General features: G+C 57.2%; 53 protein-coding genes (1 of these 53 running past the window's edge). 14 read left to right on the top strand and 39 right to left on the bottom strand.

The window, feature by feature from the left end; genetic code table 11:
* Positions 1-120: the beginning of a YihY/virulence factor BrkB family protein gene (locus H7849_RS01160; RefSeq protein ID WP_186743612.1), read on the bottom strand. Its footprint begins 819 nt before the window's first position; 120 of the gene's 939 nt are visible here — the first part of the coding sequence; the start codon lies at positions 118-120; the stop codon falls past the left edge of the window.
* 291 nt (positions 121-411) lie between these two features.
* Between H7849_RS01160 and H7849_RS01155 the strand changes: the two genes are divergently transcribed.
* Positions 412-759, top strand: coding sequence for a helix-turn-helix domain-containing protein (locus H7849_RS01155; RefSeq protein WP_186743611.1), 348 nt, complete (start codon positions 412-414; stop codon positions 757-759).
* A gap of 91 nt (positions 760-850) precedes the next feature.
* Here the strand turns inward: H7849_RS01155 and H7849_RS01150 are convergent, their stop codons facing one another.
* Complete coding sequence (locus H7849_RS01150; protein ID WP_251106526.1) at positions 851-1,759, bottom strand: rhomboid family intramembrane serine protease; 909 nt, start codon at positions 1,757-1,759, stop codon at positions 851-853.
* Positions 1,760-1,875: 116 nt separating this feature from the next.
* Here H7849_RS01150 and H7849_RS01145 point away from each other — a divergent pair, with 116 nt between their 5' ends.
* Positions 1,876-2,442: a methyltransferase family protein gene (locus tag H7849_RS01145; protein WP_186743610.1), complete on the top strand. Its 567-nt coding sequence runs from the start codon at positions 1,876-1,878 to the stop codon at positions 2,440-2,442.
* 15 nt (positions 2,443-2,457) lie between these two features.
* On the opposite strand, the gene H7849_RS01140 is transcribed toward H7849_RS01145, so the two are convergent.
* Complete coding sequence (locus tag H7849_RS01140; protein WP_186743609.1) at positions 2,458-3,048, bottom strand: YceI family protein; 591 nt, start codon at positions 3,046-3,048, stop codon at positions 2,458-2,460.
* Between the two features lie 334 nt (positions 3,049-3,382).
* Between H7849_RS01140 and H7849_RS01135 the strand changes: the two genes are divergently transcribed.
* Complete coding sequence (locus H7849_RS01135) at positions 3,383-5,080, top strand: S53 family peptidase (protein ID WP_186743608.1); 1,698 nt, start codon at positions 3,383-3,385, stop codon at positions 5,078-5,080.
* Positions 5,081-5,170: 90 nt separating this feature from the next.
* Positions 5,171-6,049, top strand: a complete 879-nt coding sequence (locus H7849_RS01130; protein WP_186743607.1) for a hypothetical protein — start codon at positions 5,171-5,173, stop codon at positions 6,047-6,049.
* A gap of 19 nt (positions 6,050-6,068) precedes the next feature.
* On the opposite strand, the gene H7849_RS01125 is transcribed toward H7849_RS01130, so the two are convergent.
* Complete coding sequence (locus tag H7849_RS01125; RefSeq protein ID WP_186743606.1) at positions 6,069-6,485, bottom strand: ester cyclase; 417 nt, start codon at positions 6,483-6,485, stop codon at positions 6,069-6,071.
* A 144-nt stretch (positions 6,486-6,629) separates the two neighbouring features.
* On the opposite strand from H7849_RS01125, the gene purH reads away from it, so the two are divergent.
* The 4 genes from purH (at position 6,630) to H7849_RS01105 (ending at position 12,477) form a co-directional block, all read left to right on the top strand.
* Positions 6,630-8,213 carry a bifunctional phosphoribosylaminoimidazolecarboxamide formyltransferase/IMP cyclohydrolase gene (gene purH / locus H7849_RS01120; RefSeq protein WP_186743605.1) on the top strand — a complete coding sequence of 528 codons (1,584 nt, stop codon included), beginning with the start codon at positions 6,630-6,632 and terminating at the stop codon, positions 8,211-8,213.
* Positions 8,214-8,455: 242 nt separating this feature from the next.
* Positions 8,456-8,713, top strand: coding sequence for a hypothetical protein (locus H7849_RS01115; RefSeq protein WP_186743604.1), 258 nt, complete (start codon positions 8,456-8,458; stop codon positions 8,711-8,713).
* A gap of 423 nt (positions 8,714-9,136) precedes the next feature.
* The gene (locus H7849_RS01110; protein WP_251106525.1) at positions 9,137-11,272 is read left to right on the top strand and encodes a tetratricopeptide repeat protein; all 2,136 of its coding nucleotides are present in this window, start codon (positions 9,137-9,139) and stop codon (positions 11,270-11,272) included.
* Positions 11,273-11,277: 5 nt separating this feature from the next.
* Complete coding sequence (locus H7849_RS01105; RefSeq protein ID WP_186743603.1) at positions 11,278-12,477, top strand: deoxyguanosinetriphosphate triphosphohydrolase family protein; 1,200 nt, start codon at positions 11,278-11,280, stop codon at positions 12,475-12,477.
* A gap of 86 nt (positions 12,478-12,563) precedes the next feature.
* On the opposite strand, the gene H7849_RS01100 is transcribed toward H7849_RS01105, so the two are convergent.
* Together H7849_RS01100 and H7849_RS01095 are read right to left on the bottom strand one after the other, a co-directional pair.
* Positions 12,564-13,049: a DUF2569 family protein gene (locus tag H7849_RS01100; RefSeq protein ID WP_186743602.1), complete on the bottom strand. Its 486-nt coding sequence runs from the start codon at positions 13,047-13,049 to the stop codon at positions 12,564-12,566.
* Positions 13,050-13,137: 88 nt separating this feature from the next.
* Complete coding sequence (locus H7849_RS01095; protein ID WP_186743601.1) at positions 13,138-13,749, bottom strand: hypothetical protein; 612 nt, start codon at positions 13,747-13,749, stop codon at positions 13,138-13,140.
* A gap of 319 nt (positions 13,750-14,068) precedes the next feature.
* Here H7849_RS01095 and H7849_RS01090 point away from each other — a divergent pair, with 319 nt between their 5' ends.
* Positions 14,069-14,428, top strand: a complete 360-nt coding sequence (locus H7849_RS01090) for a hypothetical protein (RefSeq protein WP_186743600.1) — start codon at positions 14,069-14,071, stop codon at positions 14,426-14,428.
* Between the two features lie 1,204 nt (positions 14,429-15,632).
* Here the strand turns inward: H7849_RS01090 and H7849_RS01085 are convergent.
* The 12 genes from H7849_RS01085 to H7849_RS01030 form a co-directional block, all read right to left on the bottom strand.
* A complete protein-coding gene (locus H7849_RS01085) occupies positions 15,633-16,691 on the bottom strand; it encodes an Asd/ArgC dimerization domain-containing protein (protein WP_186743599.1) in 1,059 nt (352 codons plus the stop codon).
* On the bottom strand, positions 16,691-17,491 hold the full coding sequence (gene pssA, locus H7849_RS01080; protein WP_186747071.1) for a CDP-diacylglycerol--serine O-phosphatidyltransferase: 801 nt from the start codon (positions 17,489-17,491) through the stop codon (positions 16,691-16,693). Before pssA ends, H7849_RS01085 begins: the two co-directional genes overlap by 1 nt.
* Before the next feature lie 29 nt (positions 17,492-17,520).
* A complete protein-coding gene (locus H7849_RS01075; protein ID WP_186747069.1) occupies positions 17,521-18,189 on the bottom strand; it encodes a phosphatidylserine decarboxylase family protein in 669 nt (222 codons plus the stop codon).
* 134 nt (positions 18,190-18,323) lie between these two features.
* The gene (locus H7849_RS01070; protein ID WP_186743598.1) at positions 18,324-18,539 is read right to left on the bottom strand and encodes an HP1242/YdcH family protein; all 216 of its coding nucleotides are present in this window, start codon (positions 18,537-18,539) and stop codon (positions 18,324-18,326) included.
* A gap of 79 nt (positions 18,540-18,618) precedes the next feature.
* Complete coding sequence (gene rimI / locus H7849_RS01065) at positions 18,619-19,098, bottom strand: ribosomal protein S18-alanine N-acetyltransferase (RefSeq protein ID WP_186743597.1); 480 nt, start codon at positions 19,096-19,098, stop codon at positions 18,619-18,621.
* Positions 19,095-19,757 carry a tRNA (adenosine(37)-N6)-threonylcarbamoyltransferase complex dimerization subunit type 1 TsaB gene (gene tsaB / locus H7849_RS01060; RefSeq protein WP_186743596.1) on the bottom strand — a complete coding sequence of 221 codons (663 nt, stop codon included), beginning with the start codon at positions 19,755-19,757 and terminating at the stop codon, positions 19,095-19,097. Before tsaB ends, rimI begins: the two co-directional genes overlap by 4 nt.
* Entirely contained in the window at positions 19,758-20,165 is a 408-nt protein-coding gene (gene mce / locus H7849_RS01055) for a methylmalonyl-CoA epimerase (RefSeq protein WP_186743595.1), read from the bottom strand. It lies immediately after the preceding gene.
* A gap of 110 nt (positions 20,166-20,275) precedes the next feature.
* Positions 20,276-21,253: a methylmalonyl Co-A mutase-associated GTPase MeaB gene (gene meaB / locus H7849_RS01050; protein WP_186743594.1), complete on the bottom strand. Its 978-nt coding sequence runs from the start codon at positions 21,251-21,253 to the stop codon at positions 20,276-20,278.
* A gap of 33 nt (positions 21,254-21,286) precedes the next feature.
* On the bottom strand, positions 21,287-22,492 hold the full coding sequence (locus H7849_RS01045; RefSeq protein WP_186743593.1) for an acyl-CoA dehydrogenase: 1,206 nt from the start codon (positions 22,490-22,492) through the stop codon (positions 21,287-21,289).
* A gap of 93 nt (positions 22,493-22,585) precedes the next feature.
* The gene (locus H7849_RS01040; protein ID WP_186747932.1) at positions 22,586-23,002 is read right to left on the bottom strand and encodes a hypothetical protein; all 417 of its coding nucleotides are present in this window, start codon (positions 23,000-23,002) and stop codon (positions 22,586-22,588) included.
* Positions 23,003-23,042: 40 nt separating this feature from the next.
* Positions 23,043-23,648, bottom strand: coding sequence for an HAD family hydrolase (locus H7849_RS01035; RefSeq protein WP_186743592.1), 606 nt, complete (start codon positions 23,646-23,648; stop codon positions 23,043-23,045).
* Positions 23,649-23,670: 22 nt separating this feature from the next.
* Complete coding sequence (locus H7849_RS01030; protein ID WP_186743591.1) at positions 23,671-25,851, bottom strand: discoidin domain-containing protein; 2,181 nt, start codon at positions 25,849-25,851, stop codon at positions 23,671-23,673.
* Positions 25,852-26,010: 159 nt separating this feature from the next.
* On the opposite strand from H7849_RS01030, the gene H7849_RS01025 reads away from it, so the two are divergent.
* Positions 26,011-27,222: an SGNH/GDSL hydrolase family protein gene (locus H7849_RS01025; protein ID WP_186743590.1), complete on the top strand. Its 1,212-nt coding sequence runs from the start codon at positions 26,011-26,013 to the stop codon at positions 27,220-27,222.
* Positions 27,223-27,393: 171 nt separating this feature from the next.
* Here the strand turns inward: H7849_RS01025 and H7849_RS01020 are convergent, their stop codons facing one another.
* Genes H7849_RS01020 through H7849_RS01010 form a run of 3 tightly spaced genes read right to left on the bottom strand, consistent with a single transcriptional unit; the run spans position 27,394 to position 29,608 of the window.
* The gene (locus H7849_RS01020) at positions 27,394-28,014 is read right to left on the bottom strand and encodes an alpha/beta hydrolase (protein WP_186743589.1); all 621 of its coding nucleotides are present in this window, start codon (positions 28,012-28,014) and stop codon (positions 27,394-27,396) included.
* On the bottom strand, positions 28,011-28,976 hold the full coding sequence (locus H7849_RS01015) for a ring-cleaving dioxygenase (protein WP_186743588.1): 966 nt from the start codon (positions 28,974-28,976) through the stop codon (positions 28,011-28,013). The genes H7849_RS01020 and H7849_RS01015 overlap by 4 nt, the downstream gene beginning before the upstream one ends.
* 50 nt (positions 28,977-29,026) lie before the next feature.
* A complete protein-coding gene (locus H7849_RS01010) occupies positions 29,027-29,608 on the bottom strand; it encodes a DNA/RNA non-specific endonuclease (RefSeq protein WP_186743587.1) in 582 nt (193 codons plus the stop codon).
* Between the two features lie 406 nt (positions 29,609-30,014).
* On the opposite strand from H7849_RS01010, the gene H7849_RS01005 reads away from it, so the two are divergent.
* On the top strand, positions 30,015-30,746 hold the full coding sequence (locus H7849_RS01005) for a hypothetical protein (RefSeq protein WP_251106524.1): 732 nt from the start codon (positions 30,015-30,017) through the stop codon (positions 30,744-30,746).
* A gap of 101 nt (positions 30,747-30,847) precedes the next feature.
* Here H7849_RS01005 and H7849_RS01000 read toward each other — a convergent pair whose 3' ends face one another.
* The 15 genes from H7849_RS01000 to H7849_RS00930 form a co-directional block, all read right to left on the bottom strand.
* Entirely contained in the window at positions 30,848-33,529 is a 2,682-nt protein-coding gene (locus H7849_RS01000) for an ABC transporter permease (RefSeq protein ID WP_251106523.1), read from the bottom strand.
* A gap of 194 nt (positions 33,530-33,723) precedes the next feature.
* On the bottom strand, positions 33,724-34,056 hold the full coding sequence (locus H7849_RS00995) for a PadR family transcriptional regulator (protein WP_186743586.1): 333 nt from the start codon (positions 34,054-34,056) through the stop codon (positions 33,724-33,726).
* 541 nt (positions 34,057-34,597) lie between these two features.
* Positions 34,598-35,710: an undecaprenyldiphospho-muramoylpentapeptide beta-N-acetylglucosaminyltransferase gene (gene murG, locus H7849_RS00990; RefSeq protein WP_186743585.1), complete on the bottom strand. Its 1,113-nt coding sequence runs from the start codon at positions 35,708-35,710 to the stop codon at positions 34,598-34,600.
* Positions 35,711-35,714: 4 nt separating this feature from the next.
* On the bottom strand, positions 35,715-36,806 hold the full coding sequence (gene ftsW / locus H7849_RS00985) for a putative lipid II flippase FtsW (RefSeq protein WP_186743584.1): 1,092 nt from the start codon (positions 36,804-36,806) through the stop codon (positions 35,715-35,717).
* Complete coding sequence (murD, locus tag H7849_RS00980) at positions 36,791-38,164, bottom strand: UDP-N-acetylmuramoyl-L-alanine--D-glutamate ligase (protein ID WP_186743583.1); 1,374 nt, start codon at positions 38,162-38,164, stop codon at positions 36,791-36,793. The genes ftsW and murD overlap by 16 nt, the downstream gene beginning before the upstream one ends.
* Positions 38,165-38,215: 51 nt before the next feature.
* A complete protein-coding gene (gene mraY / locus H7849_RS00975; protein ID WP_186743582.1) occupies positions 38,216-39,349 on the bottom strand; it encodes a phospho-N-acetylmuramoyl-pentapeptide-transferase in 1,134 nt (377 codons plus the stop codon).
* Between the two features lie 89 nt (positions 39,350-39,438).
* The gene (locus H7849_RS00970; protein WP_186743581.1) at positions 39,439-40,827 is read right to left on the bottom strand and encodes a UDP-N-acetylmuramoyl-tripeptide--D-alanyl-D-alanine ligase; all 1,389 of its coding nucleotides are present in this window, start codon (positions 40,825-40,827) and stop codon (positions 39,439-39,441) included.
* A complete protein-coding gene (locus tag H7849_RS00965) occupies positions 40,824-42,335 on the bottom strand; it encodes a UDP-N-acetylmuramoyl-L-alanyl-D-glutamate--2,6-diaminopimelate ligase (protein ID WP_186743580.1) in 1,512 nt (503 codons plus the stop codon). Before H7849_RS00965 ends, H7849_RS00970 begins: the two co-directional genes overlap by 4 nt.
* Positions 42,336-42,355: 20 nt before the next feature.
* The gene (locus H7849_RS00960) at positions 42,356-44,713 is read right to left on the bottom strand and encodes a penicillin-binding protein (RefSeq protein WP_349627449.1); all 2,358 of its coding nucleotides are present in this window, start codon (positions 44,711-44,713) and stop codon (positions 42,356-42,358) included.
* Between the two features lie 39 nt (positions 44,714-44,752).
* On the bottom strand, positions 44,753-45,265 hold the full coding sequence (gene ftsL / locus H7849_RS00955) for a cell division protein FtsL (RefSeq protein ID WP_186743579.1): 513 nt from the start codon (positions 45,263-45,265) through the stop codon (positions 44,753-44,755).
* Between the two features lie 158 nt (positions 45,266-45,423).
* Positions 45,424-46,335, bottom strand: a complete 912-nt coding sequence (gene rsmH / locus H7849_RS00950; protein WP_186743578.1) for a 16S rRNA (cytosine(1402)-N(4))-methyltransferase RsmH — start codon at positions 46,333-46,335, stop codon at positions 45,424-45,426.
* A gap of 23 nt (positions 46,336-46,358) precedes the next feature.
* Complete coding sequence (locus H7849_RS00945) at positions 46,359-46,799, bottom strand: division/cell wall cluster transcriptional repressor MraZ (RefSeq protein WP_186743577.1); 441 nt, start codon at positions 46,797-46,799, stop codon at positions 46,359-46,361.
* Between the two features lie 358 nt (positions 46,800-47,157).
* Complete coding sequence (locus H7849_RS00940; protein WP_186743576.1) at positions 47,158-47,682, bottom strand: DUF2127 domain-containing protein; 525 nt, start codon at positions 47,680-47,682, stop codon at positions 47,158-47,160.
* A 182-nt stretch (positions 47,683-47,864) separates the two neighbouring features.
* Positions 47,865-49,754 carry a 1-deoxy-D-xylulose-5-phosphate synthase gene (gene dxs, locus H7849_RS00935; protein ID WP_186743575.1) on the bottom strand — a complete coding sequence of 630 codons (1,890 nt, stop codon included), beginning with the start codon at positions 49,752-49,754 and terminating at the stop codon, positions 47,865-47,867.
* Between the two features lie 150 nt (positions 49,755-49,904).
* Entirely contained in the window at positions 49,905-51,347 is a 1,443-nt protein-coding gene (locus tag H7849_RS00930; protein WP_186743574.1) for a dicarboxylate/amino acid:cation symporter, read from the bottom strand.
* A gap of 80 nt (positions 51,348-51,427) precedes the next feature.
* Between H7849_RS00930 and H7849_RS00925 the strand changes: the two genes are divergently transcribed.
* On the top strand, positions 51,428-51,979 hold the full coding sequence (locus H7849_RS00925; RefSeq protein ID WP_186743573.1) for a YybH family protein: 552 nt from the start codon (positions 51,428-51,430) through the stop codon (positions 51,977-51,979).
* Positions 51,980-51,991: 12 nt separating this feature from the next.
* Here H7849_RS00925 and acs read toward each other — a convergent pair whose 3' ends face one another.
* Positions 51,992-53,959 (bottom strand): acetate--CoA ligase, encoded by a 1,968-nt coding sequence (gene acs / locus H7849_RS00920; protein ID WP_186743572.1) that lies wholly within the window; start codon positions 53,957-53,959, stop codon positions 51,992-51,994.
* A 270-nt stretch (positions 53,960-54,229) separates the two neighbouring features.
* Between acs and H7849_RS00915 the strand changes: the two genes are divergently transcribed.
* Together H7849_RS00915 and H7849_RS27230 are read left to right on the top strand one after the other, a co-directional pair.
* Positions 54,230-55,609 (top strand): L-lactate MFS transporter, encoded by a 1,380-nt coding sequence (locus H7849_RS00915; RefSeq protein WP_186743571.1) that lies wholly within the window; start codon positions 54,230-54,232, stop codon positions 55,607-55,609.
* Between the two features lies 1 nt (position 55,610).
* Complete coding sequence (locus tag H7849_RS27230) at positions 55,611-55,724, top strand: MFS transporter small subunit (protein WP_432756516.1); 114 nt, start codon at positions 55,611-55,613, stop codon at positions 55,722-55,724.
* A gap of 4 nt (positions 55,725-55,728) precedes the next feature.
* Here the strand turns inward: H7849_RS27230 and H7849_RS00910 are convergent, their stop codons facing one another.
* A complete protein-coding gene (locus H7849_RS00910) occupies positions 55,729-56,298 on the bottom strand; it encodes an outer membrane protein (RefSeq protein ID WP_186743570.1) in 570 nt (189 codons plus the stop codon).
* Between the two features lie 138 nt (positions 56,299-56,436).
* The gene (gene galE, locus H7849_RS00905) at positions 56,437-57,423 is read right to left on the bottom strand and encodes a UDP-glucose 4-epimerase GalE (RefSeq protein WP_186743569.1); all 987 of its coding nucleotides are present in this window, start codon (positions 57,421-57,423) and stop codon (positions 56,437-56,439) included.
* Positions 57,424-57,671 lie beyond the last annotated feature (248 nt).

The following is a 57,671-nucleotide window of genomic DNA, read 5'->3' as shown; positions in this document are numbered from 1 at the left end:
GCCTGTCGACCGACAGGTGCGTTCGACTTCACCTCGCAGTTTTTCCGTGGCGATCATGTGCGGAGCCCCGTGGATGTCATGGTGACTTGCCAGAGATGGATATTTCAGAGACCTTGCCATCTTCGCGTTCTATGTGCACACCGGCAGCCTGCAGGGCATGATACGCCCCTGAAACCTGCATCTGAAGAGATGTAGATTCAGGGGTGGTGGTTCCAGGCTAAAACCTCGGAATCGAGGCAAATCCTTTTTCTTGCGTGAACCTGTTGTGGTTCGCCGCAGGGGTGACTATTACGAAATAGTTAAAAAAGTTCTTGCTTCGGGCTCTTTTGGCATGTTAACTATGCAGCCAATAACAAAACAAACCACCTTTTGCAGTTAAAAAAGGGGAACTGTGGACATAGGACCACAATTATGAAAATTGGAATAACTATTAGGGGTTACCGGTTGCAAAAAGGGTTGTCGCAGGGTGATATTGAAAAGCGCACTGGCCTGCTGCGCTGCTACCTGTCAAGAGTGGAAAACGGACACACCGTTCCCTCGCTTGACACTCTCTCTAAGATCGCTGGCGCGTTGGATTTACCGCTCTCACAGTTTTTTGCCGACGACACGCTTGGCCGGGAATTGAATACACAAAAGCTCTCCGATGACGAGCTTCGCTTCCTGACGCAAATACGCCGTTATTCTTCCAACCTGAACGACAGCGACCGCAAGCTGCTGCTCGCGATGGTGAAGAAGTTCGCGGCGACGGCCGTGCGCTAAGTCTCACCAAAGGGCGATCTCCCTCCCGCCCGATTGATATCGTGGTCAATGCCCTGCCTGCGGAGCATGGGGTGGGGTTTTGTCCTTTTCCCTACCGCCCGCCCACGTAAAACGAACGGATTCCGAAGGCCAGCAGCAGCAGCAGAAAGCTCATGCCGAGCACCGCGAACCAGCGGCGGCGCAGGAAGATTTCGCGCCTGGCGCCGATGCGCGGAACAAGAGGCACGGCGAAGGCCAGTCCGCTCAGGAATCCGCCAAGGTGCGCCATGTTGTCGATCTGCAAAGACGTGCGGGCAATCCAGGTTCCCGCGCCGATGACGAAGTTCAGCACGGCAAACCAGATCACGCTCTTACGCAAGCGCTGCACTTCCGCCTGCGGCAGGGGCAGCAACGGCGATTTGAGCAGCACAATCAGAACGCCTGCAAGACCGAAGACCGCGCCCGAAGCTCCGGCGCCCACGATGCCGCCCGATCCGCCGGGTACCCCGGGATGAATTGCTGTGCTCAGGAGGTTGCCGCCGATTCCGGTCAGGACATAAGCCGCGAGCATCCCGAACGGCCCCATCAGCGGCTCGCCCAGCAGGCCCAGGTTCCAAAGACACCACATGTTCGTAGCGAGATGAATGAGACCGACATGAACGAAGGTTGCAGTGAGTAGACGCCACCACTCGCCAAGAACCAGCACATAAGGACCGTAGTCTGCGCCGTAGGTCAGAAGTTGCTCGGGGGTTGGAGCAACGGGAGAAACGCCACCCAACACCATGACCAAAAAAACAAGGCAGTTGATGCCGACCAGGACGTACGTCGCTGGCGCATAGGCCCAGCGCGGCCTGCGTCGTTCCGGCTGCGGCATAGGCTGCGGTTGCGGAGGTTCGTAGTAATACGTCTGCTGCGGTTCTTCGGCTCCAGGGCTTCCCGCGGGAGGCAGAATCTCCGGTTCAGCGTGCGCCGCACGGAACGGCCCACCGTTTCCTCGGTTGTTCTGCCACGATTCGCTCATAGATTGCCTAAGATAACCTTACCCCAATTTGCCTCAATCCGCTTTGCCCTGCATCCACCGAAAGTGGTATGCCTGCGTATGCGCGGCTTGACAGGAAAAAGTCTTGAGGACGCTCGATGATATCGACGCTATGGACGTGGTTGTACTGGATGTGGGTCGCTTCGGAAGTCGTTATCGCCGCGGTCACGCGCACGCGGCGAAGCAGCGGCAACGTCCGCGACCGCGGATCGATGTTGCTCCTATGGATCGTGATCGTTGCCTCGATTACAGCATGCGAATGGATCCGGTATACCATCCCGGCGACCATGTTCGGCAGAGCGCATTGGCTGCAAGCGGCAGCTCTGATCGCGCTAATGGCAGGGCTGGCAATTCGCTGGACGGCCATCTTTACTCTCGGGAAATCCTTCAGCGCGAACGTGGCAATTCGCGAATCGCAGAAGGTTCATCGGACGGGCCTGTACCGCTTTGTGCGTCATCCCTCGTACCTTGGCTTGCTGCTGGTGTTTCTGGCCGTCGGGCTGCACGCGCGCAACTGGATCAGCCTGGTTCTCGCAGTTGTGCCTACGACGTTAGCGCTGTTCTATCGAATTCATATCGAGGAGACAGCGCTGCGCGAGGCATTCGGCGAGGAATATGTCGCGTACAGCAGGGAGACCAAGCGTCTTCTGCCTGGGGTGTTCTGATCATCCATAGGAGCGCTATTTCTTCAGGTCCAGCGGGGGACCGCTGACACGCTTACCCCAGAGGTCTACTTCCACCTCAACGCGGTCGGCGATCTTGATGAAGGGGATTCCGCTGTTCATCCCGTATTGTTTGCGGTCAAAGGCCATGATCCCTTTAACCTCGCCTTGGCCTGTTCCGATGCCGGAAACCGTCAGCGACAGGGTCTCGGGTTTAGAGACTCCGCGTATTGTGAAAGTACCCGGTATGTCAAAGGTGTTTGGGCCGGTCTGAACAATTTTTGTCGATTTGAAGCTGATCAACGGATTATGTTCGGCGTCGAAGAAGTCTTTGCCCTTCAGCTTGCCGTCCTTCATCCCGCTTCCGGTATTCACGCTCGCCGCCTGGGCCTCGATGTCCAAAACGCCCGTCGTGGGATCAGCAGATGTGAACGTAATCTTGGCGTCCCACTTGTCGAATTTGCCAGCTATCTCCACTGAGGCCTTCACATCGAACCCAATCGAGCTTTTAGCCTTGTCAAATTCGAAAACGGGCACTTGTGCTTGACTGATCAGCGGAAAAACAGCAGACGCCAGCACGCAGACGATGGCGAATCTCGCTAATTTCATGGTGGTTGAGTGTGAATCCTCCCGGCCTTGCTGTCAATTGCCTAAAGTGACAGTCGCTCGCCTACCGCGCCGGCATTCAGTTAACGGTGAGGAAGTTATCCCAGGTGCATCGTCCCTAAGTAACGCTGGTCAGTGACGATCGTGTCATCAGCATGCTGCTGTCAGGAATAATTCGGCTGCCAATAATCCTTTTTCGGTGCTAACGTTGCTGACACTTTCGGTTACAGACGACCTCGGTGCGGGCGCTCTTCGATTCTTGCCATAACCAGATAAGCCCCGCTGCACCCGAAAGCGTGAGCCAGTCTTCGCAAAAATCCTCAAAGGAGCTTTGTTTATGCATGGAGCATGTCTTAGAAGTACGACTTCGTTCGTCCGCAAGTCGTGCTCGATCGTATCAGCAATCGTCATCATTGCGCTTGGCCTGACCGCAACGGTCAGGGCGCAATATGTATCGACGCATCATGTCCGGGACGTGGTTCGCGATAACGTGGCGGCGCCTGTCGGACGGCTGCCCGCGAATCAGGTCATGACCTTGAACGTTGTTCTACCGCTGCGCGATGCAGCAGGTCTCGAAGCATTTCTCGAAGAAATCTACAACCCGAACAGCCCAACGTACCGGCATTTTCTCACTGTTCCTGAATTCACGGAAAAGTTTGGCCCCAGCCAGGCAGACTACGACGCAGTGGTCCATTACGTAAAAGCGAACGGCTTTACCGTGATTGGCGGCTCACGCGATGCCATGGACGTCTTGATCAAAGGTCCAGTGTCTGCGATTGAAACCGCTTTTCACGTAAGCATAATGACGTATCAACATCCGAGCGAGAACCGTCTCTTTTATGGCCCGGATCGCGAGCCCACAACAAACCTGTCGTTTCCGCTATGGCACGTCTCTGGCCTCGACAGCTTCTCGCTTCCTCACCCGATGCTGGCGAAGAGAAGCGACTACGCCAAAGCTCATGGAGTGAGCGCCGAATCTTTGGTCAGTCACGCCACGACCGGCTCTGGTCCTTCTGCTTCTTTCCTGGGTAGCGACATGCGTGCGGCCTATTACGGTGGAACATCGCTTAGAGGTGCCGGCCAGAATCTCGGATTGTTTGAGTATCTGGGCACGGACCTGGCCGACCTGAATACCTACTACAAAAATGCGAAGCAGACCAACAGCGTGCCCATCACTCTGCTTTCCACGGACGGGACGAGCACATCCTGCACCTACAACGCGGCGGACGGATTCTGCGATGACACCGAGCAGACACTCGACATGACGCAGGCACTCGGAATGGCTCCGGGGCTATCGAGCCTCGTCATGTACATCGGGTCCACCGATACCGCAATCATCGGCGCCATGACGACACACAGCCCACTGCCCACGACCATCGGCTGTTCGTGGGGATGGACACCAGCGGATCCGAGCACGCTTGACCCCTACTTCAAAAAGATGGCGGCTCAGGGCCAGACCTTCTTTGCCGCATCCGGTGACAATTCCACCTGGTCGCGGAGAAACGAAGCATGGCCGGCCGACGATGCCAATATTGTCTCCGTCGGCGGCACGGATTTGACGACCGCCAGTGCAGGCGGCCCCTGGAAATCGGAGACTGCGTGGGTCGATAGCGGTGGCGGCATCTCGCCCGACAGGATCGCAATCCCTTCGTGGCAGAAGATCTCTGGCGTGATCAACTCCAGCAACAAAGGCTCGACGACCCTTCGCAACGGTCCGGATGTCTCCGCGAACGCCAATTTCACCTTCTACACCTGCGCCGACCAGACCAGCTGCCTCGCGAACCAGTATGGAGGCACCAGCTTTGCCGCTCCCATGTGGGCCGGTTTCATTGCTCTGGTGAATCAACAGTTGGGCGGACACGTTGGCTTCATCAATCCAACCATCTACTCGCAGAACGTGGGATCCAGCTACAGCACGGACTTTCACGACATCACCAGCGGCAAGTCGGGCAGCTATTCCGCTGTCACCGGCTATGATCTGGTGACTGGATGGGGCAGCCCGAAAGCTGGATTGATTAACTCCCTTGCTCCCTAGAAATGCAGATTCGAGCAACGCCAAACCATACAGGCCCGGCTTTCGAGTCGGGCCTTACTTTTTCGGGAAAAGGAAGCAGACCGTGTCATCATGATCGGCATGAAACTGGCTCGCAGCTTGATAGTGCCTGCATTCGTTGCCATTTCGTTGCCCATCTCTGCGCAAGTCTCTCCATCCGTACAAGCGCAGAGACACGCTTTAGAAACCACGGCGCAACTCATCGGGGTCTCGGCTGAAATTGATCAACTGCAGAAGCTCTCCGGCAGCACTGCGCAGGCAGACCGCTGGCAGATTCTCTGGCTGCACCAATACATCTCCGAGCAGGTAATGGCTGCCTCTCTGCAGGTGGACGCTACCATCGCGCAGATCGACAACGAAATAGCGACGTGCAATGAGGTGCGCGGCTACCTCTCGGATCGCAGAGATCGCACCGTCGTCCGCGCCAATCTGCTCAGCTCGCTGGTCGGTGGCTCCGTCAGTACAGTAAGCTCCGGTCTCGGGCTCTCAGATAACTTGAGCAAACCATCGAACGCGGTTGGCATTGCAGCCGGCGCCTTCTCTACGGGGTTCGCTCTCATCGGAATCCACGCGCGAAACGGCGAGACTATGAGCTTCGAATTCCCCGCGAACATGCTGGCTGAATTTTTTGATCGGCCTATTTTGCCGAACAGCACCTACCCGCCGATCGTATGGAATTTCCTGAACGAGGGTTCTCCCAACCTGCCTGCCGGGGTCACGCGCAAACAGAACTTGTTGCAGACGTGGGTTCAGATCAGACGCATTGACTCGCTCAATAGCAAAGAGATCGATTACCTCACCAGCCAGCCAGCGCAGCAACTGAAACTCAGCATCGACGACTATGAAGACCGGGCGGCTATGTTGCAGGATGTTCGCGCCAGAATCTCCTATCTCAAACGTGACCTGGGGACCTTGCTGGCATCTCTTCCGCCGGTCGCTGATACGCCTTGAGTGCGCTTGCTGTTTGCTGTCAGACGGGCACAACACCTAACTGCTGCATCAGACTCAGGCTGTCCATCAATATCCGGCTTTCAGCCATCATCCCCGCCTCGATGCGATCGATGACCACGCCTTTGACGCTCACCGCCTTGCCGGTTGCAGGAATGCCGAGAAATTCCCCTCGATGCGTGCCGGTCCAGATGAAGCGGCTGACCACCGTATCCCCCTCGGCCACCATTTCTTCGAGAACCCAATGGATATCCGGAAACGCGGCACGCATAGAGCCGATGATTTCCTTCAAACCCTCCCGTCCCTGGCGTTGACCGGGAAGAGGGTCGAGTTCCACAAAGTTGTTGCCTACGAGGACGTCCGCCTGCTCCAACCGCCCCTGATTGATAACTTCCTCGACGAACCTCATGATCACGGCCTTGTTTTCAGCGGTTGTCAAAACTCTCTTCTCCTCGCAAAACGATGAGCTGTATCAGATCTAGACCGTGTCTTGGAATCGGGCTGGATGACATAGCCACGATATGACAATCCCCGCCGCGCTGCATACAATCATCTTTCACCCTTTCACTTCAAGGAGCACGGTTTGAGCAGCAACAAGAAGGTGCGGCGCGCGCTTTTGAGCGTTACCGATAAGAGCGGCCTGGTGGAATTTGCCAAGGAACTGACGAAACATGGGGTCGAGCTGGTTTCCACCGGAGGCACAGCGAAAACGTTGCGCGAGGCTGGCCTTTCCGTGCGCGATATCTCTGAGCTGACGGGCTTTCCCGAGATGCTCGATGGCCGCGTCAAGACCCTTCATCCCAAGGTGCATGGTGGCATCCTGCACATCCGCGAGAACGCGCATCACGTAGCGGCGATAAAGGAACAAGGCATTGAACCGATCGATATGGTCGTCGTGAATCTCTATGCCTTTGAGAAAACAGCCGCGCGTCCCGGTGCAAAGTTTGCCGAGGTCATCGAAAACATCGATATCGGCGGTCCATCGATGGTGCGTTCGGCTGCCAAGAATTTTGAAGACGTTGCGATTGTCACCTCGCCCAGCGACTACGCTGCGCTTGCCGAAGAGCTTACAACGCACAAGGGTTCGCTCACGCGTGGAACACGTTGGCGGCTGGCTAAGAAAGCCTTCTCTGTAACCGCTGCCTATGACACAGCGATTGCCAACACGCTTGAACAGATCTGGTCGCCAGAACCTGCCGAGGCTCCAGTCCAGTTCGGCGATCCCGCAACAGCCGCCTTCCCTGAGGCGCTGCGCATCAACTATCCGCTGGCGACCAGCCTGCGCTATGGCGAGAATCCGCACCAGAACGCGGCGCTCTATGCCGACGGTTCCAGCACAGGTATTGCAGGCGCCAAGCAATTGCAAGGCAAGGAACTGAGCTACAACAACCTCGTAGATCTGGACGCATGCTGGGAACTGGCGCAGGAATTCGACGGTCCGGGAGTAGCCATCATCAAGCACACCAATCCTTGCGGCGCCGCGACAGGCACGACGATTCTGGAGGCTTACCAGAAGGCGCTTGCAGCTGATCCGGTTTCGGCCTTTGGCGGTGTCATCGGGATCAACCGCGAAGTGGACGAAGCGGCTGCCGAAGAAATCGCAAAACTTTTTGTCGAGGCGATCGCTGCGCCTTCTTTCACGGAAGCCGCGCGCGCGCGTTTTGCGGCAAAAAAGAACCTGCGTCTCGTAGAAGTGAAATCAGCCAGGACACCTTACGTGGTGAAACAAGTTTCTGGCGGTCTCTTGTTGCAGAATGCCGATGAGGGCCACGTTACTGCTTCCGAATTGAAGATCGTAACTGAGCGCAAGCCTAGCGAAGATGAACTGGCAGCGTTGCTTTTCGCCTGGCGCGTTTGCAAGCATGTGAAGTCGAACGCCATTGTGTATGCCCGTAATGGGCAGACAATCGGCGTGGGTGCGGGTCAGATGAGCCGTGTGGATGCGGCGAAGTTTGGCGCAATGAAAGCGGTATTGCCGCTTGATGGCTGTGTTGCTGCTTCCGATGCATTCTTCCCATTTCCTGACGGCCTCGAAACCGTCGTTGCCGCGGGCGCAACCGCAGTGATTCAGCCGGGTGGTTCTGTGCGCGACGACGAAGTGATTGCCGCCGCTAATCGACTCGGCATCGCCATGGTCTTTACCGGAATGCGCCATTTCCGGCACTGAAAATTTCCACCCCGGAATCGTCAGAACACTCTGCACTCGCGGGGAGCGTCTCTATGCGTATGGGTTAGTGCGCGTTCAGTAGTACTCCCTAAGTACATCCTCTTGTGAATTGTTAAGCGCAATAGCGGTGCTACAGTTTGCCATGTGCCGGCGAGAGATTAGGTCGAGTGGTTTAGTCTCCTGCCGAAAAGGACTAAGCACATTTGTACGGCCCAGGTCCTCGCACGTTCAAAGGAGGAGTCATGCCTGTGTCCGTCGGTCAGGCAGTCGTCCCCCGTCGACTGCCGCTTTCAAATCGTGCCTTGGTTCTCAGTTGGATTTGCTTTCTTGCAACATTCTTCGGAGCATCTGCAATCACCCTGTCACTCTCCCTCATTCTCCAGGTCAACGCGGTTTCGCCAGCGTACTGGTGGCTAGCGGCGACGCTGCTTATCCTCTGGTTCGCGACACTGATCAACATGTACCGGCTCACAATTGCAGCCATTCTTGTTGAGAGGTGACTCCTGGGCCGATCGAGCTGGCGAGTCTGCGTGACGGTGCGAGCCGGGGATGTATCGAACTGGCAGCAGGGGGAACGTCACAAGGAATTGGCAGCCCGATCGGCCAGGAGGGTTGTACACGAAAAATGCGCAGTTCAGGACATCAAAAACTTTCGGGAATCGCGCCTTTGCGCCGCTATTTCATTGCAACCATAGGCGCTTTGCGGTGACGAATAACCTTCTCTCTGAGATGGGTAACTCTGGACGAAGACTACCCCATCCAAACGAGCGTATTCTCTGCCTTTTGCAGCCGATTCCGGTTTACAATCGTCTTAAGAACAGTAAGACGCCGCCCCCGCTATCAGGGGCGGCTTCGATATATTTCAGGCCGAGTTGCATGAGCGCGGCTGCCCATTGCTCCAACGCCTCTGGCAGGGGTTTTCCTTGAAAACATCTCGCAAGGTTCCTTTCGTTTACAGTAATCGACTCCTCGTTGTGGCTACATTGGCCCTTGCCACTGTCTGCTGCCAGCAGACCTACGCACAGAGCAAAACGCCTGCTCCGGGAGCGACCGACGATAAGGGAGCCCAGCCTACCGACCGCTCGTCCGCTTACTACCACTACGCGCTTGCGCATAGCTACGAGGAGATGGCCACGACCTATGGCCGCCCGGACTACGCAACGCGAGCCATTGAGGAATACAAACTCGCGCTCAATGCCGACCCCGAGTCACCCTATCTAAACTCGCATCTCGCGGAGCTTTATTTCCAGACCGGCCGCGTGCGCGACGCCATCGCCGCCGTGCAGGAGGAGATCAAGAAAGACCCGAACAATCTGGACGCGCACAAGCTGCTGGGCCGCATCTATCTGCGTTCGCTGGGCAATATGCAGAATGGCGGGCCTTCTGACCAGATGCTGAAGCTGGCCACCGATGAGTACGTCAAGATTGTAGAACTGGAACCGAACAGCACGGAAAACCGTCTGCTGCTGGGCCGCTTATATACGCTGAATCACGATTCCACGCATGCCGAAGAACAATTCAAGGCTGCTCAGAAACTTGATCCGGATTCAGAGGACGTGGTCCTCAACGTTGCCGGGCTCTACAGCGAACAGGGCGATTACAAGCGCGCGATTCAGGTTCTGACCGCGCTGCCCGATGACGATCAGACATCAAAGACTCTCTACGCGCTCGGCCAGACATACGATCAGGCCAAAGACTCGAAAAACGCCCTGATTGCCTACCAGAAGGCCTTCGATCTGGAGTCGGACAACCTCGATATCGAGCGGGCGCTCGCCCAGGCGCAGCTGACCGAAGGCCAGGAGGACGCCGCGCTGAAGTCCTTTAAGGACGTAGCTGCGGGCGATACCAGCGATCCGCAATCGCTGCTGCGCATTGCCGAGATCGAGCGCCGCCAGGGAAAGTATGACGATGCCCTGGCCACTTTGAAAAAGGCCAAGGACCTCGTCTCCGATTCGCTGGAGATCAACTTCAACGAAGCCCTGACCTATGACGCGCTCGGACAATACGATCAGGCCACGCAAATCCTCGAAAAGCTGGTCACCGATTCCGAGCATGTGACCGGACAGTACACTGACAGCGAGAAGAACAATCGCGCCATCTTCCTGGAACGGCTGGCAAATCTTTACCGCGAACAAGGCAAGACTGATCAGGCAGTCGGAGCCTATCAAAAGATTGCCGACCTCGGCGGCGATTACACGCTGCGCGGTTACCAGAACATTGTCGACGCGTATCGCGATGGTCACGAATACGACAAGGCCACGGCAGCCGCACGTGACGCCGTTACGAAAACCGCCAAGGACAAAGACGCAAACCGCGATGCCAAGCTGATGCTGGCCAGCCAAGTTGCCGACACAGGCAAAGCCGACGAAGGCATCGAGATGGCCAGGAGCATGCTCAATGGCTCACCCGCCGATGACCGCACCGTTGAGCTGAGACTCGCCGAGATGTACACGCGGCTGAAGAAGTGGAAGGAAGCCGGCGAAGCCATCGATAAGGCCGATGCACTTTCCAGCAAGCCGGAAGACAAGGTCTACACCTACTTCCTGCGCGGCGCTCTCGAAGAGCGGCAAAAGCATTTCGATGAGGCGGAAGCGCAGTTCCGCAAGCTGCTTGCCGTCGATCCCAACAACGCGCTCACACTCAACTATCTGGGCTACATGCTGGCCGACCGCGGAGTGCGTCTGAACGAAGCGCTCACGATGATCAAAAAGGCGGTCGAGCTTGATCCGCAAAATTATGCCTATCTCGATTCGCTGGGCTGGGCTTACTACAAGCTTGGTCAGTACACGCCCGCGGAAGAGAATCTGACGAAGGCTGTAGCGCGCAACACCACAGATCCTACGGTTCACGATCATCTCGGCGAGTTGTACGAAAAGACCAACCGCCTGAAACTGGCAGCCGCGCAGTGGGAGCAGTCGCTCAATCAATATGCCCGTACCGATACAGCCGATGCTGATCCCGGCGACGTCAGCAAGGTCCAGAAGAAACTCGACAGCGCCCGCGTCCGCCTCGCCAGAGAGTCGTCGGGCACATTGGCAAACGACACCAGCAAGCAATAGCAGCCATGCGACTCCCCGCTGGCTGCAGAGTCTCTGACGCCGCAAGCGATCCGCTTGCGGCGCGCGTTTTTCCGGAGCCGACACACCCATACCGCACTTCATTCCAGCGCGATCGCGGACGCATCATTCACGCACGTGCCTTTCGCCGTCTTGCCGGTAAAACACAAGTTTTTACCCACCGCTACTCCGATCACTTCCGCAGCCGGCTCACGCACACCATGGAAGTTGCGCAGATTGCGCGCACCGTCGCCGCCACGCTTGGCCTCAACGAAGACCTGACTGAGACGCTTGCGCTCGTGCATGACATCGGGCATCCGCCTTTCGGACACGCAGGAGAGCGCGCTCTGGATGACGCGCTGCGCGCTCATGGGCTGCGCTTCGATCACAATCTACATGCCCTGCGCATCGTCGAGCACTTCGAGCTGCGCTATGCAGGCTTTCGCGGCCTGAACTTGACGCTGGCAGTCCGCGAGGGCATCATCAAGCACTCACGCGACTATTCCGCTGCCGAGCATCCCGAACTACGCGAATACTTACTCGACCAGCGCCCACCGCTGGAAGCACAGATCATCGACCTCGCCGACGAAATTGCTTACCTTACGGCTGATCTCGACGACGGGATGGAAGCGGAAATCCTGAACCTTGAAGATATTCGCAGGAACGTACAGCTATTTGAGCGATTCTTCGTGCCGATGGGTGCCAAGTATCCTGATGCGCCTGCCAAACTGGTCTTCAATGAAGCGTTGAAGCGGGTGCTGAACGCGCTGGTCGATGATCTGATCGCCGAGACCTGCCGACAAGTGAAGGCTGCTAACGCCACCACGCTCGAAGGCATTCGCAACGCCCCCCATCGGCTTGCCGCATTTTCATCGGAGATGGAGACACTGCGGCTTGAGGCTAAGCAATATCTTTACACCCATCTCTACAACTGCGCCGAGCTAACCCACGACCATAAAGAAGCCGCGCGTGTGATCACAGAGCTATTCGAGGCGTGGACGAGTGACCCGTCGCTATTACCTGCAACCTATGCGTCTCGCGTGATCGAAGAAGGCGCACCCCGCGTGGTGGCTGACTATATTGCAGGCATGACGGACAACTTCATTCTGGCTCAGTACGCAGCTTTCCAGCGCAGTCGAAGTGATGGAAAACGCCAGGTCGCCTCGCTCGGGCATATCTCCCGGGGTATCGCGGTAAAGAGTCCGTAGGACGAAGCGCTGGCGACCTGGGAACCATCGTCTGACTGCCGCACAGAAACGGAGTGGGCGAGGCGGGAAAAGGCGTCGTAGATTCGTCAGAGCATGTTCAAGGGTTGCTCTGACGGCTGAACTGAGAACATCGCTTTGACTCGTTTTGAGCGCGTGAGATATGCGAACCATGCACCGCATACGCACGTCCCCACGATAAAGGCGAAGAGCTGGTTGCCTGGCGCATCTTTCGGCAACCCATCGGAAGCGACCACTGTAATCACCACTGCAAGAGTCCGCCATAGCACACAGGCTACGAGCAAGCCCTTGGTGAACTTGACCGCAAATTTTGAGCCTGCTCGCAGATGCACGCCAGCGAGAATCCCGACCCCTACGAAGATTAGGCTGACAATGAGGAACAGAACCGTTACCAACCGGAGGTATGGGTAGTCTCTCGTGTTGACGAACGCTGACACGAGCAGTGACAGAACCCATACCGCGGGCGATAAAAAGATCAGACAGAAACAGAGGAAGGCGAGCCATCCTCCGTAGCCGTAATGGGAGGTCTGAACATCTTGATCTGCAGAGCCCATCTTTTTTCATCCCCCTTCTCAAGTGGACATTCGCCGCCGGTTTCCGTTTTCCTCGCTTGATTCAGAATCAAGCCGATGCGGCCCGTACCTATGGCATACCTCGGTACTGGAAGTCTCTCAACTTCCCCTCGAAGTCAAATACAAGCGTGAATTCAGAGCATTCGTAGGATTCAGTGCTGTTTCGGGGATCTCCGCCGCCTATATTCTGGCTCCATCCCCTGTCAGAAAGCACCCAGTGGATTTCCGTCCTTCCATCCCGGGCGGCTTGCTGGACCTCGGGAGAGGCGACGTTATTCACAAGCTTATGAAACTTCTCGTCGATGGGCCCGATGGCCGCTTCGACTTCGGCAATCGTCATTCCTCTTCTGAGATTTTGAATGCCGTTCCGTCGCTGTTCGCGTGCGGCACGCTCCTGTTTTCTACCCGCTAACGTAGCGGTCGCCTTGTCGCGAATGCCGGAATCGATCTTCTGGTCAGCGGCGATCCGATCCAGAGCGACATCCGGCAAAAGCGCAAGGGAAGCAAGGCATTCTGACTCCTTTTTGCACTTTTCTAATTCCTTTTGCAGCACGGCGCAGGAATTCTCGTTTTCGCGAGCGCACTTCTGCGCAAGGCCAGGGAGGTTGGAAGCGTCGGCTGACGTAACCCCCAGCAACACGATGGTCAGGTCGATTGCGTATCTCCTTATCCACCGGTACACGAGGCTCCCCCTCCCTTCGTTTGTAATTTCGTTCTTGAACCGGGAAGGGCATTTATTTTACACCTTTCTCGGCTGTTCTCGACATTGCCAGACCTTATTTCACCGGAACGTCCACGGAGGAGTGGCTCCCAGCACCGACGCGACCAGGGTTGTCGCCGACCACATCGCAAGGCATGACGGACAACTTCATTTTGGATCAGTATGCGGGGTTCCAGCGCAGTCGAAGTGATGGATAGCGCCTGCTACTCTTTTCCCCTAAGCTTATGCCCCCTCGGTATGGTTTTGGGTAAATTCTTCTTTCTATAGGAGCTTGGCGGCATTGAGCTGTCCGCTTATCGGCGCTGGCCTGAAGGTCGATTATTCCCGGTATGCATGGCGCTTCAGAGGTTTGCTTGGCTTCTTCGGCGGCTACCTGCTGGGCCCTGCGCTCTGCTTCGGCTCTTTGCTCGGCTTCCCGCCGCGCTTTGAGGGCCTCGGCTTCACGCAGCAGGATTTCGCCGAGGCTGGGGCGCTTCTGCTGGCGGACTTCTTCGGGGTCGGGACTTTGCATCTCCGGCCCGATGAGAGTGCCGTCTTCGTGCTCGTGAGTCTCGCGAACCCTTCGGCTTCGCTCAGGGCAGGCTGCTTCTTTTGCATCTTCTGCGGCTTCGAGGGCACAGCGGTGGCGATGGTTTTGTGACGCGACCTGGAGTCCGTAGATGATGATCCGTGCGCGGCGCGGGTCGATGCGGTTGGCGGCCAAGGCGAGGACGACGTCGGAGAGGGCCGAGTTGGATGGCGTCGGCATCTTCTAGTGGCGGCAGGTTTAGAGCCGTTTCTTTCGGCTCGATGTAGGGCTCGTAGGACTGGCTTCCAGGTGCGAGGCGCTTGCGGGTGTTGCTGTGAAAGTAGCAGAAGGACTGGTCGCGCAGTGCGGGTGATTGGCATTTGCGTCCGCTGGTAAAGATGTGATGGCACTCGTTGTACAAGGGGTCTCCCTGGGGTGTTTTTGTAAATTCCTCTTTTTATTGGCGTTACGGATTTAGAATGTGCGCGCTTTCGCGCGGTCTGGTTAGACCCACCCCTTCGGCAAGCTCAGGGCAGGCTCTACGTTCTCGAACTACATGAGAACGCAGGATGGGGCACCCGTCCCTACGGCACTCGTTGCACATGGGACCCCCTGTAAACTTGTAAATTCTTCTTTTTGTTGATGGTTAGGGATCATTGGTGCGCGCTTCCCACCCCGCCACGCAAAGATCACGCGTCCGGGGCCCCGGTTCTCGCGCGGACGGGTTTAGGAAATCCGAGGGCTAAAGCCCTCGGATTTCATGCCTGATTCACCGGTCTCAATCACCCCAGAATGCGAACATCGCGCATTCTGGGGACCCCGATGAAGGCCGGTGTTTTCACCCTGCGCTTCGCGCTTTGTTTCTGTTATTGTGTATGGCCCCTAGTGATCTTGTAAATTCTTGAGAGAGGGTGGTTTAGGGGTAAGTCGTAGGTCTTCCTCTGGCTGAAGGAGCTGAAAGATCGGGGAAATGCGTTTCCCCGGCGGCTGAAGCCGCGCTCATTTTGCGGCATTTACGGCACCCTTCGGCTTCGCTCAGGGCAGGCTTGGAAGTCGTGCCCCTTCAAACAGCCGGTTTTTCAGCATCCTCTAAAGCCGTGCCCTTGGCAAAGGTTAATGACTTCTCCCTAAAAACACGAAAAGCCCGCCGGTTTCGGCGAGCTTTTCTCTCTACTTCTATTTTAGCAATTCAGGTGGAAATAGTACGCCAATTTTGGCGAAGTTTTCGCCCTTTTGAATGAATGGGATAGAAAATCTTTTCGCTGAAGGGCCTTGACACCTCTAACGACGTCGGCTTTGTTAAGGCAAGTTAACGCAGATTCAATGGAATTGAAACCTACTGCACCTTGCCCTGTGGCCGCAGCTTCCGTAATTCCTGTGCGCACGCCAGCGCGTTCGTCGCAGTCAGCTTCAGATTATCGAGCGCTGCCCATACCCAGAAGCGCCGGGTCGCCAATTCGCTGCCATCAGCCGTACGCGCGCGAACAAGAATGTCATCCTGCCCGGCGGAACTGAGATTGCTCGGCGGATCGGAGTCACCCAGCACCACATCCACGTGCTCGCCACTCAGCGCAGCCTCCAAATGCTCCAGGCTCACCGGCTCATCGAGTGTAAGCGCCAGCGAGATGCCATATCCATGGAAGACGGGCGCGTGCAGAAGCTGAATCATGACCTCAGGAAGATGCCCTGCCGAGAGCAGATCATAGTGGCGGCGAATGCGCGCCTCGCTCGCACCCAGATGCACCTTGGCCGCCTCGCCAAGCGAAGGCAGCAGGTTGAAAGCCACCTGCGCGTCGTACATCTCTTTCGGCAGCGACTGGAAGCTGAGCAGGCTCACCGTCTGCTGATGCAGCTCGTCCATCGAGGCGCGGCCATATTCTGACGCCGGCTCAAGAACCGTTGCCGAAGCAGAGCGAACACCCGCAACTCCCTTGGCGCGAAGCAAAAGCAGCGCAAGCGCCACTGCCGCCGGATGCGCCGGCACCACCGCGGGCGTCTGCAAATCCGGCGCGGATTCCGTGGCTTCCCCGTTCACCTCCTCGCGTGTCTCATCCTGCACCCAGGGGGCGCGGACCAGCACCCTCGGCTCGCTTTCAAGCGCATAGCTCATGTCGATGATGCTGGCGCTGGCCTTCTGCGCATTGTGCCAGTGCTTGCGCGTAACTTCCTGGCTCCCTGCGAAGAAAGCGAAATCCACGCCGGCGAAGGAACTCGGCTCGATGCGTTGAATGAAAGTCACTTCATCGCCAACCGATTCCAGCTGGCCCAGTGTGGCCTCGTCGTCCATCAAAAGAAAATCTGCGGAACCGAACGGCGATTCGCTCAAAGCGTCGTTCAGCTCTTTACCGCGCAGAGAGGATGCGCCTACGATTGCGATCTTGTATGTATCTGGCATCAGATTGTCGGACCTGTTGAAGATGGGAGAAGTCTTCGGCCACGCCGCCACGAATACGCCACTCGCGCCAGAATACCGGAGAACATGTACATGAGTGCCATGAGAATCAGCACGTATTGTGAAAAGAAGACCAGCGCATAAAGCACCAGCCCAATCAGCACCAGCCACTGAAAGGGATGCCGATTGAAGAGATTAATTTCCTTGCCGCTCCAGAAGCGCCACGTACTGACCATGAGAAATCCGATCAACCCTACAAGCGCCATCCAGACGATCGCGACCCAGTTAATGGAAATAGGAATCCCGCGGAAGAAATGAATCACCGCAACAATCACGCCCGCTGCAGCCGGAATCGGCATGCCGACAAAGTACTTCCTTCCCGGACGCCCGGGGTTCTTCGGCACCGGATCAGCACTGATGTTGAAGCGGGCAAGACGCGCAGCACCGCAGAGCAAAAAGAGAAAGCAGATGAATGCGCCCAGCTGCACAACCTTCTGCCGGTAAATCGGGTCGGCCATGGCGGGCAACATCCGGAAACCCCAGGTAAAGGCAAGGATGCTGGGCGCCACGCCAAAAGTGATGACATCCGCCAGAGAATCAAGCTCCCTGCCGAACTCACTGGTGGTGTTGGTCATGCGGGCAATGCGGCCGTCGAGAGCATCAAACGGAATCGCGAAACCAATGGCCAGCGCCGCCCAGTCAAAATGATGCGGCTCCTGCACCGAACCCTGCAGGCTCTGCGTAATCGCAAAGTATCCGGCAGCAATATTCCCTGCCGTAAACAGGGACGGCAGGATATACATGCCGCGCCTGCGCCGCTTCACCCCCGCCTTCAAACCAGCGTCTCCACTTCCAACTCTGCCAGCATCGGCTCCGCAACAAGATCAGGAATATGCGCCAGCACGGTAGATCCGCCCTTCACGATGTCGCCCTTTTTCACGCGCAGCTCGGCGTAACCCGGCATCACAACGTCCACGCGTGAACCAAACTTGATCATGCCAATACGCTCGCCCCGTTCCACGCGGTCGCCGGCCTTGGGGTTAAAGACGATGCGCCGTGCCAGCAATCCCGCGATCTGTTTGAAAGAAACTTCGTGACCGTCCTCGCTGTCCACTACGACTAGGTTCTGCTCGTTCTTTTCCGCCGACTCAGGATTCAGCGCATTGAGAAACTCGCCCTTTTGGTAGCGGACGTCCCGCAATGTGCCGGAAACCGGCGAGCGGTTCACATGCACATTGAAAACACTCAGAAAAATACTGAGGCGGAGACTCTCGCCCGATGGTGTAACTACGCGCTCGATGGCAGTCAGTTTGCCATCCGCAGGAGAAACGATCAGCCCTTCGCCTTGCGGAATGGCGCGGTTGGGATCGCGGAAGAACCAGAGAAAGAACCCAGCCAGAAGGATCGGGATCAGCGGCCAGATCCATCCTTGGGTGAGAAAATACAACACTGCCGCAACCGCGAGCAGGGTCAATCCGTAGAGATAACCGTCACGAACCATGAGAGATAATTCTCTCATTATAAATTTTTTACTGCTCGTCCTGTTCCGCGGGTACAAGCTCAGCAATAGCGGCAGAAAGTAACTACACTTAGCCCGCTGTCGCCGGAGCAACAGTAAGAACGCGCTGGCAGTGATTACGCTACGTGATGGAGAACGCCGTGACGCAGCATTTCCATCTCGTCTTTTACTGACAATTTGAGCTTTTTCAAACGGACTTCTTCGAGTTGTTCCTCGGCTGAAAGGTAGGGCTTCTGGAGCAGACTTTCCAGTTTGTCCGAATAGTGGCGGTGCTGCTCTTGCAAACGACGTACTTCCTCACTATTCGGCGACCCGAACGTTTCCATATCCATGGAACATACCTCCTACAAACTGACTACTTCTCTAAGACGAAAAAACTACCACCCAGGAGGCACACTGGCAATGCGTTTTTCAAATAAGTTTTCCACCACGCGCAAGAGCGGCACCCATCAGTAACGCGTCTTCCTCAGGGGATTGGTAGTAGGCTTGCCTCCGTCCTTCCGGCAACAGTCCGCCTCGTTCATAAAGCTTTACAGCTCTTGCATTTGAGAGGCGCACTTCGAGCTCCATGCGAACTGCCTCGTTTGCCACTGCCCAGTTTTTCACAGCCTCAAGAAGCGCTCGTCCAATTCCCTGACTTCGCGTTTCCAGAGTCACGGCGATCGATTCCAATTCGCAGACCCCTGCGATGATCTTCCCGACAGCAAATCCGAGCAGCCGCCCTCCGTCTTCGGCGACGAATCCGGCACGCTGCAGCGGCGCGGATTCGTCCGCCACCGCGCAAGGCTCATAATCGATCCGGCTCCAGTGCGGGGCCTCAGGAATGGATTGTTCAAGCGCGAGCACTCCGTCGATATCATTCGCTGTCATACGGCGAATGATCCAGCTCATGCGCTTTGTGTCTTTCCCGCGACCGCTTCGGGTTTTCTGGCGAACAGCTCGGCATCGGAACGGCGCAGGTAGTTTCCGTCGAGCGAGGCGAGATCGTCGAAGTCGCCGGCCCGTAGCCGAGGCAGCGCAACAGCCAGCGCATCGGTAGCCGTAGGCGCAGTCACCAGGCACGCTTCAGGAAACGCCGCAGCCACTTTCTCTTCGCATACCACCAACTCGGAAGCAGCCGGCGCCGCATCACGCAATTCGCCTAAAGTCAGAAGCGCTTCGCTCGGCGCCCCCGGATTGTCGTCGCGAAAGTAGAACTCTCCCCGGCCGGCATCGAGCGCCGCAAACCGTTTCTGTTCCTTGTGCGCTAGCACCTGCAGTCGCGACACAGCAATAATAGGCGTGGCCAAGACTTCAGCCAGACCCTTCACCGCACTCAAGCCAACGCGCACCCCGGTAAAACTGCCCGGCCCATTGACGACAACGATTGCCTCGATGTGCTGCCGGTCCACGTGATGCGCCTCGAACAGTTCACGCAGACGCGGCACCAGCATGGCGGAATAAGTCTTACCCGCAAGCTCCGCCGTTCCTATCACCATCATAGATTCGCCTTCTCTGAGGGCGAGCGCGATGGTTCCCGTGTTCCCACATGTGTCGATTGCTAACAGCATTTATACGTACGAGATTGGATCCTGACAGATTTCAAGCAGCACGCCTCCAGCGCTCGACGGATGCACGAAGAAGTACAGATGACCGCCTGCGCCAATCTGTATTTCATCCGATATAAGTCGAGCGCCCTTAGCCTTCAGCGCCTCAAGCGTGGCCGAGATGTCATCGACATGCAGCGCCACATGATGCAGCCCTTCACCACGTTTCGCAAGGAACTTTCCCACAGGCGAGTCATCCGCAGTCGGCTCGAGCAGTTCGATGCGGCTCTCATCGACGGGAATCATCGCCACACGCACCTTCTCGTGCTCAACCGTTTCTTCCTGCACGATGTGCAGCCCCAACGACTCGTAAAGTCCGCGCGCAGCAGCAATGCTCTTCACCGCAATTCCAAGATGATCGATCTTCGTCATAAAAACTCTTAACTCTATCGGAATTGTCATCCTGACGCTGACCCTGAACGGAGTGAAGGGGAAGCGGAAGGATCTGCTTTTTATCTATGTTCGGATGCGAATGCTGGCTTCTACGCCCTTACTACCCGTGCCACCAGCTCGGGCACCAGCCGGTACGGATCCTCCTGCTTGCTGGCGACGCGCTCTGCCAGCGCATCGAGTTCCACATCACTTAGCCCATGCTCACGCAACTCGCGCATCAATGCATTCCGCATCATCTCTGTAATACGTTCACGCCAGTACTTCCTGCGTCGGACTTCCAATCGTCCATCCGCTTCTAACCATTGTTTCATCTGCGCGATCGCGTCGGTCAATCGATCGATTCCCTCACCGGTCGATGCGATCGTCTTCACCACTGGCGGAATCCAGTCGCCGTGACTTGTCGCCAGCGACTGCATGGCGCGTACCTCTTTTTCCACGCGATCCGCGCCTTCGCGGTCAGCCTTGTTCACAACGAACAGATCGGCGATCTCCATGATGCCGGCCTTGAGACTCTGCACATCGTCGCCCATGCCCGGCACCAGCACCACGATGGTGACGTCGGAAAGCCGCACAATATCGATCTCGTCCTGACCTACGCCAACCGTCTCAATCAGGATCACATCCTTGCCGCTGGCTTCAATCACTGAGGCAACATCAGCCGTCGTCCGCGCAAGCCCACCAAGCGATCCGCGCGTCGCCATGCTGCGCACGTAGAATCCCGGATCACCCAGATTCTCCTGCATGCGAATACGATCGCCAAGAATCGCGCCGCCAGTAAAAGGGCTCGTGGGATCCACTGCGATCACGCCAACCGTGACACCCGCGCCGCGGTAATGCCGCGCCAGTTTGTCCACGATCGTGCTCTTCCCCACACCCGGAGCACCCGTAACGCCGATGCGCAGAGCGCGTCCGCTGAAGGGAAAGCAGGTCGATAAGACCTCCGTCGCAGACGGCGCATCGTTCTCCACCAGCGAAACCGCACGCGCAAGAGCACGCACATCGCCGGAACGAAGGCGCTCGATCATTTGTGTTACATCGGACTCAACACTCGGGAGAGTTTTGCTCATCTACGCAAGCAATCATAAATTGCGCACGGCTTCTTAACCGCGCGACGGCATCACCTTGAGAATCTCGCGGGCGATCACCATGCGCTGAATCTCGCTCGTGCCTTCGCCGATGGTGCAGAGCTTCACGTCGCGATAAAACTTCTCTGCCGGGTAATCCTTTATAAAGCCATAACCGCCATGCAGTTGCACAGCCTCGTCGCAGATGCGAACCGCCACTTCGCTCGCATAGAGCTTTGCCATCGACGATTCCCGCGTCACCCGCTGCCCTGCATCCTTCAAAACCGCAGCCCGCAGCGTCAGCAAACGCGCCGCATCGAGTTCCGTGGCCATATCGGCGAGCTTCCACTGCACGCCCTGAAATTCCGCGATAGCCTTTCCGAACTGCCTGCGCTCTTTCACGTAATGCAAACTCGCCTCCAGCGCACCGCGCGCAATCCCGAGCGACAACGCAGCAATCGACACGCGACCGCCATCGAGGACACGCATCGAGTCGACAAATCCTTCGCCCAGCTTCCCCAGCAGATTCTCCGCCGGAATCTCGCAGTCCTCAAAAATCAATTCCGAGGTATCGCTGGCCCGCAGTCCCAGTTTGTTTTCTTTCTTCCCCGGACGAAATCCCGATGTCCCCTTCTCCACCACAAACGCCGAGAGTCCATGCGTACCCTGCGTCTTGTCCGTTACGGCGATCACCACGGCCACATCCGCATAGTGGCCATTGGTGATGAACGTCTTGTTACCGTTCAGCACCCACTTGTCGCCCTTGCGAACCGCAGTCGTCTTGGCGCCAGCCGCATCTGAGCCGGAATTTGGCTCGGTCAGCCCCCATGCGCCCAGCCATTCGCCGCCGGCGAGCTTCGGAATGTACTTCCGCCTCTGATCTTCATTTCCAGCAAGAAAAATGTGGTTCGAGCAAAGCGAATTGTGTGCGGCAACGATGATGCCCACTGAACCGTCGACAGCCGACAGCTCTTCAATCGCCGTCATGTAATCGACATAGCCCAGGCCCGCGCCGCCATACTCCACGGGAAAGATCATCCCCATCAGTCCCATCTGCCCAAGCTGCTTCACGACGTCAGCAGGAAACTCGCTGGCCTCGTCCCACTTCATGACGTTGGGGGCTATTTCGCGCTGTGCAAAATCGCGGACCTCACGGCGCAGGTGCTCCTGCTCGTCGGTAAGCTTGAAGGGATAAGTGGTTACGTCCGGCACCGCAGCCGCGGCGCTTGCCTGAGAACTCATATCGATAACTCCGATGCGAAAAAATGAAACAAGCGAAACCCGTGATCGTAGCATTTTTTGTACAGGTTTGTCGCCGTTTTCCTGGAAGGGGGGCTATTCAGACGATTCAAGCGCCTTCGCCCAGTCAGGAGCGTCGTCCGGCAGGCCACTGAAGCAGTCATAACGAGCCAGCTGACGGCCAGTAGAAATATCAGCCAGAACACAAGACATGCCGAAATGCAGCGGGCCGGATTCAAACGCTACCTGGCTGCCATCGGCCCAGAACAGCCACGTCCAGACGAACGGATCGCCGGAAATCTTCCGGATGATACGTCCTCGACGCGCAATCACGAGCGTGAATGGAAACTTCTCACCCGGGTGATCAGGGATAGAGGAATTCAGCGTCCATCCTTCCAAGTCATGCGGCCCCTGGCGATGCGCCGATTCCTCCGGCTGCTCAGCCAGACTGCTCCCTTGGGCCACGAGCAACACCAGCAGGACGATCCAAAACCTTCTTGCTTTCCTGACCATCTAGCCTCGACGGTGTTTGGACTCGCCTGAGTGAAATTCGTTATTTGAGCGCCACCGCCCGTTCATGGGGCAGCGGAACCCTAACAGAAGCCATGCCCGCAGCAGTCGCTCCCTGAATCCCTAACTCTGCATCCTCAAACACAAGACAATCCTGAGGCGCCACACCCAGCCTCTCAGCAGCCAGCAAAAAGATCTCCGGATCCGGTTTGCCCTTCTTATAATCGCCAGCGCAGACCATCGTCTCAAAGCGATCCAGCAGATGGAGCGCCGCCAACGAAGCCGTCACCGATTCGCGCGTGCTCCCCGAAACCACAGCAAACGGAATCCGCCCGTATTGAGCTTCGATATGCTCCAGAACCTCAGGCACAGCCGTAAGCTGCGGCAATAGATCGTAGTAAAGGCTCTCTTTCCGATGCTCCACCTCGGCCACAGGCATGTTGAGGCCACGCTGCTCATTCAGTGTAGAAATGATCTTCGCCACCGACAGGCCGCCCCACGCATAAAACAGATCTTCGTCAAAGTCGCAGCCCCACTCGCCGAGCGCCTTCTTCCATGCGATATAGTGCAGCGGCATCGAATCGGCAATGGTGCCATCACAGTCAAAGAGATAAGCCTTGAACTGTCCTTCGGGTAATTTCAACTTCATTTATGGACTCAGGTCCTTACCTCTATTTTAATGCGATCTTGCCGCGAATCACCGTGATCGACGCCGCAGGGAGATCGAACTGCGTATTGGCGTTGGCCTCTTCCGTCGACTCCAGAATCGGACCGTCAGGATCAGCCTTGCCGGGTGTAAAGATGACCGCTGGTCGATCCTCTTTTTCAGGAAGATGCGCCGTGAAGTCCTTGCTCCGCGCATGCCATTGATATTGATCGCGGCCAAAGCGCGCAACGTGTACGGTACCGGTGAAATGGCTCGCGGCATGCGAAGCCCCATCAAAATCAACGTGCACAGTGTGCGGATTGAACTGGTCGCGGTTGACGATCATCAGCGACCATTCGCCGTCAGGCCGTTCCAGAGCATACGTCGTCACCAGCGAATGCCCAGCGCCATCATCCACCACGCTGGTCGCAGGATAAACATGGTGCTGTCCATTCCCCGGCTGCACCCACTGCTGCGTAATCATCTGGCTCGCAAAGAACTGTGCCAGCCGCTGCTTGATCTTGTAATCAGCATCGACCGTAAACATGCCAAACGTCCCAGCCGAATCGTTACAGCCCCGCTCCAGTTGCAGTGGAAGGTAATGGAAGTAGTAAACGCCTTTGCCGCCAGCGGTCAGAAACGAGCCAATGTAGTCCGCCAGCCAGATCCCGCTGAAGATGTCCATGTACGTCTCGCTGGTCGCCGATGACAGATTCGACTCGGTGACAAACATGGGCACATTCGCGGGCAGTCCATCATCCCGCCACACCTGCATAATGTGGCTCATCAGCGTTGGCTCCTCGTAAAGACTGCTCCAGCTGATCTTGCACGGCTCGTACGGATAATGCTCGAACGAAAAGAACGCCAGATCGCTCATCCGCTGATGCTGCCGCAGATAATCAAGAAACCGCCCCGTCCACGAAGTACGCCCCTGCTCGTCCGGCCACACTTCGATGTCCTTGTTCTCACCTGTAAATGCCGGGCCTCCCAGCTTCAGCGCCGGATCGACGCGATGCAGCGCCATAGCCCACTGCAGGTATAGCGCAGCGTAATCCTCCGGAAGCATGAACTGCCCATCAGCTTCCTCTCCCATCTCGACATACGAGATCGGATACTGGCGCTTCTCGATGTAACTGATTTCCGCCACAGCATTCTCAGGCGTGTCATAGAGCATTGCCACCGGAATCATCGCCGGCAGCCCGCGCGTAATGCCGCTGGTATAGAAAAAATCAAAGCCGATCTGCGACTCAAATGTGCTCTCCAGGTTGTCCGGCTCGTGCCACGGGTCGATGGAGGAACAAATCGTCGCAGTCTGCTCCTGATCGGGCGTGTGACGCACAAGATCGTGAAACTGGCCATCTGCCGACGTAGTCCCGAGTGCCAACTCACGAATTGCGTAACCGACACAGTTACGTGGATCAGACGAGCCATGCGTATCGCAGGTATTCGACGACGCCGTCATGAGAATACGCACATATCGCACCGGCATCGGAGAGGACGCAAGGCGAATCGTTGCCGGTCCTCCTTTTCCGTCAGTGATCTCAGCGTGCGGAAAGGTCTGCCAAACGCCGCGCGTTGGCGCGTGAACCGGGTCCGCGTCGGTGGTCCAGTACTGAACAACATAGTGCGTTGCAAACGGCTCTGCCCAGTCAATGCGAATCGTATCGACAAGCTGATTTGCATTCAGGTCCATGATGACCCACTGCGGATGCAGCGAATCGTCTTCGCCGGTAAAGCGCTGCGTCAGATAAGGATTGCTCTTCCAATAGGTCTCCGGGTCACCGTCCGTCAGCCGTGAATATCCGGTATTACCGGTTCCGTCATTCCGAGTAACGCCGCGGTGCGGCAATACGTAACCGTAGGAGTGACGTATCGGGTCGCCCAGCTCAGTCGAACCGGTGAAATACCCCTTGCCGCTCGGATCGCTCCATGTGCCTTTCGGATTCCAGTGCCATGCCTGGATGGCAAGCTCAGTGTTCTGGCGATACGTGACCGTCTGCCAGCCGGAAGCGAGCGTGGCCGCAATCGTCTCCGGCACCAGGTCCTTCTCGAAGGCCTCACGCGGAATTCGGTCGACGCCCGCGCCCAGGGTCTCCGTCGGGACAAAGCTGTTGGTTTGGTCAGCGGGCGCCGTGCTGACATGAATCGTCTGGGCGGAAAGAGAAACAGCAAAGACGACAAGGGCGGCGAAGATCGATCGTTGCAAGCCGTTCGCTCCGAAGTGAGATCTCTAATTCCTGTGATTTGGCAATTTCAAACGTTTGAATATGGATTGTCAATCTTCTTCGATTCATCGGGCCATCTTTGGCCCAGAAGACCGTACACTCATCCCAAACGAAAAATACATTTCCTTTCTGAGGGATACATGCATCGGAAATTTCTTGCGTTAGCTTTCCTGGGGTTTGGCAGTATTGCGGCCTTTGCTCAGACACCGGCTGCAAACTGGGTGGGAACGTGGGCAGCTTCGCCCGTAGGCGCTGTCGTGAATGACGGCCAGCCGAGCCCCGCCAACTCTACCTATCGCAACATCGTGCACATCAGCCTGGGCGGCTCAGCCGTGCGGGTGCAACTCACCAACGAATTCGGCACAGACCCGCTCACCGTGGGCAGTGCGCATATCGCAGTCAGCGCAGGCGGCGGATCGATTCAGGCGAATTCGGATCATGCGCTCACTTTCAACGGAAGGCCCACAGCTGAGGTTCCTGCCGGAGCATTCATCCTCAGCGACCCGGTGAACATGGAGCCCGCTCCGCTCTCCGACCTCGTCGTGAGCGTGTATTTCCCCGAGCAGCGCATTCGCAACACCACCTGCCACTCCTTCGGCGATTCAACCAACTACATGCTCAGAGGCGACGCGACGTCCGCACCAACCGCAGACAATTCCAGCCCCATCTACGCCTGGTGCTTCGTCAAAGGAATTGACGTGCGTACCAACGCCACTGACAAAGCCGCAGCGATCGTGACCTTCGGCGACTCCATCACCGACGGCGCGGACTCAACGCGCGATGCGAATCATCGCTGGCCGGACGTTCTCGCCGCCCGCCTGCAGGCCGACAAGAAGACCGCAAACCTCGGCGTGCTCAATCAAGGCATTGGCGGCAACCGCGTCCTTCACGATGGCTACGGCCCAAGCGCGCTCGCCCGCTTCGATCGCGACGTAATTGCGCAGACCGGCGTCAAGTATCTCATCATCCTCGAAGGCATCAATGACATTGGCCGCCTCAAAGAACCGCACGAGCCAGGCGACAAGATCACCGCCGACGATCTGATCTTCGGCCTGTCTCAACTCGTCACCCGCGCGCACCAGCACGGCATCAAGGTCTTCGGCGCAACGCTGACTCCGTATCTGCCCACGGGCTACTCATCGCCGCAAGGCGAGCAAGTCCGGCAAGCCTACAACCAGTGGATCACGACCAGCGGTGTCTTCGATGGCGTCATTGACTTCGACAAGATCACGCAAGACCCTGCGCATCCTGACCAGTTCCTGCCCGACTATGATTCGGGCGATCACCTCCACCCGAAAGACGCCGGATACAAAGCCATGGGCGACGCCATCGATCTGTCGTTATTTCACTGATCTAATAAAACGCCGTCATTCTGACGACCGAAGGGAGGAAGAATCTCTCTGTCCTTATTCCATCAAATTTCAGAGAGCCGTCATTCTGACGACCAGAGGGAGGAAGAATCTCAGCGATGTCAGCCAGACAAATCGCTGAGATTCTTCGCCAAATTAGGAATTACGGAATAATCAAGCCAACCGCGAAAGCCACTCACGCGCGTCATCAATATCCACGCGCGTAAGCTCATGCCCGCTCGGCAGCAGCTTGTGCGTAACATCAGCCCCGGCCTTCTTCAACATCTCTGCAAGCTGGCCCGCATTTTCGGCGTCGACAATCGGGTCGAATTTTCCCGACGACAAAAACACGGACTTGCCGGCAAGATCGGGCACCTTTTCCGGAACCAGCGGCACCTGCCCACGCAGCAGCACCGCGCCGCGAAGAATCTCCGGTCGCAACAGCATCATGGCCGACGCGATGTTGGCTCCATTGGAGTAGCCGATGGCAACAATTTGCGAAGCATTCAATCCATTCTCTTTGACGGCGCCAGCAACGAAATCCGCCAGCTCATTTGCGCGCCGGATCACGTCTTCTTCATCGAAGACGCCTTCACGCAGTCGGCGGAAAAATCGCGGCGCTCCGTTTTCCAGCACCTTCCCGCGCGGGCTCAGCAGCGCGCTCTCCGGATCGAGCATGCGGCCCACGGGCAACAGATCATCTTCATTGCCGCCCGTACCATGCAGCACCAGCAGCGTACGCTTGCTATTCTCGACTGGAACAAACCGGTAAATGAACGTGTCGGTTGCGGTCATAGCTGCCTTTCCATCGCAAAGTTTGGATGGTGGAGCTTCGGCAGGTCGCCTTCGATCTCCGCACGATACTTTTCAAGCCACGGTGGCAGCTTCAACACCTGCCCGAGCGCGTCTTCCGGCTCATCGCGAGCAAAACCCGGCGGATCGGTTGCAATCTCAAACAGAACGCCGCCCGGTTCGCGGAAATAAATCGACTTGAAGTACTGGCGATCGAGCACCGGCGTCACATTCAATCCCGCCTCGCGCACTCTCTTCTGCCACTCCACCTGCGCTGTATCATTGGGCACCCTCCATGCCACATGGTGCACGCTTCCCCCGGCCACCACGCCGGACATGAACTCAGGCGTGCAATGCAGATCCACATTTGCAGCACTGTCTCCCTCGCCAAAGGTGTAGCGAAAATACGAGCCTTCTTCCTTCAGCTTCTTCGCGCCCATCGTATCGGTCAGAAGCGACGCAGTCTTCTCCATCCCGTCTTCGCAGAGCGTCACAGTGTGAAAAGCACGAATTGCCTCTTTGCCGGATACTCCGTTTGATTCCCAGGCGGGTTTGTTCTCCGCGCCAGCCACGCCTACAAGCTCAAGCCCTAGTCCGTCCCAGTCGTGAAATGTAATCACAGGCTCGTCAAAACGCCGCGTCGGCTTGTCGTACTCCACGCTGTGTCGCGTGAGCCGCTCAATCCAGAAACCAAACGAGTCAGCCGGAACCGCAAATGAAATGGTTGTCGCCTGCCCGGTGCCACGCCGTCCATGCTGCACGTGGCTCCACGGGAAAAAAGTAAGAATCGTGCCCGGATTCCCTTTTCCGTCACCGAAGTAAAGGTGGTACGTCCCAGGATCGTCGAAGTTCACTGTCTGCTTTACCAGGCGCAGTCCCAGAACGCCCGCATAAAAGTCAACGTTCTGCTGGGCATCTGTGGCTATGGCGGTAATGTGGTGGATTCCAGGAATTGGATCAGGCATGGTGCTCCTCCGTTCAACAGCAGATGCGTTCTAGTGAAATTGGATTCAGGTCAGCGCCGCGGCCCGAATAGAGAAATAACCTGCGCGCCTTTGCCGCCATTCGTGATCGGGCCCGGTTGCTCGCCTCTGGCTGCGCGCAATTGAGGGGAACTGAAGTTGCCGAAGTCGAGCGTTTGCGCCGCCTGTTGCTTGCCCTTCGGAGTCGTCTCGACCCACTGCACCCAGCGCACAAACGGGCGCTCTTCGTCGAGTCTGTATTTATCTTGAATCGTGACCGTGATGCGATAGCCATCCTTTAGCTTGCGAGCCCACTCAGACTCAAGATCGTGATAGCTGCCGCCGTGTCCGCGAAATGCCTCCTGCAGCCGCTTCGGCGCAAAAGTATTCATGTTTGCATTCTGCAAGCCCATGTTCTCGATGCCGCCAGGCGCCCCGAACTGCACCCCGATCATATGCCCCGCGTGGTCGCCCGATCCACCGGCAAGGTCGCGCTGCGCCTTCACGTCGCGATGTGTCGCCACTCTACCCGGCACACCCAATTCACCCGCCGCCTCTTTGAAGAAATAATTTCCCTGCATCCAGTTGCGAAAGGTGAATCTGCTGCTGATATCCGGTAGTGATGTTGGCGCCATCAACAACCTCCTGCAAAGGCCCTTTTATCGGGGTTCCCCCCGAACGCGCGGTTTTCGCGTGCTGGAGTGATTGTCCGCTAATCTAGCACGTTGCGTGTTTGCCCACACGATTACGCGGTTATGAAAACTTTGTGCGGCATATCAAAAGATGTCTAAGCCCCAACCCGACAACGATTATCCTTTCCGAACGGCCTTTCCTGATGCCATAATTCCCGCACGCTACGGCTCTCCGTTTCCGGCTTCCCTGAGATGCACCAGCGCTTCGACAACGGCTTTATTTGCCGCAACTTTTCCCGCCGCCGGTGTTTCCAATAGGTAGGGGTTCCGGAACTCCGGTATGGGTTCGCGGAACACGTCAGCTGGCTGGCCGAAACGACAGGCGGCAGTTTGACGGGGAGGTCTGACTTTGCGAATCTTGCGTTCCCTTGCTTTGCTCACGGTTCTCATAGTGCCTGCGGCATTTGCTCACTCCCAGGTCGCCGTGGGTATCGGTATCGGCCCGGAGGTCGGTTATCCGGCTCCGGTCTACGTCGGCGGCCCGCCCGTCTGCTCCTGGGGCTACTACTCTTACTATCCATATGCCTGCGCGCCTTACGGCTACTATGGCGCTGACTGGTTCTTCGGCGGCGTCTTCATCGGGGCCGGCCCGTGGTACAGCGGCTGGTATGGACGCCCCTGGGGCTGGGGTTGGGGTCATCCGTACGGTGGATGGGGCTGGGGCGCGCATCCCTACTACGGTGGCGGATATCGCGGCGGTTACAACTCCGGCTACAACCGCGGTTACGGCAGCGGCTTTAACAATGGCTATCGCAATGGAGGAGCCTATGGGCGCTCACCTCTGAATGGAGGAAACCGTTCTATCGGCATGACCGGCTATCGCGGCGCCTACAACGGCGCGTCCGGCTTCCACGGATATAACGGATATAACGGCTCCTCAGGATTCCACGGCTATTCCGGAACGAACGGTTTCCATGGCTATAGCGGTGGCGGCGCTGTCCACAGCTTCAGCGGTGGTGGCGGATTCCACGGCGGTGGCGGCTTCGCTGGCGGCGGATTCCACGGCGGTGGCGGCTTCGCTGGCGGAGGCTTCCACGGCGGTGGAGGCGGCGGCTTCCACGGCGGTGGCGGTCACCGATAATGCAACCGAAAGTTAGAAGGCCCGCTCAAAAAAGCGGGCCTTTTTCTACTCCAAATCACAGCCCAGAACGGGTGCCCCACATCTCGAAGAGATGTGGGATCCTACTCACAACGCAGCGCCACATTCGGATTCACCTTCGTAGCCGCTAGCGCCGGAATCAGCGTTGCCGCCAAGGCAACCGCACTCAGCACCACTACAACAGTAAGAAATGAAGCCGGATCATGCGCGCTCACTTCAAACAACAGACTCCGCAGCAGGCGTGAGACAACAAACGCAACCCCCAACCCGACAAACCCTCCAGCCAGCACCAGCCCCATCCCCTTCGCCAGAACGAGCTGCAGAATATTCGCCCGCGTCGCCCCCAACGCCATGCGCACGCCAATCTCCTGCGTACGCTGCGCTACCAGAAACGCCACCACGCCATACAATCCCACCACCGCCAGCAGCAGTCCGGCAGCCGCAAAAAAGCTGACCAAAGCCATCTCGAACCGTGGTCGATCGGCCAGCCGTGCAACTGTTTGCGTCAGGGGTTCCACCGCTACCGGCGCGGTTGGATCGAGCTTCGCAATCTGCATTCTCAGCCACGTTGCCACTACGGAAGGCGGCAAGTTCGTCTCTATGAGAAATACGCAGTGCCGGCTCCAGCTTTCAGGATGATGATTACTCCACAGCTCGTAGTATTCCGGATCATCCTGCCCGGTAAGCCCGGCATTCTTCACATCGGCCGCCACACCCACAACCGTAAACACAGGGCCATCGACCGAAAAGTACGGACGATAGTTGGCAAACTGAATATGCTGCCCGACCGCATCGCCCTTGGGAAACAGCCACTCGGCAAGCCGCCTGCTCAGGATCATGAAATCGCCGTTCGCGCCGCGCTCTCCTTCGGTGAAGCCCTGCCCCTCCAGCATAGAGATATTCAGAGCGCGAAAATAATCAGGCGTCACCAGCCGCCTCATTACCGCGCCCCCGGTTTCCGGCGGAATCGGCGGCCTCCCTACGACAAAGAAATCCCCTAACCGGGAGCCGCCATGCCAGCTGTTCCCATCCGGCGGCAGTGAGTCACTGATGCTCACCGCCTGAACGCCAGGCAGTTGACGCATTGCCGCCTCGGCACGCAGATAGAAATCCATATATGCTCGGTCTCCCGGGTAGCGCGAATCCACCAATGGAATCCGCACCGTCAGCACGTTCTTCGTCTGCATCCCCAGGTCTTCGCGCTGCAGATTCCGGAAGCTTCTGACGAAAAGACTCGCACCCGAAAGCAGCACGACACTCACAGCGATTTGCGCAGCCACAAGAAATCCCCGCAGCCGCGTGTGCGCTCCCGAGTTCGCCGTACGCGCCGAGAACGCGATCGAGCGCGGCCGTTCAAGAGCCGGCGCCACGCCGCATATCGCTGCGCAAGCCAGCGCAAGCAGAACCGCAAAGCCAATAATCCGCAAATCAAGTTGCGCGTCGGCAAGAAACGGAACGCCGGACGGCGAGATAGAGATAAAAACCCGCAATAAGATCTCAGCCAGCACGCACCCCGCCGCTGCGCCCGCCACCGCAAGCAGCAGCGCTTCCGTCAGCGCCTGCCGGATAATCCGGAACCGGCTGGCTCCCAGCGCCGCGCGCACCGCAAGCTCGCGCTCTCTCGCTGCGCCGCGTGCTGAAAACAGGCTGGCCACATTCGCGCACGCAATCAGCATCACAGCCAGCGCAGCGCCCAGCAGCACCCATGCCGCCCGATATGCATCCTGCATCTGGCGATCGCGAATGGAACGAATCTGCAACTGAAACTGCTGCCGAAACTGCGCCGGAATCCACATCTGCGTATGGCGATAGATCGGGGCCATCTCTTCTCTCGCTTGGGCAATGCTCACGCCCGGCTTCAGCCGTGCAAACGCCCACATCGGAAGTCCAATGCCATCATTGAGCGTATGCTGCGCCGCTATGTCCATCTGCGCCGGCAGAAGAATATCTACTGCCTGCAGCCTCGGCATTTCGAAATCTGCCGGAAGCACGCCAATGATGCGAACCGGCTTGCCGTCAATCTCTATCTCCTGGTTCAGAGCTTCCCGCGACCGGTTATAACGAGCCAGCCAGAGCGCATCGGAGATAAGAGCTGCTTGCGGGCCGTTCGGTACATCTTCCGCCGGCAGAAAATTCCGACCAATCACCGGAGCTACCCCCAACGTCGGCAGAAAATTCCCGGCCACGTCAGCGCAATGCAGGCGTACAGGATTCTGGGCCGTCAGGTTACATTCGCCCGCGCCTCGCTCAAACGTCATCGACGCGAACGGCTTCTGGTTGTCGCGCCATTCAAAGTAAAATCCGCCGAGCGTGAACTCTTGCTTCTCCAAAGGCTGTACCAAACCCACAGAGACCAGCCTGTCCCCATGCGCATAAGGCAGGCTGCGGAAGAGAATGCGATCCACCACGCTGAAGACCGCCGTAGTCGCGCCAATTCCCAGCATCAGCGTTGCCAGCGCAGTGATCGTGAAAATAAGATTCCGGCGAAACCCGCGCAGTGCGTAGCGCACATCCTGCCACAGCGTATCCAGAAACCATCCTGGCCGCGCCTCGTTACAACCCTCTCGCGCAGATTCCACGCCACCGAACGCAATCAGCGCCTGCCGCCGCGCCTCGGCGGGGCTCATCCCGGCAGCAACGTTTGCCTCAACCTGCCGCTCAATGTGAAACTGCAGCTCCTCGTCCATCTCATCCGTCGCCCTGCGAGAAAACAGAAACCGCACCCGCGTCCAGAACGATCGTATTGTCCCTAACAACCGATTCACCAACAAACCTCCAAACCACCCATCACCCCAAAGCGCTGTCATCCTGAGGAGCAACGCGACGAAGGACCTGCTTTCCTCTAGGCCATCGGCACGAACATCGGGTGCCCCATCCTTTCGCGCAGTTTGCGAAAAGGTGGAAAAGCACGAACGCAAATCGGCAGGTTTTCTTCTGAACAATGACACAACCAAACACATCAACCCGCCTGGTTCAGCACCAGCGAAATCGCCTCGGCCATCCGTTCCCAATTCCCCCGCTCGGCCTCAAGCTGACCCAACCCCTCCGGCGTAAGCGAATAAAACTTGGCTCGACGGTTGTTTTCCGAAGGCCCCCACTCCGCCTGGATCCGACCCTTGTACTCCAGCCGATGCAGCGCCGGATAGAGTGATCCCTGCCCCACCTGCAGCACTTCCTTTGAAACCTGCTGGATCCTCTGCGCGATCCCCCAGCCATGCATCGGTCCCATCGCTAGCGTTCTCAAAATCAGCAAATCCAATGTCCCCTGCAACAGTTCCGCAGATGACGCCATCTTCACCCCTCGTCATTCGACAAAAGAAATACGCCTATCACTTGTCGAATGTCAAGAGGAGTAATGAGCGGCTTCTGTCAGACCTGTGGATTTCTTTGTCAAGCCCCCTGCGTCGATCTGCAACCACTAACTCCTTCCATGGCATGAGGTTAGAGCCTACGTTTTCCAGCAGGGAATTATGGCCAAAATTGCTATCATGGAAATAGAGCGGTTTTCCGCGTCTGCCCCTCAGCAGATGACAACCGAACCCCTGTAAAAAGAAGAATTTACAGAAAGCATAGGGGAGGGTGACCAATGCTTTGCCCCAGTCACCCCAGGCATTGTGGAGATGCGGGGTGTTCGGTTAATTCGGCCGCCTAAGTCAAGTAGAAACAGTAATTTAACTCGATTCAACGACAAAATAGCCATAACAGCTGTATTTTGATGAATTTAGCGACAATGAAGGGGGCCTGAGTCTTGCATCGAGTAGACCAGGGTGCCCCATGTCTCGCAGAGACATGGGATCTTTTCTGAGACACATAAGCCAAATAAAAAGAGGAATTTAGCGAGCAATGGGGGGGACTGAGCCTTGTGCTTTGAGCCCTGGGCCCAGAACTTCACAGGCCATGGCGGCAATTCGGCTGGCCGCATCCGGATGAGCCAGCGTCCGCGCCCGCTCACCCATAGCCTTGAGTTCGGCCCGATTGCCCAGCATGGCCGTCAGCGATTCAAGGAGACGATCCGGCGTCATCTCCGACTCAAGGAGCAGAGTCGCCGCGCCTGCCCCGGCCATCACCTCCGCGTTCTTCCGCTGGTGATCGTCCGCCGCGCCGGGAAACGGAACCAAGAGCGCCGGCTTGCCCGCCGCCATCTCTTCGGCTACCGTACTCGCCCCGCTGCGCGACAAAACCAGGTCGGCAGCCTCGAACCGCCGGGCCATGTCATCAAGGAACGCATGCACCTGCCACCGCGACGGATCAGCTCCGCTGGCAGCGTAAGCTGCCTGCGTTTCCTCGGCATGGCGCGCCCCAGCCTGATGCAGAATCGTAAGGCCGGGAACAGCCTCAAGCAGACGCGCCACAACCTGCGGCATCGTCCGGTTGAGCACACGCGCACCCTGACTCCCGCCAAAGATGAGCAGGTGAGGCAAGCCGTTCTCTGGGCGCCGTTGCAGCTGAAAAAATTCAGCGCGGACGGGAATGCCAGTCACCTGCGCGTTGCGGAAGTACTTGAGAGCAGGCTCGAAATTAACCGCCGCGGCGGAAACGTGCTTGCCCACCAGCCGGTTCGCGAGACCGGGAAAGGCATTCGGCTCAACCGCCAATGTCGGAATGCGCGCAAGAATCGCCGCAACCATCCCCGGTCCGGAGGCGTAACCGCCAACGCCGATGACAACATCAGGCCGGAACTGCTTCAGCAACGAACGGCAGTGCAGCACGCTCATCGGCAGGTCGAGCATGGTCCGCAACCGCGTGACCAGACTGACATTCTTGAGTTGGCCGACTTTGATCAGCTCAAGCTTGTGCCCTGCTTGCGGAACAAGCTTCGACTCCAGTCCGCGCGGTGTGCCTACAAACAGAAGCTCCGCCTGGTATTGCTTTTGAAGAGCATCGGCGATGGCCAACGCCGGCATGATGTGGCCGCCCGTGCCGCCACCCGCAATCAACACTCGCACGTAGCTATTCGATCTCCCGTGTGATGTTGAGCAGAACGCCGATGAGGGCGAGCATGATGAAGAGCGATGTGCCGCCGTAAGAGATGAATGGCAGCGTGATCCCTTTGGTCGGAACCAGCGCCAGGACAACGCTGATATTGAAAAACGCCTGAATCAGAATCGTGGCTGTGATACCGAAAGCAAGGAAGCGAGCAAATGGATCCTTCGACAGAACAGCGGCACGGATGCCGCGATATCCAAGCACAATGAAAAGTCCAAGCACAATCAGCGCACCAAGCAGCCCCAGTTCCTCAGAGATGTTGGCAAAGATATAGTCCGTATGCGGTTCGGGGAGATAAAAGAGCTTCTGCCGCCCCTCCATATAGTTGAGCCCGAAAATGCCGCCTGTTCCTACCGCAATCAACGACTGAATAATGTGGAAGCCCTTGCCCAGCGGATCGGCCTCAGGATTGATGAACGCCAGCAAGCGATCCCGCCGCCACTTCACGCGGAAGAGCATGAGGTAAAGGACAGGAAGCGAAGCCAGAAACGCATAGCCGAGATACTTCATCTCCATCCCGGCGAGATAGAGCATGAGCGCTGTAACACCGGCACAAACAAGCGCCGTGCCAAGGTCCGGCTCCTTCAGGATCAACGCAATAAAGACCAGACTCGGCAGCGCCGCCGGAAGAATGGTGCCGCGCCAGTCGTCGATCGTCTGCATGCGGTTCTGCAGGAACCACGCGAGAAAAAGAACAAGCGCGGGCTTCGCCAACTCCGAGGGCTGGAAAGACAACATCCCGAAGCGAATCCAGCGATGCGTGTTGTGCGAGTCGCGCATGAGAAACGCGGCCATCAGACAGATGACGGTGACAGCGACGGCTGGAAAAACGACGTTGGGCCGGTTGTACTTGCGATAGTCGACCTGCATGAGTAGCGTCATCACGGCCAGACCAACAGCGGCCCAGATGGCTTGGCGAATGACAAAGCTGTACGGCGAGCCGAAGCGCTCCTTGGCCATGACGGCAGAAGCGCTGAAGACCATCGCCAGCCCAATGACGACGAGGATCAGCGTTACGCAGAACAGCAGTTTATCGACGCCTACGCGTTTTGCCATACACCCTGTCTCGCGTGCACAAGCTCTTTGAAAACCTGTCCGCGATGCTCGTAATTTTCGAACTGGTCGAAGCTCGAACACGCCGGCGCCAGCAGTACGATTTCGCCCGGCTGCGCGGCCTCGGCTGCCTTGGCAACTGCCTGATCCAAAGTTCTGGCACTGACGACAGGCACCGTGCCATAGATATGCGTCTCGATCTTCTCCGCCGCAGCGCCAATGGTGTAGACGGCCTTCACCCGCTCTTCGAGCAGCGAGCGCAACTGGCGGTAGTCGGAGTTCTTATCCTTGCCGCCAAGAATCAGATGAATGCCGCCGGGAAATGCCGCGATGGCCTTCGCCGCGGCATCGACGTTCGTAGCCTTGGAGTCGTTGTAGTAGTCAACGCCGTTAATGTCAGCCACAAATTCCAGCCGATGCTCGACGGCTTTAAACGATTCGACCGCCTTGCGGATAGCGTCCGCCTCCACACCCGCCAGTCGCGAGGCGCAGACAGCAGCGAGCACGTTTTCAACGTTGTGATGACCTTTGAGCGGGATGTTTTCGACCTTAAGGATGAACTCCGGCGCAGCCTGCTCGGATGGGCGGAAGACAACGGCTCCTTCGTGAACGAACGCGCCCTGGCGCACCACGCGCTTCGCACTGAACCAGAAGATGCGCGACTTGGCGCGAGCCGCCATGCGCGACGTCACATCGTCGTCCGCATTCAGAACCAACGCGTCTTCGGCAGTCTGATTGGCAAAGATGCGTTCTTTCGCCGCTGCGTAATTTTCAAACGTACCGTGACGATCGAGATGATCCGGCGTCACATTCAGAATGACAGCAATCTCGGGGCGGAACTGGCTGGTGGTCTCCAGTTGGAAGCTCGATACTTCAAGAACTGACCAGCCATCGTCGCGGCTCTGATCGACCAACGCAATGACGGGCACACCAATGTTGCCGCCAACCTGTACTGCCAACTTTCCGGCTTCAAGGATCTCCCCGCACAGCGAGGTCGTCGTGGTCTTGCCGTTCGATCCAGTGATCGCCAGCGACTTTCCTTTGAGGTACTCGGTAGCGAGTTCCAATTCGCCAATGATCGGCAGACCAAAGGCTTTCACCTGCACAAGTTCCGGTGTATCGATGGGAACACCAGGGCTCACAACAATCAGATCCTGTCGCCGGAAGGTCAGCAACCCATGTCCGCCTGCTTCGACGGAGATACCTTCTTCAAGCAGGGCGGGGATCTCTTTTCCTAACTGCTCGGCGCTGCGAATGTCCGACACGGTAACCTGCGCGCCTCTGCGGCGCAGAAAGAGCGCCGCTGCCAGGCCGGATCTGCCCAGGCCAACCACCAAAACCTTTTTTCCTTTGAATTCCATGCCTTTGATTTTCCGGCCAGACACGCTATTGTGTCACGCCGCGCGCAAAATTTAACGAAGCTTCAGCGTGGTGAGTGCTAAGAGTGCAAACAGCAGCGCCAAAATCCAGAAACGAGTGATGACTTTGGCCTCTGACCAGCCGAGCAGTTCAAAGTGGTGATGCAGCGGCGCCATTTTGAAAATTCGTTTTTTGCGCAGCTTGTAGCTGCCTACCTGGAGAATCACTGACATGGCCTCCAGCACAAAGATCCCGCCAATAAAGGGCAGCAGCAGTTCCTGCTTAATCGCCACGGCAACCGTCCCGATGGCCCCTCCCAAAGCGAGCGAGCCAACGTCTCCCATAAAGACTTCCGCTGGATGCGCGTTATACCAGAGGAAGCCAATGCTCGCCCCGACCATCGATCCGCAAAAGATTGACAGTTCGCCCACAAGCGGCATGCGTTGCAATTCCAGATAGTCAGCGAAAACAACATGCCCGCTCACATACGTCAGAACTGTAAGTGCACCGGCAGCGATGATGGTGCAACCGATGGCCAGCCCGTCGAGGCCGTCGGTAAGATTCACCGCATTGCTCGAAAAAACGATCAGCAGCACGGTGAAGACCACGAAGGGCAGAAAAGCCAGCAGGCCGAAGTGCGGGATATGCCGCAGCGCGTGAATCGCGAAGTCAGGCTGCAGGCGCTTGACGAAAGGCACGCTGAGCTTGGTTGAATACATGCCCTGCGTCTGCATGGCAATCAGAGCGATCGAGATTGCGAGGCTCGCCAGAATCTGGTAACCGAGCTTGGCGCGGGCCGTAAGACCGAGGTTCCGGCGTTTGACCACCTTAATGTAATCATCGGCAAAGCCGATGGCGCCGAAAGCGACAGTCGATCCCATCATGAGCCAGACAAACGGATTCGAAAGATCGGCCCACAGCAGCGTAGGCAACAGAATGGCAATGCAGATCAGCACGCCGCCCATAGTCGGAGTGCCGGCCTTTTTTTGATGGTCCTTCGGGCCTTCTTCGCGAATGTATTGGCCGATCTGGAACTCATGCAGCTTTTCGATCACATACGGTCCAATGATGAGTGCGATCAGTAACGCCGTCAGCGACGCAAATGCGGTGCGGAACGTCAGATACCGGAAGATACGGAATGGTCTGAAGTAAGGGAAAAGTTTCTGATACAGAAGCCAGTAGAGCAAATACTTCCTCCGGCATTAATTTCCCCGGCATGCGCTGCGTTCACACGCTGGGATAACAAATTGCAGTCACTCAGGTTCATCTTACAAAACTAATTTGTTTCAAATGCTTCAAGCGCCTTCTCCAGCCGCACGCCACGCGATGCTTTCAACAGGACAACGTCCTTCTCGCGAAGATTCCGCTTCAGCCATGCGCCTGCCAACCCTGGCGTCTCCATAAACATCGCGTCTGCGCCAGCGAGCTTTGCCGCCTCAACAATCTGCAGAGCATTGCCACGCACTCCGATTACGACATCGACCCCCGCAGCAGCCGCCGTTTCACCACAGCTTGCATGCAGTGCCGCGGTCTCACGCCCTAGCTCCAGCATTTCTCCAGCGACCAGAATGTGGCGCTCACCCGGCATCAACATCAAAGTGTGGATCATCGCCTTCAGCGCCTCAGGATTTGAGTTATAGCAATCGTTGATAATCGTGGCGCCATTCAGATTGATGAGTTGGCCGCGCTTATCACCCGGCTCCAGCTGCGCCAGAGCTTCAGCGCAGGCTTCCAGCGAAATGCCTGCCTCCATCCCCACGGCGATAGCGGCCAGCGCGTTGGATACATTGTGCTGCCCCAGCAGGCGCAGGCAAACCCTCACCTCGTGCCCACCAGCGCGAACCAGAATTCGCGTGCCATCCGCACCCAACTCTTCGGCAGACTCGGCACGCGGATTGGCGCATGGTCCCTTGCCGAAATAGATGCTCTTACCGTGAAAGTCGCGGCCGAATTGCGAAACGTAGGCATCGTCGCAATTCAGAAAAGCCACACCAACACCCGGCAAGCTGGCCACCAACTCATACTTCGCACGGGCAACACCGGCGATGCCGTCAGAGAAATTCTCCGCGTGCGCATTGCCGACATTCGTGACTACGCCCCAGTCAGGAGCAGCAATATGGGTCAGGGCCGCAATCTCACCTGCATTCGACATGCCCATCTCAATCACGGCTACTTCGTGCTCAGGCTCAAGCCGAAGCAATTGCAAGGGCAGGCCAAATCCGTTATTGAGATTTCCCTGCGACTTCAGTACGCGAAACTTTGCCGCTAGAACGGCAGCGATCGCTTCCTTCGTCGTCGTCTTGCCTGCACTTCCGGTGATGCCGATCACGCGTTTGCCCCAATGGCGGCGAACGGCGGCAGCAAGCGTTTGCAAAGCGAGCAGCGGTTCGTCGACGATGATCAGGATCTGCTGGCGTACTGTTTCGGGCAGGTCTAAAACTTTCTTTCTAGCAACAACCGCTGCGCAGGCACCGCTTTCCAAGGCGGCGGTAACGAAGTCATGTCCATCAAACCGCTCGCCCCGAACAGCGAAGAAAAGGTCGCCGGCTTTCAACGTGCGCGAGTCAATGGAGTAGCCCGTCGCAGCCAGCGAATGCTCATTCTGCCTCGGAACATGCAGCGTTCCGCCCATCCAGTGCGCAATTTGATCGAGAGCCAGCTTCAATGCTTCGCTCCCGTCGGTGCAAGACTTTGAATTGCAGTTGCAGCGACTTCGACGTCATCGAAGGAAATCACACGCTCGCGCAGCGTCTGCGTCTTCTCATGGCCCTTGCCCGCGATCAGTACGATATCAGCCGGTTTGGCTTGTTCCACCGCGATCTGAATCGCCTTCGCGCGATCCGGCTCCGCGATGAACTCGACTCCCGTTGCTTCCAGCCCAGGCAACACGTCGCGCAAAATCGCCTCAGGCTCTTCGCTGCGCGGATTATCAGAGGTGAGCACAACAAAGTCGCTTCCTTCTCCTGCCGCACGGCCCATCAGTGGACGCTTCGTGCGGTCACGATCGCCTCCGCAGCCGAAGAGCGTAATCACCCGGCCGTTTCCGGGTTTCACAAACTCGCGTGCGAGCGCAATCAGATTGCGAAGCGCATCGTCCGTGTGCGCGTAATCCACGACAACGGTAAAGGGCTGACCTGCGTCAACGGTTTGAAATCGCCCTGGCACACAAGCCAGCGATGCCGCGCCTGCCGCAATCTCGTCGAGCGTTAGGCCGCGTGCATACGCTGCAGCAGAAGCAGCAAGCAGGTTATAGACGTTCACTTTGCCGCTCAACCGCGTTTGCATTGAAACACTTCCATTAGGTGTTACCAGTCTGAACCGCATCCCGGCAGCAGACATCTGCACATCTTCCGCATGAAAATCGCCGGCTCCCCATCCGTAAGAAAGAATCTCTGAGCCGGCATCCCGAGCCATGATGGCGAGTTGCACACCGTAGGCATCGTCGACATTGATGACTGAGATGCGTGGCGCAACACCATTGGATCCATCGAAGAGCATGCTCTTGGCAGCGAAGTAGGCGTCCATCGTCCTGTGATAGTCGAGATGATCGCGGGTGAGATTTGTGAAGACCCCAACATCAAACAGAAGCGACCACACACGCCCCTGTTCCAGCGCGTGCGATGAAACCTCCATCACTGCCTCGGTCGCACCTGCGCTCACTCCCCTGGCAAACAGCTCCAGCAGATCTCGCGATTCGGGGGTTGTATGCGGCGACTCCACCATCTCGCCGGCAACGTGATACTCAATGGTTCCCACGAGCACAGTCGTGCGAGCGACGCTGTTCAGCATCGCGTCCAAAAGAAATGCCGTCGTCGTCTTGCCGTTGGTTCCCGTCACGCCGCTCAGCGCCAGATGAGCTTCCGGATGCTGATAGAAATTGGCGGCCAGGGGAGCAAGCGCGCTTCTGCCATGTGCAACTTCAGCAATGGCGATGTGCGCGTGTTTAACAGCGGCATCCTGAAACGCCATCGCCGAATCGGTCACAACCGCGCTTGCTCCACGCTCAATAGCCGTGGAGATGTAGCGATTCCCATCCGTCGTGCCGCCCTGCATGGCAACAAACAATGAACCCGGCCCCACTCTGCGAGAGTCGTATTCGATGCTGGTGACGTCCACCGATGGGCCGCTGCGACGCACCTGTCCAACTCCCTGCAAAACCTCTTCTATGTGCATAGGAATAAGTTAATTCTAGATCAGCGGGTAAAGCGCACGACAATCTCCGTGCCCGTCGGCACCATCGTTCCTGCGGCGGGAGCCTGCTCGCGTGCAATGCCGGTGCCCAGCACCTGCACGCCCAGTCCAATCGAACCAGCCTGCTCAACCACATTGCGCACAGGCTCTCCGACAAGCGATGGCACAGCAACCCGCCTGCCCGCATTTACGATTACGGAGCCATTCACAATCGGAGCCAGGGGAGCGCTCGCAGGCATCGGTGGCGCAGGTGCTGGCGTTTCTAATGGTTTTGGACTCACGGTCTCGGCGAATGCCGTCGTCGGCGATGCCGAATGCTGGACTGGCTCGGCTGCACTGGCAGCAACCTGCGTCGGCGCAGCTTCTTTGGCCACTGGAGCAACCTGCCCAGGCGTCTGTTGCGGCGCCCGCAACGGATCATCTGCCGGAAGATCATTCACTGTCGCAAAGAGTGAATTCAAGTCCGCGTCACCCTGCTCGGGATGGTCATCCTCCACAACCGGGACCTGATTCTTTGCAAGTTCAGCCTGAGACTTCATCTCCTGGTCGTGGGGCACACCCAGATATTCAAGAATCTGCTGCGCCAGGCCTTGAAAAACGGGCGCGCTGGCCTGCGCCCCAAAATGCATGCTGTGATCCGGCGAATCCATCACGATTGCCATCGTGATAGCAGGATTGTTCACTGGAGCAAATCCCACAAACGACGCCACAAACTTCGTCTTGGAATAAGTATGGGTGTGCGGATCAATCTTCTGCGCCGTTCCCGTCTTGCCTGCCGCGCTGTATCCGTTCAGATGGACCGCCTCGTGCGCGGTGCCGATGAGCACCACGTCTTCCATCATCTTCCGCATCTGCGCCGCCGTCATTTCTGAGACCACACGATGCGCGCCTTCCGGTAATGGGTCGGGCAAGCTACTTTCAGGATGAAAGGCGGCCGGCTTCAGCTTGGGATCATCCTTCATCAGGTCTGTGCTCTTCAGCAGAATGTGAGGAGGAACGTAGGTGCCGCCGTTAGCAATGGTTGAAACCATCGTTACGATCTGAACAGGCGTCACAGCAATTTCCTGCCCCATGGGAATCGCGCCCATCGATGCCGGCCCCCAGCGCTTCAACGGCTCCAGCAATCCTCGCGTCTCAGCAGGAAGTTCAATGCCGGTGCGCTCGCCAAAGCCAAACGCGCGGATGTACTTGTAAAGGCGGTCTTGCCCTACGCGTTGGCCCACACGGATAGCACAAACATTGCTCGAAACCGCAAGGGCCTTCCACGCCGGGACCAATCCAAAATGATCTCCGGGAGCATCGTGCACCGTATGACCGGCGACGTTCATCTGCCCGCCACCGCAATCCACGATGGTGTCCGGAGTGATGGCTTTTTCTTCGAGCGCCGCCGCATAGGTCACTGGCTTGAACGTTGACCCCGGCTCATAGACATTACTCACCGCGAGATCCCGCAACAGATCTGTCGTCGCGTGGCGAAAATCATTCGGGTTGAACGTGGGCCGGATGGCCAGCGCCAGAATCTGCCCAGTGTGCGGGTCCTGGACCACAATCGTGCCATTTTCTGCGTGTGTCCGCTCCATGTTGCGGTCCAGTGCCTGCTCGGCCATGAACTGAATATTGGCATCAAGCGTGAGGACGAGGTTTTCACCCGGAAGCGGTTCGCTCTCTTCACTGCCGAGCACGTGCCTGCGCGCATCGAGAGCCGTCAGCATTCGACCCGGCGTGCCGTGCAGGTCTTCATCGAAGTTCTGCTCCAGACCGCCAAGGCCATTGTCGTCGAGCCCGACGTAGCCCAAAACTTCTGAGGCCATCTGGTTGTCGGGATAGAAGCGCTTGAATTCCTTCTGAACATAGACGCCCTTGAGGTTAAGCGCCTTGACCTTGTTGATAATCTCTGGATCCTGCTTGCGGGCTACCCAGGCGAAATTTCGTGAAGCGTTAAAGCGCGCCAGAATCTGCTGCGCCGCAGTGAACGAATCCGTTGCATCAACATGGACGATCTTCGCCAGCGCCGCCGCAGTGGCAGGTCGCGCGTCGCCAATCTCCGAGGGCACGGCATAAATCGAGTCGGCGAGCACGGTCATCGCCAGCTCATGCAAATTGCGGTCGTAGAGCATTCCCCGTCGGGGAGCTACTTCAAAAGTGCGCTGCTGCTGCTTTGCCGCACGCTCCACAAATTCGTGATGGCGAAAAACCTGAAGCCACACGAGCCGGAAGCCGATCAATCCCGCCCATACAGCAAAAAGGGCGACGACATAGATCACGCGCAGACGACGCATCGGGGTTGCTACGCCCGTCTGCGCCGTCTGTGTGTTTTGAGATGCCGGGCTTGTCTCGGAATGGAATGAGAACCGGTTCACCGCGCACTACCTTCCGGCAGAAAGTTTGAAACTAATTGCCTAGCGAAGGGGGATCGCAGGCGTCATCTTGGCCATCACCGGCCCGTTGCCATCGACACTCGCATCCGGACGAACGACCTGACCAGGTTGCGGAACATTCAGGCCAAGCTGTCGCGCCATGCGGTCAATGCGGGCCGGATCGGCAAGCTGCGCTTCTGTCAGGCGAAGCTGGCGGTTTTGTTCCTCAAGCTGCACCACCTGCTGCTTCTCCGATTCCACGCGATAACCATACTCGATCGAAGAAAAATGCTGCCAGCCATAGACCATCACCAGCGCAAACAAGACAGCCATCGCGCAGGCAAAGGTGCGCATCTCGCGCACGCGCTGCGGATCGGCAGCCTTGACCAATCGCGAATTGTCGAAGCGCTTCACAAAGAAAACTTCCGGCGTCGGCCCCCGGCGTGCGCGCTGCTGCTGCGCAAACAGGGACAGGTTTCGCTCGGCCGCGATTGCTTCCATGCTTTGGCGGGGGGCCGTTATGATTCCGTTGGTTGCGATTACCTGTGTCGCCATTTTCTTTTCTCCAGACTGCTGCTTCGCTCTCCCTAACTCTTCACTGCCTCCTCCAACGACCGGGCCTGGGCCGCTATCTAGAGGAGGGACTTACGGGATGTCGTCTTACTAACTTTCGCCTTGTACAACGGTGGGACGACCCCGGCCCGATCTTTCAACTAAAACTTTCCGATTCTCTTCTTCTCCGCCGCGCGCAGTTTCGCGCTGCGTGCTCGCGGATTGCGATCCGTTTCCTCCGCTTCCGCCGTTACCGGCTTCCGCGTCAGCACTTCGTAGACTCCCTGCTGTGCGCCTGCGCGCAACGCATCTTTCGCTCGCCGGTCTTCGAGAGAGTGGAAGCTGATTACCACCAGCCTTCCTCCCGTCTTCAACAACCGGGGCGCCGCGTCCAGCAGCGCATCAATCTCGTCTAACTCGGCGTTGACATAAATTCGAAGAGCCTGAAAGGTCCGCGTCGCCGGATGAATCCTCTCCGATTTCATCGCCGGGGCCGCAGCCGCTACAATTCTGGCAAGTTGTGCCGTTGTCGTAATCGGCCGGGCCCTGACAATGGCTCTGGCGATTCTCCGCGACCTCCTTTCCTCTCCGAATTCGTAAATCAGGTCGGCAAGTTCTTTTTCACCGGCCTGGTTTACCACCTGTTCGGCGGATTCCCCTTGGCGCGTATTCATGCGCATATCTAACGGGCCATCCGCCTGAAAACTAAATCCTCTGTGCGCCTCGTCGAACTGCATGGAACTGACGCCGAAATCGGCCAGCAGTCCATCCAGGCTCTCCGGCTCGATCAACTTCTCCGCCTGCGAAAACTCCACATCGTGCAGAACGACCTCCGGCATCGCCGGACCGAGCACCTCGCGTAAAGCATCCAGCCGCTCCCGCGCTATGGCCATCGCCTCCGGGTCTCGATCAAAGGCAATCAACTTGCCTCGCGGTCCAAGTTGCCGCGCCATTGCCGTCGAATGCCCTGCAAGCCCAAGCGTCGCGTCACAATAGGTGCCGCCTGGCCGCACATTCAGGTATCGGATCGCTTCTTTTAAAAGAACCGGCACATGTCGCTCACGTTCCGTCATGTGCTCCCCCTTGGGGGCATCGTTTACAGCCCAAATCCGGCTAATTCTTTTTCGTCTTCGGCGGTCATCGGATTTTCATCGATGTTTCGCTTGAAGTCTTCGTGATTCGCAACCGTCAGGTAGTTCTGCATCCCGAAAACCACCACATCCGTCATCAAGTTGGCCGATTCGCGCAAAATCTGCGGCAACAGCAACCGGCCCTGCGTGTCGATCTCCACCGTCTGGCCGTAATAGTTCACGCGGCCCATCAGCTTCTTCTTCGCCGGATGAAAACTCGGAATCGCCGCCAGCTTTTCCTCGATCTTTTCCCACTCTTTCAGCGGATAGACCTCGGCAACCTTGCCATCCTTGCTCGTTATGTAAAAGAGCGATCCATAGTTCTCCGTCAGCGGGCGCTTGAATTCCACCGGCAGCTTGAGCCGCCCTTTTTCGTCAACGCGCGCTGTGTGATTCCCACGAAACATCTCTTTGCGACTGCTCGAAACCGGCCTCTTCTCGCCCTATCGGCGAAAATCTGCCAAAATGAACCCAAACTTGATCAAAAACCGCTCTGCGTATCCAGAAAAGACTATTTTTAACCACTAAGTCCCACCGACATCGTAACTCAGTAGATGCAGAGGTCAAAGAGCGTTTTGCTGTGGAGATTCGAGAAATTCAAGCCTGACAAAGGGTTGACAACATCAGACTTGATTAAACCCAACGCATAGTGGCAATCTCATCTAGAAACCACTAGATCAGGTGTTTGCTGATTTGATTCCTGCCTGTTCTTCGATACTTGCCAGAATTGACCTGTCGCGGTACACGATTTCGCCTATTGTTCCCCTACTTCGCGGCACGCCTCTTGTGGCGCTCGCGCAAAGTCCGCTGAACATAGAAGACCAGATAGACCACAACCAGCACGTTTACGAGGGTGAGTACCAATTTTACCCATGTCGGATGCCGCATAATTTCGTACAACTCCCACGGCAGGAATGAGGCCGTAAGAATCAGCGTGAGGTACTCGGCCCAGGTCTTTTCCAGCACTAGTCCAGTGCCTTCGATAAAATCCAGCCCGGCATAGCAGAAGATGGCAATGCTTATCTGCTTCAGGCGGTGAGCATCAATCAATGCAGCTTTGTCCAGCACGAGATTCACGAATCTGCTTTCAGGATCAAAGTGCCAGTCAATCAGCCACCGCAACAGCATGTCTGAGATATCGCGATGCACGAGCTTCAGAGCGCCGATTCCCAGCAGGATGAAAAGCAGGCCTTTCAGCAGCTTGAACCCGCCAATCAGAGCAAGCCAGCGATCGTGCCGATGGTGGGTCTGGGTACTTTCAGCTGCCGTTACGTTCTGTACTTCAGTCATGCGCTCTTCTCATCATAGTCGTCTGGTGCGGACGCCGATAGCTGTTCGTATGTCAGACGCGACAGCGCATGCTCCTTGTGCGGTGACCTGCGTCAGCTGTCAAGTGGATGCAATGGCTGAAGTGAGGTTGATCGAGCATGCGGCATTCCCTTCGGCTGCGATAAGAACTGCCGTGGCCGTACTTATCGCGCGAATGCCTTGGGCCGCGAGATCCTTTTCAGATAAGGTGCAAGCTTCTCCAGAGCAGCTTCGACGCTAATGCCGTAGCGCGCCCGCAGTTGCTCAACCTTGCCATGCTCGATAAAGCGATCCGGCCAGCCAATGCGAACTACCGGAACCGGTAATTGGATTTCGCCGAGCCCCTCCATCACCGCACTGCCGAATCCGCCCATCAGCACGTGATCTTCAAACGTAACGATGACGCCGACCCGCTGCGCATAGCGGGCGATCATATCCCGATCGAGCGGCTTAACGAAGCGCGGATTGATGACCGCTGCCGAATACCCCTGCTGCTCCAGCTTTGCCGCCAGTTCCTTCGCCATGGGCAGCAGCGCTCCCAGGCCGAAGATGGCTACATCATCCCCGTCGGCAATCACTTCGGCTTTGCCGATGGGCAGAGCCGCGGGGCGTGCCTTCACCCGGATACCGGGCCCAGTCCCGCGCGGATAGCGCACCGCACTCGGTCCATCATGCAGCATCGCCGTATAGAGCATGTCGGATAGCTCGTCTTCGTCCTTCGGCACCATGTGCACGATATTCGGAATGCCACGTAGATAGCTGATGTCGAACAGCCCATGATGCGTCGCGCCGTCATCGCCGCTCAAACCGCCGCGATCCATGCAAAAAACCACAGGCAGATTCTGGAGGCACACATCATGCACAATGGGATCAAATGCCCGCTGCAGAAATGTAGAGTAGATCGCGCAGAATGGCTTGTAACCCCGCGTCGCCATACCCGCGGCGAAAATCACAGCATGCTCTTCCGCAATGCCAACGTCGAAATACTTCTTCGGATGATGCGGACGGAAGAGATCGAGCGCTGTTCCGTTCGGCATGGCCGCAGTGATTGCGACAACCTTTTCGTTCTCGTCGGCCAGCTTTACTAGCGTGTTGGCAAATACCTCTGAATACGTCTGCTGCCCAACTGGCTTCGTTTCGCCCGTCTCCGGGTCATACGGCCCAAGCCCGTGGAATTTCTTCTGCTTATCGAGTGCCGGCTGAAAGCCGCGTCCCTTCTGCGTAATGGCATGCAGCAGTACAGGCTTTTCCTGCGTCTTGAGAAACTGGAAAGTCTCAATCAGCAAGCCGATATTGTGCCCATCGAGCGGTCCATAATACGTGAGACCAAACTCCTCGAAGAACACCGAAGGCCACAGCAGCCCCTTTGCCGCTTCTTCCGCGCGGCGAACGACGTTCACGGCAGTCTTGCCGCCAAGGCGCTCCAGCAGTCGCGCCGCGCTGTCATGCAGATGATTCACATGCTGGTTGGTAACAATCTTGTGCAGATAACGCGCAATCGCACCAACGTTGCGATCGATCGACCACTCGTTGTCATTCAGCACAACAATCAGCCGCTTCGTCTGGTCGGCGATATTATTCAGCGCTTCGAATGAAATGCCGTTCGTGAAGGCAGCGTCTCCGGCCAGTGCAACCACATGCTCTTTCCCACCGGCAAGATCGCGCGCCACGGCCATGCCCAGCGCCGCGGAAAGCGCAGTACCGGCGTGCCCGGCGCCGTAAATATCATGCTCGCTCTCTGTGCGCAGCATGAAGCCGTTCAACCCGCCCGCTTGCCGAATCGTCTCAAAACGCTCGCGCCGTCCAGTGAGCAATTTGTGAATATAAGCCTGGTGACTGACGTCGAAGACAAACTTATCCGCTGGCGTGTCGAAGACGAAATGCATGGCGAGGGTAAGCTCCACTACGCCAAGATTCGGTCCGAGATGGCCGCCAGTCTTTGAGAGTGTCTGAATCAGCGTTTCGCGGATTTCCTGCGCCAGAGATTCGAGTTCGGCGACGGAGAACTTCTTGATGTCAGCCGGCGATTGGATGGTATCGAGTAAATGTCCCATTCAGCGATAAGAACGCCTACCTCTATAGAACCCGGATAAGCGCGACCCGTTGCTCCTGCCAGTCCATCAAAAAAGACCCTGTAACAGGGCCTGGTGCCTTGGAACTCTAGGTCTTTCCTCTGAAGTATAAGTATATCAAGTTCTTGAATGTCACTCCGTAAGGGCAGCCAGCGCCTCGTCCGCCGGAGCTTCCTTGCGAAACTCACCCTCCCATTGCGCCACCACAGCCGACGCGAGACAATTCCCCACCACATTGACGGTCGTGCGACCCATATCCATCAGCGCGTCGATCCCCAGAATGAGAAAAATCGGCTCCTGTGGCAGCTGAAAGATCGACGATGTAGCCAGCAGCACCACGAGCACCGCTCTCGGCACCCCGGCCACACCCTTGCTTGTAAGCATGAGTACAAACAGCATGAAAAGCTGCTGCTTCCACCCGAGATGCATGCCTCCTGCCTGCGCCACGAAGATTGAGGCAATGGCAAGATAGAGCGCCGACCCCGCGAGATTGAAGCTGTACCCGGTGGGAATCACAAAGCCGACAATCCTGCGCGGAACGCCAAAAGCCTCCATCGCCTCCATGGCGCGTGGCAGCGCTGCCTCTGATGTGCTGGTGGCAAAGGCAATCGTCGCCGGCTCCGCGATGGCGGAAAGAAATCCTCGCACGGGCACACGAGCGACCAGCGCCGCCGGCAGCATGGCAATCAGCGCAAACGCAATCAACGCTACATACAGAGTCACGAGCAATTTCGCCAGGCTGGTCATCACACCCAGTCCAGAATGCGCAACGGTATACGCGAGCGCTGCCCCGACACCAATCGGCGCGTAATACATCACAATGTTCGTAAATGCGAACATCGTCTGCGTCAGCGACTCGGCAACTCGAAGCAACGGCGCGCGCTGCTCTTCCTTAAGGCGGCCCAAAGCCAATCCGAAGATCAACGCAAAGACCGCCACCTGCAAGATCTGATTCTCGGCAATCGACTTTGCCAGGTTCTCAGGAAAAACATGCAGCAGAAACTGCTGCCACGACAATGCCGAGTCAGGCTGTGCTCCGGTCTGCACTCGCACATCAGTGCGTGCAGCAACATGCGCCTGTTGTGCCGAGGCCTCGATCCCGTTTCCGGCCCGCGACACATTGATCGCCACTAGCCCGATCAGCAACGCAATTGTTGTCAACACTTCGAAATAGATCAGCGACTTCAGACCCAGTCGCCCCACACTGCGCATCTCGCCATGACTTGCGATGCCCGTAATCAGGGTGCCCAGAATCAGGGGCGCGACGATGACCTTGATCAGCCGGAGAAAGATGTCGCTGAAGACACGTGCCTGCAAAGCCACCGCTGGAGCGTCTAATCCAAACTCAACCCCGGCAAGCATCCCCCAGATGATCCACACCGTCAGCGAGCGCTTTCGCACGGCAAATGCAGTAAATGCAATAAGCGCAAGCAGTCGCAGCGTCATCGTCACTGCCACGGTTTGCGGTTGCCAGGCCTGCAGCACAATCCCGATTGCATAGACAACAGCACCGGCTGTACCCAGCCAATACGAGCTCTGGCGACTGTTCCTTCTCAGAACTTCCGTGGCCGTCATCTTATTCACTCTGCCAAACGATACCGCTCCGCTGCTAGCATAAAGCCTGTCAGCTTCTGCGGAAGCTGTGAGGTCATAGAATGCGCGCGATTGACTTGCCTGTTTCACTTGCCGGCCTGCTGTTCTGCTCAACCATGTTGGCTCAGCAAGTCCAGCTGGATCCGCTGGCCAAGCCGGCTCCTTCCGCGAATATGTCGAATGCTCTGACTGACCCGACACTTTCCCCCGGCGTGGCATTCCTCTTTCAGCTCGAAGCGCAATTCGCAAAAGACACAGCAAAAGGTGGCGGCAAGGCCTTCGCCTCATGGTTCGCCGACGACGCTGTAACGCTCGGCAACAAGGAAGCGCCCGTGCTCGGTCACGCGGCCATCGTTGCGCAGACCACTTGGTCTCCCGATCAGTACCAATTGACATGGACTCCGCAAGGCGGACAGATGTCCCCTGCAGGCGACATGGGCTATACCTGGGGCCACTACGAAGGCCACTCCAAAGACAAAAATGGCAACCAGGTCACCACCAGCGGACGCTATATGACCGTCTGGAAGAAACAACCAGACGGCCAATGGAAGGTTGTACTCGATTCCAGCAGTGAAGAGCCGCCGTCAGCCGGCGACTGCTGCAAGATTCCTTAAGTTTCTGCCGAACTACTCGTCCTGCTCGCGCAGCTTCGCGATCACGTTGAAATCTTCCAGCGTGGTCGTATCTCCTTTGATCTCGCCATTGGTTGCGAGCTCTCGCAAAAGTCTTCGCATGATCTTGCCAGAACGCGTTTTTGGAAGTTGCTCAGTAAACCGAATGTCATCCGGACGGGCAAGCGCTCCAATTTCTTTCGCCACCCATGCACGCAACTCGTCCTTCAGTTCTTTTGAAGGTTGATATTCACTCTCCAGCGTGACGAAAGCAGCGATGGCCTGCCCTTTCAAATCGTCAGGACGGCCAACAACCGCTGCTTCAGCAACCTTCGGATGCGCCACCAGAGCCGACTCCACCTCCATCGTCCCCAAACGATGCCCGCTGACATTCAGCACATCATCCACGCGCCCCATCAACCAGAAGCATCCATCCTCATCGATGCGCGCTCCGTCGCCGGTGAAGTACGACCCAGGAATCTCGGACCAGTAGCTGCTCCGGTAGCGATCCGGGTCTTTGAAAATCGTCCGTGCCATCGATGGCCAAGGCTGGCGAATTACCAGCAGCCCGCCATGACCGGCAGGCACGGGCGTTCCCTCTTTTGTAACCACTTCAGGCACAATTCCGAAAAAGGGCCGCGTCGCCGATCCCGGCTTCGTCGGCACTGCCCCCGGAACCGGCGCAATCATGATCGCTCCCGTCTCGGTCTGCCACCAGGTATCGACAATCGGACAACGCCCCTTGCCGATCTTGTCGCGATACCACATCCAGGCTTCGGGATTGATAGGCTCGCCCACCGTTCCCAGCAAACGCAGCGAGTCTAGCTTGTGCTTCTCAGGGAAATGATCGCCCCACTTGATGAACGCGCGAATTGCCGTTGGCGCAGTGTAGAAGATCGTGACTTTATGCGCGTCAATAACTCTCCAGAAGCGGTCCATCTCCGGGAAATTCGGCGCGCCTTCATACATCAGCGTCGTGACTCCGTTTTGCAAGATGCCATACACCACATACGAATGGCCCGTCACCCAGCCAATATCAGCCGAGCACCAGTAAACATCATCGGCCTGCAGGTCAAAGATGTACTTGCTGGTGAGATACGTCTGAACCGAATACCCTCCGGTCGTGTGGACGAGTCCTTTCGGTTTTCCCGTCGTTCCCGAGGTGTAGAGAATGTAGAGCGGGTCTTCGGAATCGAGTGCCTCCGCCGGGCACTCCGGCTCGGCTTTCGCCATCAATTCGTGCCACCACTGATCACGCCCCGCCTTCATGTTCACTGGCAACCCAGACCGCTTATAGACGACGACATCCTTCACCGTCGGGCATTGCAAAAGCGCTTCGTCGACTGTCGCCTTGAGTTTCACTTCGCAACCACGGCGATACGACGTATCCTGCGTTAGAATCGCGACGCACTCCGCATCGTTGACGCGGTCCACAATCGCATGCGCGGCAAAGCCCCCAAAAATGACCGAATGCACGGCGCCAATGCGCGCGCAGGCAAGAATGGCAATCGCCAGCTCGGGCGTCATGCCCATGTAAACAGCGATACGGTCGCCTTTCTTAATCCCCAGGCCCTTTAGAACATTGGCAAAGCGCTGCACCTCTGCGTGCAGATCGCCAAAGGTGAGCTTGCGCACCTCACCGGGCTCGCCCTCCCACAAGATCGCAACCTTATCGCGCTTGTCTCCCAGGGCATGCCGGTCTACGCAGTTGTAGCTTAGATTGATTTTGCCGCCCACAAACCACTTCGCCCAGGGCAAGTTCCAGTCCAGAACTTTCTCCCAAGGTTCAAACCAGTGCAACTCGCGCGCCGCTTCCGCCCAGAAGTTCTCCGGATCCGCCACGGATTTGCGATACCTCTCTTCGTATTCGGTAAGGCTCTTGATACGAGCCTTCGCGGCAAACTCGGCTGGAGGGGGAAAAACGCGATTTTCGCGCAAAACAGAATCGAGATTCGGATCAGGGCTGGTAGTCGTCGACGGCATGCCTCTAGCTATACCTCTTGATTGAATGAAGGATAAAAGCACGAAAAATTGAAATTCGTCGCCCGCAATCACGTTAAAGGTTGAGCAGCATTGGAAGCAAGAGAAATCCTGTCTATACAGGCAGACATCCAGCCGTTGATGGGCTCAAAACAACCGATCTTTTTTCAAAAATTCATTTTCTTATTCAAAAATTCCTCTTTGCGCGAGTTTGCCCGAAGTTGTTAGCATCGTCGGGTTTGTGACTCGTCTCTCTATACATGGAGGATTTGAGTGGCATTTCTTTCTTTCCTCGATCATGAGCGTTCTGTTGCCAGGCCTGGTTTCAGTCGATGGCTTGTTCCCCCGGCGGCCCTTGCAGTGCATCTTTCTATCGGTCAGGTATATTCGTTCAGCGTCTTCAAGATCCCTCTCACGCACCTGATCGGCATCACGAAATCCGCTCCAGGTGACTGGACCCAACCTGAAGTCGGATGGATCTTCTCCTTCGCCATTGGCGTGCTCGGGCTCTCAGCGGCATTCTTCGGCCCCTGGCTTGAGCGTGAAGGCCCGCGCCGCGCTATGGCCTACGCGTCAGTCCTCTTCGCCCTGGGATTCTTCATCGCATCCTTCGGTGTTCATCTTCATCAGCTTTGGCTCGTCTATTTCGGCTATGGAATCATCGGCGGCATGGGACTCGGGCTCGGCTATAGCGCTCCAGTAGCCACGCTCATTCGCTGGTTTCCAGACCGTCCCGGCCTCGCGACCGGCATGGCCATCATGGGCTTCGGCGGAGGAGCCATGATCGGCTCGCCGCTTGCAGTCAAGCTCATGGCCTTCTTCCACACGCCCACCGACGTTGGCGTCGAAAAGACGTTCCTCGTCATGGGCACGTTTTATCTCTGCTTCATGGCATTTGGCGCAGCGCTGGTGCGTGTGCCGCGGCCGGGCTGGAAGCCCGAAGGCTGGCAGCCCAAGCCCGCAGCTTCCGGAATGGTTACGACGCACGGCGTAGCCGTCGGTCCTGCCTTTCGCACGCCGCAGTTCTGGCTACTCTGGATCGTGCTTTGCATGAACACCACCGCAGGCATCGGCATCCTGGAGCAGGCCTCGCCCATGATCCAGGACCTCTTCGGCATCACCGCCATTGCCGCCGGCGGATTCGTCGGCGTATTAAGCCTCTTCAACATGGCGGGCAGATTTTTCTGGTCTACCGTATCCGACTTCATCGGTCGCAAGGCGACCTTCATGATCCTGCTCGGCCTCGCGATTATCGGCTATTCCATCTTGCCCTATACCAGCGCCGCGCACATGAACAGTATCGGTCTCTTCGTGCTGACTGCCGGAATCATGCTCAGCATCTACGGCGCAGGCTTCTCAACTGCTCCGGCGTATCTCAAGGACCTCTTCGGCACCTACAACATCGGAGCGATCTATGGACGCCTGCTTACCGCATGGTCGGTTGCAGGAATCCTCGGCCCCGTGCTGGTGAACTACATGCGTGAGTCCCAGATCAAGCATGGAGTCGATCACGCCGGCGCCTATCAACTCGTGCTGCACATCATGGTCGGCCTGCTGATTGTAGGGTTCCTTGCCAACCTGCTCGTCCGTGCGGTCCCGCAAAAGTATTGGATCAAGAGCGAAGCACCGGCTGCCGCTGCAGGAGGACACTGAAATGGAAAAGAAAAGTTCACCTACTCTCATCGCGCTGGCCTGGCTGCTCGTGTGCATCCCCGCAGCCTGGGGTGTCTACAACACCGTGCTCAGTGCGATGAAGCTTTTCCGCTAGCCCTCTAGCGGAAACGGTAGGCAGCGCCAAAGCTGAACGAGTGGGGTGCAAGCAAGTTTGGAGAAAAGCTCCAGACCTGCTGCTCCCATTCGAGTGGCCGAACATAAACGTATCTTGTCACGCGAACATCGATCCCGGCCCCAAACGCTCCCACAAAATGCACTCCGTTCTGGCCCGAATTCGGATTTGGCTGCTCTCTATTCCCCGACCGAAAGTGACCGAATCCGCCACCGACTTTCCCAAAAGGCGCGAATCGACTCGCACGGAAGATGTATCTGCCGCTCGCACTGAAGCTGTCTTGTTCCCGCGTGCCTTGATCTCTGTCGAGCAGAGTGCGCCATGTTCCCTCCACGCCAAACCCGGTGTGCGGCCTGATGTCGAGTCTGTATCCGCCGTACACACTCAAGCCATTCATGTATACGGTTGGATACGCCCAGTAGTCCGGATTCAATCGCGAATACTCAGCGCCCGCATACCATAGACCCGCGGGTTCCTCGGCAGATCCCACAACCTGACCATGAAGAGGAATAGGCAGACCAAGACCCAACACAACGAGCAGAAAACTCTTCGGCATGCACAGTAACCCTGTTCTCTGATAGAAAACTGCAAGTACTGCAAATTGAAGATCGCTTGAGCGACCTGTCTCGTACAGTGGGGGGAATTTTCTGGATTGTAACCCGACTTCTGTTACGCCTCAGGAAAAATCGGCTGGCTACTGCGATGCGCCCAGCATCGTATAGCGTTGCGGATGCCACTTCCAGGCGCTGGCGACAATGTCTTCCAGTTTGTCGAACGCACGCCGCCAGCCGAGTTCGCGCTCGATCTTCTCCGCGCTCGCAATCAGAACAGCCGGATCGCCTGGCCGGCGTTCCGCTTCTTCAACCGGGATCGGATGGCCAGTCACGCGCCGCGCCGATTCAATCACCTCGCGGATGGAAAACCCCTGTCCATTGCCAATGTTGTAGATCAGCCGGTCACGATCGGCTAGAGCCTCAAACGCCAGCAGATGAGCCTCTGCCAAATCCTGCACATGAATGTAATCGCGGATGCAGGTTCCATCAGGCGTCGGATAGTCCCTGCCAAACACCTTGATATTCTTCCGCTTGCCCAGAGCAACGTCCAGGATCAGCGGAATCAGATGCGATTCCGGTTCGTGCGCTTCACCCCGGCCTTCGATTGCGCCCGCAACATTGAAATACCGCAGGCTCGCATAGCGAAATCCATGAATGCGGTTGATCCAGGTGAGCATCTGCTCGACCAGCAGCTTGGACTCGCCGTAGGCATTCGTGGGCCGCAACGGAGCATCTTCGCGGATCGGCGTAGACTCCGGTTCGCCATACACAGCAGCCGTTGAAGAGAAGACCAGCCGTCTGACGCCGTTCGCCAGCATCGATTCCAGCAGTGTGAGCGTTCCAGCGGAGTTGCTGCGGAAGTACAGCTCGGGCCGCCGCATGCTTTCTCCCGCCTCGATGAGCGCCGCAAAATGCATCACTCCATCAAATGTCCGGGAAGAAAACAGTTGGTCCAACTTAGAACGGTCAGCAATGTCACCCTCGATGAATTCTGCTTGCTTGGGAACCATCGACCGGTGCCCGTGGCACAGGTTGTCATACACGGCTACCTCATGCCCTTTCCTCAATAAAAGCTCGGCAACCGTGCCTCCGACATAACCCGCCCCACCGGTAACTAGAAGGTTCACGCTATCTCCTCGTATCGCTATGAATTATAGCCACTTCTCTTCATCCAGGTTGGATCTTGCTGAGGCAACCGTCTCCGCCTTTATGGCGTCAAATAGGGAACACGCGTCGCCGAAAAAAATTACATCGAGGCTATCGTTTCTGCGGTAATGTTTACGCAGTATCTCCAGGGATAGCGCCCCTGCTAAGCTGGTTACTAGCGGCGTTACTTCTGTAATATAAGAAATGGCTGAGACTGCACATTCTTAAC

Origin of the sequence: Alloacidobacterium dinghuense (assembly GCF_014274465.1) — a bacterium.
GTDB classification, from domain to species: domain Bacteria; phylum Acidobacteriota; class Terriglobia; order Terriglobales; family Acidobacteriaceae; genus Alloacidobacterium; species Alloacidobacterium dinghuense.
The sequence above is the reverse complement of the archived record's forward strand: the minus strand, read 5'-3'. Positions and strand labels throughout refer to the sequence as shown.

Bases quoted from the DNA above. Each gene is read 5' to 3' on its own strand.
- H7849_RS01155 (WP_186743611.1), top strand. From the start codon at position 412: ATGAAAATTGGAATAACTATTAGGGGTTACCGGTTGCAAAAAGGGTTG.
- H7849_RS01150 (WP_251106526.1), bottom strand. From the start codon at position 1,759: ATGAGCGAATCGTGGCAGAACAACCGAGGAAACGGTGGGCCGTTCCGT.
- H7849_RS01145 (WP_186743610.1), top strand. From the start codon at position 1,876: ATGATATCGACGCTATGGACGTGGTTGTACTGGATGTGGGTCGCTTCG.
- H7849_RS01140 (WP_186743609.1), bottom strand. From the start codon at position 3,048: ATGAAATTAGCGAGATTCGCCATCGTCTGCGTGCTGGCGTCTGCTGTT.
- H7849_RS01135 (WP_186743608.1), top strand. From the start codon at position 3,383: ATGCATGGAGCATGTCTTAGAAGTACGACTTCGTTCGTCCGCAAGTCG.
- H7849_RS01130 (WP_186743607.1), top strand. From the start codon at position 5,171: ATGATCGGCATGAAACTGGCTCGCAGCTTGATAGTGCCTGCATTCGTT.
- H7849_RS01115 (WP_186743604.1), top strand. From the start codon at position 8,456: ATGCCTGTGTCCGTCGGTCAGGCAGTCGTCCCCCGTCGACTGCCGCTT.
- H7849_RS01105 (WP_186743603.1), top strand. From the start codon at position 11,278: ATGCGACTCCCCGCTGGCTGCAGAGTCTCTGACGCCGCAAGCGATCCG.
- H7849_RS01100 (WP_186743602.1), bottom strand. From the start codon at position 13,049: ATGGGCTCTGCAGATCAAGATGTTCAGACCTCCCATTACGGCTACGGA.
- H7849_RS01085 (WP_186743599.1), bottom strand. From the start codon at position 16,691: ATGCCAGATACATACAAGATCGCAATCGTAGGCGCATCCTCTCTGCGC.
- pssA (WP_186747071.1), bottom strand. From the start codon at position 17,491: ATGTATATCCTGCCGTCCCTGTTTACGGCAGGGAATATTGCTGCCGGA.
- H7849_RS01075 (WP_186747069.1), bottom strand. From the start codon at position 18,189: ATGGTTCGTGACGGTTATCTCTACGGATTGACCCTGCTCGCGGTTGCG.
- H7849_RS01070 (WP_186743598.1), bottom strand. From the start codon at position 18,539: ATGGATATGGAAACGTTCGGGTCGCCGAATAGTGAGGAAGTACGTCGT.
- rimI (WP_186743597.1), bottom strand. From the start codon at position 19,098: ATGAGCTGGATCATTCGCCGTATGACAGCGAATGATATCGACGGAGTG.
- tsaB (WP_186743596.1), bottom strand. From the start codon at position 19,757: ATGCTGTTAGCAATCGACACATGTGGGAACACGGGAACCATCGCGCTC.
- mce (WP_186743595.1), bottom strand. From the start codon at position 20,165: ATGACGAAGATCGATCATCTTGGAATTGCGGTGAAGAGCATTGCTGCT.
- meaB (WP_186743594.1), bottom strand. From the start codon at position 21,253: ATGAGCAAAACTCTCCCGAGTGTTGAGTCCGATGTAACACAAATGATC.
- H7849_RS01045 (WP_186743593.1), bottom strand. From the start codon at position 22,492: ATGAGTTCTCAGGCAAGCGCCGCGGCTGCGGTGCCGGACGTAACCACT.
- H7849_RS01040 (WP_186747932.1), bottom strand. From the start codon at position 23,002: ATGGTCAGGAAAGCAAGAAGGTTTTGGATCGTCCTGCTGGTGTTGCTC.
- H7849_RS01035 (WP_186743592.1), bottom strand. From the start codon at position 23,648: ATGAAGTTGAAATTACCCGAAGGACAGTTCAAGGCTTATCTCTTTGAC.
- H7849_RS01025 (WP_186743590.1), top strand. From the start codon at position 26,011: ATGCATCGGAAATTTCTTGCGTTAGCTTTCCTGGGGTTTGGCAGTATT.
- H7849_RS01020 (WP_186743589.1), bottom strand. From the start codon at position 28,014: ATGACCGCAACCGACACGTTCATTTACCGGTTTGTTCCAGTCGAGAAT.
- H7849_RS01015 (WP_186743588.1), bottom strand. From the start codon at position 28,976: ATGCCTGATCCAATTCCTGGAATCCACCACATTACCGCCATAGCCACA.
- H7849_RS01010 (WP_186743587.1), bottom strand. From the start codon at position 29,608: ATGGCGCCAACATCACTACCGGATATCAGCAGCAGATTCACCTTTCGC.
- H7849_RS00995 (WP_186743586.1), bottom strand. From the start codon at position 34,056: ATGGCGTCATCTGCGGAACTGTTGCAGGGGACATTGGATTTGCTGATT.
- ftsW (WP_186743584.1), bottom strand. From the start codon at position 36,806: ATGGCAAAACGCGTAGGCGTCGATAAACTGCTGTTCTGCGTAACGCTG.
- murD (WP_186743583.1), bottom strand. From the start codon at position 38,164: ATGGAATTCAAAGGAAAAAAGGTTTTGGTGGTTGGCCTGGGCAGATCC.
- H7849_RS00965 (WP_186743580.1), bottom strand. From the start codon at position 42,335: ATGCACATAGAAGAGGTTTTGCAGGGAGTTGGACAGGTGCGTCGCAGC.
- ftsL (WP_186743579.1), bottom strand. From the start codon at position 45,265: ATGGCGACACAGGTAATCGCAACCAACGGAATCATAACGGCCCCCCGC.
- rsmH (WP_186743578.1), bottom strand. From the start codon at position 46,335: ATGACGGAACGTGAGCGACATGTGCCGGTTCTTTTAAAAGAAGCGATC.
- H7849_RS00945 (WP_186743577.1), bottom strand. From the start codon at position 46,799: ATGTTTCGTGGGAATCACACAGCGCGCGTTGACGAAAAAGGGCGGCTC.
- H7849_RS00940 (WP_186743576.1), bottom strand. From the start codon at position 47,682: ATGACTGAAGTACAGAACGTAACGGCAGCTGAAAGTACCCAGACCCAC.
- dxs (WP_186743575.1), bottom strand. From the start codon at position 49,754: ATGGGACATTTACTCGATACCATCCAATCGCCGGCTGACATCAAGAAG.
- H7849_RS00930 (WP_186743574.1), bottom strand. From the start codon at position 51,347: ATGACGGCCACGGAAGTTCTGAGAAGGAACAGTCGCCAGAGCTCGTAT.
- H7849_RS00925 (WP_186743573.1), top strand. From the start codon at position 51,428: ATGCGCGCGATTGACTTGCCTGTTTCACTTGCCGGCCTGCTGTTCTGC.
- acs (WP_186743572.1), bottom strand. From the start codon at position 53,959: ATGCCGTCGACGACTACCAGCCCTGATCCGAATCTCGATTCTGTTTTG.
- H7849_RS27230 (WP_432756516.1), top strand. From the start codon at position 55,611: ATGGAAAAGAAAAGTTCACCTACTCTCATCGCGCTGGCCTGGCTGCTC.
- H7849_RS00910 (WP_186743570.1), bottom strand. From the start codon at position 56,298: ATGCCGAAGAGTTTTCTGCTCGTTGTGTTGGGTCTTGGTCTGCCTATT.